General features: G+C 41.1%; 46 protein-coding genes and 1 riboswitch (1 of these 47 cut by a window edge). Of the genes, 11 read left to right on the top strand and 35 right to left on the bottom strand.

Annotation, left to right across the window (positions count from 1 at the left end):
• Nucleotides 1-79 precede the first annotated feature (79 nt).
• The 10 genes from nifU to thpR all read right to left on the bottom strand — a co-directional run bounded on the left by nifU (nucleotide 80) and on the right by thpR (nucleotide 9,200).
• Entirely contained in the window at nucleotides 80-538 is a 459-nt protein-coding gene (gene nifU, locus T344_RS0104745; protein ID WP_027627754.1) for a Fe-S cluster assembly scaffold protein NifU, read from the bottom strand.
• Nucleotides 539-612: 74 nt separating this feature from the next.
• Complete coding sequence (gene nifS / locus T344_RS0104740) at nucleotides 613-1,794, bottom strand: cysteine desulfurase NifS (protein ID WP_027627753.1); 1,182 nt, start codon at nucleotides 1,792-1,794, stop codon at nucleotides 613-615.
• A gap of 101 nt (nucleotides 1,795-1,895) precedes the next feature.
• The gene (locus T344_RS0104735) at nucleotides 1,896-2,345 is read right to left on the bottom strand and encodes an RrF2 family transcriptional regulator (RefSeq protein ID WP_004625670.1); all 450 of its coding nucleotides are present in this window, start codon (nucleotides 2,343-2,345) and stop codon (nucleotides 1,896-1,898) included.
• Between the two features lie 135 nt (nucleotides 2,346-2,480).
• On the bottom strand, nucleotides 2,481-2,762 hold the full coding sequence (locus tag T344_RS0104730; RefSeq protein ID WP_027627752.1) for a YkuS family protein: 282 nt from the start codon (nucleotides 2,760-2,762) through the stop codon (nucleotides 2,481-2,483).
• 139 nt (nucleotides 2,763-2,901) lie between these two features.
• Entirely contained in the window at nucleotides 2,902-3,168 is a 267-nt protein-coding gene (locus tag T344_RS27605) for a hypothetical protein (protein ID WP_034860610.1), read from the bottom strand.
• Nucleotides 3,168-4,457 carry a replication-associated recombination protein A gene (locus T344_RS0104720; protein ID WP_027627751.1) on the bottom strand — a complete coding sequence of 430 codons (1,290 nt, stop codon included), beginning with the start codon at nucleotides 4,455-4,457 and terminating at the stop codon, nucleotides 3,168-3,170. Before T344_RS0104720 ends, T344_RS27605 begins: the two co-directional genes overlap by 1 nt.
• Nucleotides 4,458-4,485: 28 nt before the next feature.
• Nucleotides 4,486-6,435: a stalk domain-containing protein gene (locus T344_RS0104715; RefSeq protein ID WP_027627750.1), complete on the bottom strand. Its 1,950-nt coding sequence runs from the start codon at nucleotides 6,433-6,435 to the stop codon at nucleotides 4,486-4,488.
• 79 nt (nucleotides 6,436-6,514) lie between these two features.
• Nucleotides 6,515-7,654, bottom strand: coding sequence for a S1C family serine protease (locus T344_RS0104710; protein WP_027627749.1), 1,140 nt, complete (start codon nucleotides 7,652-7,654; stop codon nucleotides 6,515-6,517).
• A 115-nt stretch (nucleotides 7,655-7,769) separates the two neighbouring features.
• Nucleotides 7,770-8,489: a type II toxin-antitoxin system prevent-host-death family antitoxin gene (locus tag T344_RS0104705; protein ID WP_027627748.1), complete on the bottom strand. Its 720-nt coding sequence runs from the start codon at nucleotides 8,487-8,489 to the stop codon at nucleotides 7,770-7,772.
• Between the two features lie 165 nt (nucleotides 8,490-8,654).
• Nucleotides 8,655-9,200 (bottom strand): RNA 2',3'-cyclic phosphodiesterase, encoded by a 546-nt coding sequence (gene thpR, locus T344_RS0104700; protein WP_027627747.1) that lies wholly within the window; start codon nucleotides 9,198-9,200, stop codon nucleotides 8,655-8,657.
• 199 nt (nucleotides 9,201-9,399) lie between these two features.
• Here thpR and T344_RS0104695 point away from each other — a divergent pair, with 199 nt between their 5' ends.
• Nucleotides 9,400-9,732 (top strand): hypothetical protein, encoded by a 333-nt coding sequence (locus tag T344_RS0104695; RefSeq protein ID WP_004623314.1) that lies wholly within the window; start codon nucleotides 9,400-9,402, stop codon nucleotides 9,730-9,732.
• 57 nt (nucleotides 9,733-9,789) lie between these two features.
• On the opposite strand, the gene T344_RS0104690 is transcribed toward T344_RS0104695, so the two are convergent.
• From T344_RS0104690 to spoIIP, 7 genes are all read right to left on the bottom strand, one after another.
• Nucleotides 9,790-10,914 carry a GDSL-type esterase/lipase family protein gene (locus T344_RS0104690; RefSeq protein WP_027627746.1) on the bottom strand — a complete coding sequence of 375 codons (1,125 nt, stop codon included), beginning with the start codon at nucleotides 10,912-10,914 and terminating at the stop codon, nucleotides 9,790-9,792.
• A gap of 194 nt (nucleotides 10,915-11,108) precedes the next feature.
• Nucleotides 11,109-13,583 (bottom strand): mannose-1-phosphate guanyltransferase, encoded by a 2,475-nt coding sequence (locus T344_RS0104685; protein WP_027627745.1) that lies wholly within the window; start codon nucleotides 13,581-13,583, stop codon nucleotides 11,109-11,111.
• 211 nt (nucleotides 13,584-13,794) lie between these two features.
• A complete protein-coding gene (locus T344_RS0104680) occupies nucleotides 13,795-14,250 on the bottom strand; it encodes a PaaI family thioesterase (protein ID WP_027627744.1) in 456 nt (151 codons plus the stop codon).
• Between the two features lie 70 nt (nucleotides 14,251-14,320).
• A complete protein-coding gene (gene lepA, locus T344_RS0104675; RefSeq protein ID WP_027627743.1) occupies nucleotides 14,321-16,129 on the bottom strand; it encodes a translation elongation factor 4 in 1,809 nt (602 codons plus the stop codon).
• A gap of 598 nt (nucleotides 16,130-16,727) precedes the next feature.
• Nucleotides 16,728-18,182: a stalk domain-containing protein gene (locus T344_RS0104665; protein WP_027627742.1), complete on the bottom strand. Its 1,455-nt coding sequence runs from the start codon at nucleotides 18,180-18,182 to the stop codon at nucleotides 16,728-16,730.
• A gap of 141 nt (nucleotides 18,183-18,323) precedes the next feature.
• Entirely contained in the window at nucleotides 18,324-18,596 is a 273-nt protein-coding gene (locus T344_RS0104660) for a hypothetical protein (RefSeq protein ID WP_027627741.1), read from the bottom strand.
• 64 nt (nucleotides 18,597-18,660) lie between these two features.
• Complete coding sequence (gene spoIIP / locus T344_RS0104655) at nucleotides 18,661-19,938, bottom strand: stage II sporulation protein P (RefSeq protein ID WP_027627740.1); 1,278 nt, start codon at nucleotides 19,936-19,938, stop codon at nucleotides 18,661-18,663.
• 234 nt (nucleotides 19,939-20,172) lie between these two features.
• Here spoIIP and T344_RS0104650 point away from each other — a divergent pair, with 234 nt between their 5' ends.
• From T344_RS0104650 to T344_RS0104640, 3 genes are all read left to right on the top strand, one after another.
• Nucleotides 20,173-20,373, top strand: a complete 201-nt coding sequence (locus T344_RS0104650) for a hypothetical protein (RefSeq protein ID WP_004623311.1) — start codon at nucleotides 20,173-20,175, stop codon at nucleotides 20,371-20,373.
• A 409-nt stretch (nucleotides 20,374-20,782) separates the two neighbouring features.
• Complete coding sequence (locus T344_RS0104645; protein ID WP_027627739.1) at nucleotides 20,783-21,469, top strand: response regulator transcription factor; 687 nt, start codon at nucleotides 20,783-20,785, stop codon at nucleotides 21,467-21,469.
• A complete protein-coding gene (locus tag T344_RS0104640) occupies nucleotides 21,444-23,750 on the top strand; it encodes a sensor histidine kinase (RefSeq protein WP_027627738.1) in 2,307 nt (768 codons plus the stop codon). Before T344_RS0104645 ends, T344_RS0104640 begins: the two co-directional genes overlap by 26 nt.
• A gap of 174 nt (nucleotides 23,751-23,924) precedes the next feature.
• Here the strand turns inward: T344_RS0104640 and T344_RS0104635 are convergent, their stop codons facing one another.
• The 17 genes from T344_RS0104635 to T344_RS0104550 form a co-directional block, all read right to left on the bottom strand.
• Nucleotides 23,925-24,512 carry a hypothetical protein gene (locus tag T344_RS0104635; RefSeq protein WP_027627737.1) on the bottom strand — a complete coding sequence of 196 codons (588 nt, stop codon included), beginning with the start codon at nucleotides 24,510-24,512 and terminating at the stop codon, nucleotides 23,925-23,927.
• A gap of 2 nt (nucleotides 24,513-24,514) precedes the next feature.
• Nucleotides 24,515-25,009, bottom strand: a complete 495-nt coding sequence (locus tag T344_RS0104630) for a hypothetical protein (protein ID WP_027627736.1) — start codon at nucleotides 25,007-25,009, stop codon at nucleotides 24,515-24,517.
• A 137-nt stretch (nucleotides 25,010-25,146) separates the two neighbouring features.
• Nucleotides 25,147-25,506 (bottom strand): cupin domain-containing protein, encoded by a 360-nt coding sequence (locus T344_RS0104625; RefSeq protein ID WP_027627735.1) that lies wholly within the window; start codon nucleotides 25,504-25,506, stop codon nucleotides 25,147-25,149.
• Between the two features lie 54 nt (nucleotides 25,507-25,560).
• Nucleotides 25,561-29,865 carry a 2-hydroxyacyl-CoA dehydratase gene (locus T344_RS0104620; RefSeq protein ID WP_027627734.1) on the bottom strand — a complete coding sequence of 1,435 codons (4,305 nt, stop codon included), beginning with the start codon at nucleotides 29,863-29,865 and terminating at the stop codon, nucleotides 25,561-25,563.
• Nucleotides 29,866-30,098: 233 nt separating this feature from the next.
• Nucleotides 30,099-31,883: an aspartate--tRNA ligase gene (aspS, locus tag T344_RS0104615; protein WP_027627733.1), complete on the bottom strand. Its 1,785-nt coding sequence runs from the start codon at nucleotides 31,881-31,883 to the stop codon at nucleotides 30,099-30,101.
• A gap of 57 nt (nucleotides 31,884-31,940) precedes the next feature.
• Complete coding sequence (gene hisS, locus T344_RS0104610; protein WP_027627732.1) at nucleotides 31,941-33,260, bottom strand: histidine--tRNA ligase; 1,320 nt, start codon at nucleotides 33,258-33,260, stop codon at nucleotides 31,941-31,943.
• Between the two features lie 410 nt (nucleotides 33,261-33,670).
• Nucleotides 33,671-35,218: a coproporphyrinogen dehydrogenase HemZ gene (gene hemZ, locus T344_RS27600; RefSeq protein WP_034860609.1), complete on the bottom strand. Its 1,548-nt coding sequence runs from the start codon at nucleotides 35,216-35,218 to the stop codon at nucleotides 33,671-33,673.
• A gap of 39 nt (nucleotides 35,219-35,257) precedes the next feature.
• Complete coding sequence (locus T344_RS0104600; protein ID WP_027627731.1) at nucleotides 35,258-35,884, bottom strand: MBL fold metallo-hydrolase; 627 nt, start codon at nucleotides 35,882-35,884, stop codon at nucleotides 35,258-35,260.
• Between the two features lie 13 nt (nucleotides 35,885-35,897).
• Nucleotides 35,898-36,347, bottom strand: coding sequence for a D-aminoacyl-tRNA deacylase (gene dtd, locus T344_RS0104595; protein WP_027627730.1), 450 nt, complete (start codon nucleotides 36,345-36,347; stop codon nucleotides 35,898-35,900).
• 62 nt (nucleotides 36,348-36,409) lie between these two features.
• Nucleotides 36,410-38,599: a RelA/SpoT family protein gene (locus tag T344_RS0104590; protein WP_027627729.1), complete on the bottom strand. Its 2,190-nt coding sequence runs from the start codon at nucleotides 38,597-38,599 to the stop codon at nucleotides 36,410-36,412.
• 144 nt (nucleotides 38,600-38,743) lie between these two features.
• Nucleotides 38,744-39,259 carry an adenine phosphoribosyltransferase gene (locus T344_RS0104585; protein ID WP_027627728.1) on the bottom strand — a complete coding sequence of 172 codons (516 nt, stop codon included), beginning with the start codon at nucleotides 39,257-39,259 and terminating at the stop codon, nucleotides 38,744-38,746.
• A gap of 121 nt (nucleotides 39,260-39,380) precedes the next feature.
• Nucleotides 39,381-41,144 carry a single-stranded-DNA-specific exonuclease RecJ gene (gene recJ, locus T344_RS0104580; RefSeq protein WP_027627727.1) on the bottom strand — a complete coding sequence of 588 codons (1,764 nt, stop codon included), beginning with the start codon at nucleotides 41,142-41,144 and terminating at the stop codon, nucleotides 39,381-39,383.
• A 68-nt stretch (nucleotides 41,145-41,212) separates the two neighbouring features.
• Nucleotides 41,213-42,241 carry a DNA polymerase III subunit delta gene (gene holA, locus T344_RS0104575; protein WP_027627726.1) on the bottom strand — a complete coding sequence of 343 codons (1,029 nt, stop codon included), beginning with the start codon at nucleotides 42,239-42,241 and terminating at the stop codon, nucleotides 41,213-41,215.
• A 76-nt stretch (nucleotides 42,242-42,317) separates the two neighbouring features.
• On the bottom strand, nucleotides 42,318-44,672 hold the full coding sequence (locus tag T344_RS0104570) for a DNA internalization-related competence protein ComEC/Rec2 (protein ID WP_027627725.1): 2,355 nt from the start codon (nucleotides 44,670-44,672) through the stop codon (nucleotides 42,318-42,320).
• Between the two features lie 300 nt (nucleotides 44,673-44,972).
• Entirely contained in the window at nucleotides 44,973-45,875 is a 903-nt protein-coding gene (locus tag T344_RS0104565) for a C40 family peptidase (RefSeq protein WP_027627724.1), read from the bottom strand.
• Between the two features lies 1 nt (nucleotide 45,876).
• A riboswitch (cyclic di-AMP (ydaO/yuaA leader) is annotated at nucleotides 45,877-46,008 on the bottom strand.
• A 150-nt stretch (nucleotides 46,009-46,158) separates the two neighbouring features.
• Entirely contained in the window at nucleotides 46,159-46,674 is a 516-nt protein-coding gene (locus T344_RS27595; protein ID WP_162178023.1) for a GNAT family N-acetyltransferase, read from the bottom strand.
• 416 nt (nucleotides 46,675-47,090) lie between these two features.
• On the bottom strand, nucleotides 47,091-47,246 hold the full coding sequence (locus T344_RS0104550; RefSeq protein WP_004623316.1) for an aspartyl-phosphate phosphatase Spo0E family protein: 156 nt from the start codon (nucleotides 47,244-47,246) through the stop codon (nucleotides 47,091-47,093).
• Nucleotides 47,247-47,480: 234 nt separating this feature from the next.
• Here T344_RS0104550 and T344_RS0104540 point away from each other — a divergent pair, with 234 nt between their 5' ends.
• Nucleotides 47,481-47,942 (top strand): MarR family winged helix-turn-helix transcriptional regulator, encoded by a 462-nt coding sequence (locus T344_RS0104540; protein ID WP_242842027.1) that lies wholly within the window; start codon nucleotides 47,481-47,483, stop codon nucleotides 47,940-47,942.
• Nucleotides 47,943-48,046: 104 nt separating this feature from the next.
• Entirely contained in the window at nucleotides 48,047-50,281 is a 2,235-nt protein-coding gene (locus tag T344_RS0104535) for a YhgE/Pip domain-containing protein (protein ID WP_027627721.1), read from the top strand.
• Between the two features lie 66 nt (nucleotides 50,282-50,347).
• Here T344_RS0104535 and T344_RS27590 read toward each other — a convergent pair whose 3' ends face one another.
• Nucleotides 50,348-50,749 (bottom strand): DUF4234 domain-containing protein, encoded by a 402-nt coding sequence (locus tag T344_RS27590; RefSeq protein WP_051571582.1) that lies wholly within the window; start codon nucleotides 50,747-50,749, stop codon nucleotides 50,348-50,350.
• Between the two features lie 348 nt (nucleotides 50,750-51,097).
• Between T344_RS27590 and T344_RS0104525 the strand changes: the two genes are divergently transcribed.
• The 5 genes from T344_RS0104525 to T344_RS0104505 all read left to right on the top strand — a co-directional run.
• Nucleotides 51,098-53,371: a sodium-translocating pyrophosphatase gene (locus tag T344_RS0104525; RefSeq protein ID WP_027627720.1), complete on the top strand. Its 2,274-nt coding sequence runs from the start codon at nucleotides 51,098-51,100 to the stop codon at nucleotides 53,369-53,371.
• Nucleotides 53,372-53,570: 199 nt separating this feature from the next.
• The gene (locus T344_RS0104520; RefSeq protein WP_027627719.1) at nucleotides 53,571-53,756 is read left to right on the top strand and encodes a hypothetical protein; all 186 of its coding nucleotides are present in this window, start codon (nucleotides 53,571-53,573) and stop codon (nucleotides 53,754-53,756) included.
• Between the two features lie 169 nt (nucleotides 53,757-53,925).
• On the top strand, nucleotides 53,926-55,194 hold the full coding sequence (locus T344_RS0104515; RefSeq protein WP_027627718.1) for an O-acetylhomoserine aminocarboxypropyltransferase/cysteine synthase family protein: 1,269 nt from the start codon (nucleotides 53,926-53,928) through the stop codon (nucleotides 55,192-55,194).
• A 188-nt stretch (nucleotides 55,195-55,382) separates the two neighbouring features.
• Nucleotides 55,383-57,164 (top strand): Rqc2 family fibronectin-binding protein, encoded by a 1,782-nt coding sequence (locus T344_RS0104510; RefSeq protein WP_027627717.1) that lies wholly within the window; start codon nucleotides 55,383-55,385, stop codon nucleotides 57,162-57,164.
• A gap of 12 nt (nucleotides 57,165-57,176) precedes the next feature.
• Nucleotides 57,177-57,671: the start of a pyridoxal phosphate-dependent aminotransferase gene (locus tag T344_RS0104505; protein WP_027627716.1), read on the top strand. Its footprint extends 684 nt past the window's final position; the window shows 495 of its 1,179 coding nt (coding positions 1-495); it begins with the start codon at nucleotides 57,177-57,179; the stop codon falls past the right edge of the window.

Genomic DNA, 57,671 nt, shown 5'->3' with positions numbered 1-57,671 from the left:
TAGTCCATATCATCTAATTCATACATAGCCGGCGGTTAATTTCCAACGGACAATATGACTTTTTAGATGTTACAGCTCATTAGTCTTCATCATCAAAATCTTCTTCACGTCCATGGCTGTGATAACAGCTATTGCAGCAGCCGTCACAGTCCACGCTTTCATCGGGTGCCTGGCCGTTCTTTCTCCTGTAATCCTCCAATGCGGCGGCAATAGCTTCCTCTGCAAGATTTGAACAGTGCATTTTTGCAGGCGGCAATCCATCAAGTGCTTCAGCAACAGCTTTATTTGTTATTTTCATAGCTTCCTCAACAGTTTTGCCCTTTACAAGCTCGGTGGCCATACTGCTGGTTGCTACTGCAGCCCCGCAGCCAAAAGTTTTGAACTTTGCGTCAACTATGATATTATCCTCTATTTTAAGATACATTTTCATGATATCTCCGCATTTTGCATTTCCAACCTGACCAACACCATTTGCATCTTCAATTTCTCCAACATTCCTTGGATTTGAAAAATGGTCCATGACTTTTTCACTATACATTTAACATAACCTCTTTTCTCACATATGATTAACTTTGATTAAATGCCTATAAATTGATAACAGTGTAACATATATTACTTTTTATTCTTGATTGCTTCGTATAATGGCGACATATCCCTCAACTTGCTCACTATTTTAGGAATTTCCTCAAGTAAAAAATCAACATCCTCCTGGGTATTTTCCTCACCAAATGTCAATCTCAGTGAACCGTGAGCAATTTCATGGGGAAGACCAATAGCCATCAAAACATGTGAAGGATCAAGGGAACCTGAAGAACAGGCCGACCCGCTGGAACCGCAAACTCCGATCATATCGAGCATTAACAGGAGTGATTCGCCTTCTATATATTGGAATGAAATATTTACATTGCCCGGCAGCCTGTTGGTTCTATGGCCATTCAACCTGATATAGGGAATTCTCGCCATAAGACCCTCTATTGTTTGTTCTCTTAAGTCCATAAGCTTTTTGTTGTAGGCATCCATATTTTCAACCGCAAGCTCTATCGCCTTACCCAGCCCGATAATACCCGGCAGGTTTTCGGTACTTGCCCTCTTGCCTCTTTCCTGTGCTCCGCCATGTATGAAGGAGGAAATCTTTACACCTTTTCTTACATACAGGGCGCCTACACCCTTAGGTCCGTAGAACTTGTGGCTTGACAGAGATAAAAGGTCGATATTCATCTTCTCTACATCTATGGCAACATTTCCTATTGCCTGTACAGCATCAGTGTGAAAATAAATGCCCTTTTCACGGGCAAAAGCGCCTATTTCTGTTATAGGCTGAATGGTACCTATTTCATTATTTGCAAACATTATACTGATAAGAATGGTTGTATCCTTTACAGCCTTTTTTAAATCTTCCAGTGATACAACTCCGTCGCTGTCAACAGGCAGATAGGTTACTTCAAACCCTTCGCTCTCCAAGTATTTGCAGGAATTCATTATTGCAGGGTGCTCTATGGCAGACGTAATAATATGATTGCCTTTTTTCTTGTTGGCACTTGCTATTCCTTTTATAGCCCAGTTGTCGGCTTCACTTCCGGAGCCGGTAAAGTAAATCTCTCTGGCCTGTGCTCCAAGTGCCCTGGCAACCTTTTCTCTGGCTTCTTCAACTGCTTTCTTGCTTTCACGGCCAAGAGTATATATTGAAGAAGCATTACCAAATTGCTCGCAGAAGTAAGGCTTCATAGTCTCAAAAACTTCAGGCTTTACATATGTGGTTGCTGCATGATCTAAATAAATAACTCTGTTTCCCATATCGAACACTCCCTTATAAATTTGAACTTAAAAAAGAATATATGAATCAGTCTTCAAGTATTCCCTAATAATATACCCTTACAAAATCAATAAAAACAGGATTATATGTAATAAATATAATCATCATTTCTTGTTTTTTCCTGGTGCTGCTGTACAAGGTCGGCTACCGTAATAGAATCAACAACCTCGTTGATTTTATCCCTCAATTTGGCCCAAACCGCAGCCGTAACACAACTATCAGCCTTATCGCAGCTGACAGGCATTTCGAGATCTATGCAGTCCACCGGGCAAAGCGTCCCCTCCAGGGATCTCAAAACATCTCCCACCAAAATTTTTTCAGCAGGCTTGGCAAGCAGGTAACCTCCTTGAGCCCCTCTGATGCTTTTGACAAGGCCGGACTTTTTCAAGGACGAAAAAAGCTGTTCCAGATAATTCTCGGAAAGACCCTGTCTTTCTGCAACACTTTTTAAAGATACCTGCCCTTCCCTATCATGGACGGCAAGATCAACTATGGCCCTCAAACCATATCTTCCCTTTGTGGAAACCTTCAAGTTAATCACCTTAATTCCAATTAATTTACTAGACTTTATTGATGTTACCATATCATAAAAAGGAATTCAAGTAGAAATAGTAACATTTATTTGAAATTACTTAAATTATTTTATTGTTCAGATTAATTATATGCGCTAGAAAAACGAGCTGTAACACCTGTTTTTCAGCATGTAATCAATTTCATCTATGCTCTTTCCGTTTGCGCAGACAATAAAAACACCATAGCTGGATTTGCTGCTGGTGCTCATAACAGGGTTTGTATTTTCTTCAGTTATTGCCGAAAAATCAAAACGCCCCCCCTCATATACAACTGCATCTATAGGGTTTCTGTAAGTATATAGCTCAACCACATTATACCCTCTTTGGGACAGGGCTTTTGACAGCTCCGTTAAATTTGACTGTACTGCAACTATCATATTTCCACCTCCGAAAATAATATTTAAAGGAACAATTTTCAATGTTTAGTACTAACTTCCAGAAAATAATTGTTCTACTTGAAGTTATTCCCTGATAGTATTTACAGAGGTAAAATATTTATTCTATTTTGCAGAGATTTTATTCTTCAGAATTATCCTCATTTTCCTGAGAACTTTCTGCTTCATCGGGATTCTCATTATCAGCCCCCTGAAAATCTCCGGCGGTATTTTCACCTGTTTTTATTATCTTATTGCTTGGCAGGGGCTTGTTGGTGAAAATAAACCATACTGCAATTACTGCATATACTGCAATACTTTGCATGAGAAAAATCTGAAATACCACTATGTTTAATAATAGTAATACAAAACCTGCAAGGAGTATCCACGCCAGTACTCTTTTCTTCATCACTGCTCTCTCCATTTCTCCAACCAATCTTTTATTTTGGCTTCGTAGCCGTTTGCAGTCGGGTTGTAATAAAGTGTCCCTTTCATTTCCTCAGGGAAAAATTCCTGCTTTACGATATTATTTTTATAATCATGTGCATATTTATAGCCCTGTCCGTAGCCCAGCTGTTCCATGCCCTTTGCTGCGGCATTCCGCAAATGCATGGGGACACTCCCTGTGTTTTTTGATTCAACATCAGCCATTGCTTTATTTAAGGCCATATATGCGGAATTTGACTTGGGGCTGCAGGCAACTGTAACTGCCGCATGAGCGAGTATTATCCTGGCCTCGGGCATCCCAATCATCTTTACCGCCTGTGCCGCGGCCACCGCAACCTGGAGTGCCGTCGGATTTGCCATGCCCACATCCTCTGAGGCGCATATTATTATTCTTCTTGCCAGGAATTCTACATCCTCACCTGCATACAGCGCTCTTGCAAGGTAGAATACAGCTGCATCAGGGCTGCTTCCCCGCATGGATTTAATAAAGGCACTGATATTATCATAATGCTCTTCACCATTTTTATCAAAGCGGATTGCTTTTTTCTGAACACACTCTTCAATTGTTTTCAAAGTTATATCTATAGCACCGTACTCACCAAGTTCGGAGGTAAGTACGGCCAGCTCTATGGAATTAAGTGCCGTACGGGCATCACCGGAACAAACCTCACTCAGGTAGTCAAGCGCCTCCTCACTGATATTTATACTATAGTTTCCCAGGCCCCTCTCATTATCCTTGATAGCGGTTATAAGCAGTTTTTTTATATCTTCTTTTTCAAGGGGCTTCAGCATAAACACCGTTGATCTGGATATAAGCGCTTTGTTTACTTCAAAAAAAGGATTTTCGGTAGTTGCACCTATCAGTACGATGGATCCGTCCTCTACATAAGGCAAAAGTGCATCCTGCTGGGATTTATTGAAGCGGTGGATCTCATCTATAAACAAAACCGTTCTGCCATTTGGATTAAGCATTGAATTTTTGGTGTCGGCGGCAATTCTTTTTATATCACCAACGCCCGAAGTTACTGCATTAAGCTTTTCAAAGCTGGACTGGGTGGTATTTGCAATGATCCTGGCCAGTGAGGTTTTTCCGGTGCCTGGCGGGCCATATAGAATAATTGATGTAATTCTATCCGCTTTGATCATCCTGTACAACATTTTATCCCTGCCTATTATATGGCCCTGTCCGACAAATTCCTCAATAGTCCTCGGCGCCATTCTGTATGCCAGGGGCTGTATCTTTTCTCTCATAAAACTCCTTAAAAATCTCCTATTTAACCTATTTTTTTATCATAAAGGTCTTCCAGATATCTTTAACTTCGTTAACTGTCCTGTCAGTTGCCGTAAGATCAGGAACAACACTGATATAGCAGTACGAATAGTCCCCGGCCTCAAAGCAATAGCAGGTCACTGCTGCAAAAAAATCCATATCTGCACTTTCAACCTTATATGTATATACCCTCATCTGATAACCTTTTTCATTGACAGAGGACTGGACCGGAGTCGCAGCATATACTTTTTTCAGAACCTTCATTATACCAAATTTCTCCTCGTCGGTGAGGGACCTGGACAATGATGAGTTTTCGGTCGCATAAACCATTACACTTGCATTTGTATCAGGCTCGGTAAAAGTGACCGAGCTATCATCTCCGGCACCTGATTTGGTCCAGTAACCGGGCAGTTTGACACTCCAGCTGAAGGTTTTGTTAACATACTCAAACAATTCATCCTGCTGTGACACTCTTATACCGACATTTTTATTGGTATATTTTTCAAAATCACTCTCAAATTTTCCTTCATCAACAGAGTAGAAGTCCATTTGATCTATGGTCTCTTTAAACTGGCCTATAAGCTTGTCGTATTCGCCTTCAGGAAGCTTGACTGTTATTTCATAAACAAAACTTCCTTTGGTAAAATATAACTCATCCATAATATAGACCTTATCTCCCTGTTTTATGCTGAATTTAAGGTTTCTGGCCTCAGCACCTGCTGCTGTGGCATTCTCATCGGAAATGAATTTATATACCCTGGCATTGAAATATTTGTTGTATTTCTCCTTTATATTGTCTGCATATTCCTCAAGACTTCCGCTGTCCCCCAGGGTATTCATGGTTATTCTCATATAGTGCCTGCTGTCCAGACCAAGGCAGGTCGTCATGGGATCATCGTTTGACAATACCTTATCCCATTTTGCAGGTACATTGATTGACCAGGGCAGGTATTTGGCATCCAGGTTCAAAGTCACATAGTTGTAAAAACTCGCCTTTCCCTGCACCACCCTGGAAATATCCTCCACACCTTTTACCGCACCTTTATAATTAAGACTGAAGGAATTCATGATATTCTCATAATATTTGTCTGTTAAAAGCTTTTCAGGTGTGACTGAATTATCATAACAATTTATAGTGACATAATAGAAATAATCTCCCTTGTCAAATACTTTTACACGCAAGGACTCATCATATTCTGAAAGCCTGGTATACTGAAAATACGGAACAGCGGCCGCAAGATCCATTTTTGAGCTTCTCACCGAACTGTTGTACAGTATATCGTTATACAGCTCGCTTAGTTTTCTGCCATTCTTATTTTCCACTGCTATCTCAAAATAAAGACTCCTGCTCTCATTGGTAATGCCGACCTTATCGGATTTAAAGCTGTTGGATATTATTCTTGATCCTGAGGGTATACTTAAACTCCAGCCGTAAAAGCTGTTGCCCACCTTCGGACTGGTAATGCCACCGGTGAGAAAGGATAAATCACTTAGCGCCCCGTCATCCTCAAGAACTATCTTTATGCTGCCTTTTTTCAGATCACTGGTGACAGTAACCGGAAAACTGGCCGATATAAACTCCAGAGGCACCATAGTTACTTTGTTTTTTACAACAGGTGCTGCCGGCATTTTTTTCTTTTCGGTATTGTAGATATATTCTGCCGATCCGACAGTTATCTCAGCATTCATTTCACCGTATATGACCTCAATAACTTTATCCTTTTTGTTTACTTCGGCACCGACGGCTGTTGTGATCCATTCCAGAGGTACCATTGCCGAATTGTTCACCATATAAGGTTTTTCAACCTTTGATTCGGTTCCGTTAACTTTGGCAGAAGTACTTCCCACCCTGAGCTCAAGCACCAGTTTGTCATTTCCGGCCGCATATGTATTCGTCAGGAAGGCTGCCAATATTGAAATCACAACAAGCAGACTTAATAAAGTTTTTCCAATTTTCATAAACTGTCACGTCCTTATTTTCTATACTCTTTTCGTTTAATTGCTTTCTGCCGTTCTTAAAACTCTTTCTGAATACGGTTTATTTTTCACCGAAAACCACGTTGACTGTAAGCTGTTTATTGTCCCGGAGCAATTTAAAGGCAGCTTTATCTCCCGGAAGATATTTTTTCATTTCCTCATTGTAATCGATAATTGAGTTAACCTTCACACCGTTTACAGCTACCAGCTTGTCGTCCACCTGAATGTCATACCTTTCAGCGTCCGAGCCTTCTTCAATATCCCTGACCGTCAGGCCTTCAACAGAACTGGGGAGACCGTACTGTGAGGTTATGCTCTCTGAAAATACTATTCCCAGATAAGGTCTCTTGATTTTTCCGAATTTCTCAAAGTGACTTATGGCATACCTGACGGTATCAACAGGAATTGAAAAATTAAGTCCTTCCACTCCAAATCCCACCAGTTTTACCGAATTGATGCCTATAACCTGGCCCTTCATATTTACCAGGGGGCCTCCGCTGTTTCCACCGTTGATTGCCGCGTCGGATTGTATAAACCTGTACTCCCCGTCGGCCGACCTGTTCATCCCGCTGATTATGCCTTTTGTGGCCGAGTTTCTTAAATTAAAAGATAAGGGCGTGCCGATGGCTACAACTTCCTGCCCCACCGCAACACTGGACATATCTCCGAAAACGGCCGGAGTCAGTCCCCCCTTGTCTATTTTGATCACCGCCAGGTCAAGACTGTCATCTATGGCCTTCAGCCTGGCTTTATATGCCTTGCTGTTGGAGAGGACAACCACAATGGTATCCATGTCCTTTACAACATGGGCATTGGTAACTATATATCCGTCACTTCTATATATGACGCCTGTTCCAAAAATCAGATTGTCGGTGTATTCGCTGTAATCATAACTGCTTTCTTTAAGCTTGCCTATGATACCTACCACCGAAGGACCGACTTTGTTTATTATATTTGAAATCCTGTTTGTATCGGTATTTATTTCAATGGACTTATCGCTTTTGTTTACGGTAATACCATCGAGATTTCCTGCCAGGCTGTCGACAAGTACATACTGTTTGCCGTTGAATTCCTTTACCGCATCGTTTACCTGTTTGCCGTCAATCTTCAAGGTTACATTTCCTGCTGCATATGTACCGGTTGTCATAAATACGATAGCAGTTACCAGACACACCGATTTTATAATGGTTTTTTTTATCATATTCCCTCCATAGGCGGTTATTTCCTGTCAGGATTAAATCTTTCCAGATTTCCATTTTACCATTTTGCGGGAAGCAGTTCAATTTAATTTGCTGTCTGGAAATAATTACATGGGATCAGATTTTAAAAATATCCTCGAGAGGGATTTCCAGGCCTTCAAATACATTTGACCTGACAGTCTGGTTGTTTGTAAATGTGATAAAGTCTTCTATTACCTTGTTTTCGAAATTATATAAATATACGGCTTTTTTTGATGTATCGGCCAGCCAAAATTCCTTAACTCCCGTAAGTGCATATAGATTGAGTTTTCTGAGCATATCATGCTTTCTGGAGGAGGGGGAGAGAACTTCCACGACAAGTGTGGGTATGCCCCAATACTTCCCTTTTTCATCTATTTTTTCAGTATCACAGATGACAAGTATATCCGGTTGAACAACATTTTTGTTGTTATCTCCCTTAATCAAGGTAACGTCAAAAGGTGAAGTCAGAGGTCTGCACTTTTTATCTTTGAACCAGATATGGAAGTAACCGCTGATTTCAGCGATGACCCTTTGGTGGGCATAACTGGGTGAGGCCAGCAGAAAAAGTTCTCCGTCAATAAGCTCATACCTCTTGTCAGATTCTTCGGTAAGCTTTGTGAATTCCTCATAGGTCATCCTGGGACCATCCTCATCTTCATATATGCAGCACTCTTCCCCCACCCTGTCAGCGCTACTGCAGGGAACTAATCTTGCTATATCCTTGCTGTTTTTGGTTATGATGATTTCTTCAGAAGCAGAAGCCAATGCCAGATATTTTCCAAAGTTATTTTGAACCTCCGTTGATGTTACTCTCATAATCAAAGCTCCTTTCAAAGAAATACCTAACGTTGGAATAAAAAATATCATTTGATTTGAAGGGTATTAGCTAAAATATATTTGATTCTAGCTAATCATGCGGATGTTTGTTAGCTATAATTATTATAAGCTTTAAAATAAATCAAGTCAACAATTTAGCTATTATCAATAACCCTGGAGTCCGGCTTTATCAATTGCCGTATAAGTAAGCCTGTCATTAACCCTCTTACTCTCCATCAGTGATATTGAGCTTACTTTTACCGCTGATTTATCCAATTGTATTTTATCTATACCAGGTGCATTTTCGGCCGGCCTGGTCTCTCTTACCAGGGTTATATGGGGACTATAGCTTCTGCCCTCACAGGGATGGCCTTCCCTCTCAAGTGCTGCTTCAAGCCTGCAGTATAATTTCTGCAGTTCATTGTTTTCCTCCAGTCCCGTCCAGATTATTTTTTTATTGCCTTTGCTGAATGCTCCCAGTCTGTCAATCTGCAGTTGAAAGCAGGGCGTACCTGCCGCAGCCGTGCGCAAGGCCCTTCTCAGCTTCTCAACCTGTCCGGGATTCTGTTCACCTATAAATCTCAGGGTCAGATGAAAATTTTCCTTGTGTGAAAAATTCCCCCCGCTGCAGTATTTCTTAATTTCCTGTTGGAGAGAATACAAACGTTCCTTTATTTCCTCCTCAAATTCTATTGCAAAAAACACTCTCATATTAACTATCATTCCTTTCGCTGTGCTCAAGGCACAAAAAGTGATGAAAAACTATATTCCTTATCGCAATGTGGCGTATAAAGGAGGTTTATGTATAAACTTTTGATTACCCGAATATTTATGTGGTATAGTTATAATATAATTTTTTGAAATCAAATATACAACAATATCTTATCTATTACCAAGGAGGAATTATTCAATGTTTTATCAAGTACGATTTCAAACCGGTGAAATAAAACAAATCATAGATGAAATGAAAAAGGGAAATATACCCTGTATGGATGTAAATGATGGTGACGAGATGAACTGGTTCATCAAGGAGCTGGAGTCCAAAGGAATTTTCAGGGTAGAAGATATTCCTTATGATAAGAATGCACGAGACCGGGTCAAAGAACCTGAATTTGAATATAGAATTGCTTTTTATACTTCACCTGTCAGGGCTTCCGGGCTTGAAGGAAAGACACCCATGTACATCGATTTTTATTTTGAACCCATAGTTGATAGAACCTATGACCCAGTTGGTGAAATGTAATGTTCTAAACCGGCCCAATCCGCATACAGAAAGCGGATTGGGCCGGTTTATTTCCTGCTATTTCGGGCACACAGCCGTTACAGTCATATCCCCGTTAATGGCTGCCACCGGCACAGCTGCCGCACCGTTTTTCAAGGTCAGGGTCAGTTTGGCATTCTTCCCGATGGTCAGGTACGCAGTCTGCGGCAGCTTATATCCTTTGGAGGGTGCTACGGTCACCTTGAGTTCTCCGGCTGTGATAGCAGCTGCCGCCTTTCCGTTTTTCACATTTGACTTGAAGTTATAAGGTAATTTATTGCCGGCTGCATAGGCCACCAATGTATATATTACTTCATGCCCCTTTTTATTCGGGTGCGGATCAAAGGATTTTCCAGTATCCGCATTTATTAATTGCACTCCTTCACCGGCTTTTGCAAATGCGGAATAGACATCCGCAACCCTGTAATTTTTACCGTTATCCGAGCCTTTTATGATTTCAGCATTCATGGATTTAATGGCTTTTTCCACCGTATCGGGCATAATAAAGCCAAAGGGGTTATATATCGTCTGGACAACAATTTCCGCATCAGGATTTAAACTCTTGACAGTGCTGATTATTGCCGCAAAATCCCCCTGAGTATGTAGACTTTCGTTTCCGGTAAAAATTTCAGCTCCCTTTAAAATATTATTTTTGAGTTTATTCAAGCCGTCACTGTCGAACAATAGCCCAAGAATTGCAGTCTGGATATCCAGAGCATCTGCATTAAAGATATTTTTGCCGCTGCCCACCCTATCGTTTACCGCATTTAAAAAAGGAATGAAAATATTATTACCTCCCACAGAGAGTGTAATAAGGCTGGCTTTTCTTATTTGCTCCACCTCTTCTTTTTGCTCCTTTGTAACAGGCTTGCTTATGGATTTCAGCAGAGCCGTGCTGTCAATCCCTTCAACGCCAAAATTTACGGTTTTAAAGTTAAGTTGTTTTCCAAGCCTGGTAACAAAGTTGTCGGGACTGGTTCTATTCTTGATATCACCATTTGAAAAGCTTTCAAGGCCGTAGCCCGATGTGACCGAATCTCCCACTGCAATATATAAGGCTTTATCCGGGCCGGCAGCTGCAGCCGAAGCTTCGGGCCGCCACCAACCCAAACCCGCAATAAATAAACATAACATTATCATAATTGACTTCTTAATCTGCTTCATTCTGATCTCCCCATTTTGCTGCATATAATTATAAAAATTCACTAAATTATATCGCAGGATAATACGTATTATCTGTTAAAGACCTCTATAAGGTACTTCCCGCTTATCTAAATTATACCCTTTAAATCTGCAAAATTCAAATAAACAGCCCTGCAATTGGAATTGTTTTTTCCAATAACAGGGCTTTAGCTCTATCAACTGCTGCTTACATTATCCTGGCTTATGGATTTAACCTTGTTTACATATATATCTGTAAGTTCAGTTGCGTATTCCTCCGAATACCCTTCGCTTATGACCTTGCAGACAGGTTTCTCGGCATCCGGAAGTACCAGTACCCATCCCTTGTCACCCAGTACCTTTACACCCTCGGTGGTTTCAATTCCGGCGCCGTCATTTTCTTCAATAATGGCTCTTATTACCTTTCCTTTTGCCGACCAGGGACATTTAACCTCCTTCTTTAAAATGTGAAAATCGGGTATCATATCCACCATTTCATCAAGACCTAGATCATACTGGGCCATGTGATCAATTATTTTTACCAGTCCCGCCACAGCATCAAAATTCATTGTGAAAAACTCATTTATATTGTTTTTTTCGGCACCCGAAAGCATTTTCTTCATAATTTCCTGTGTTGATGTCTTGGTTCTGATCACATTTCCGTTGTGTTCACTGGCAATTCTCTCGATGACATTGCTTGTATTCAAGGGTACTATCACCGTATTACCCTTTGCAGACTTCAGATGGATCAGACTTATCAAGGCCATGAACAAATCATCCGAAATAACTCTCCCCTTTGTATCTACCAGCATCATTTTTTCATCTGAGTTTTCCAGGTAGACGCCCACATCGAATTTACCCTGTTTTACAGTTGCAGTAAGGGTTTTTATATCTGAAAACATACTTTCCTTTTTTTTGTAATTACTGTCCAGCTTGGGGTTTATAAAGGCATAATCGCATTTGAGCTCTCCCAGAATCCTTTCGACAACCTTTTTAACCAGATCGGACTTGGCAATGAGTGCAACTTTAAAATTATGTTCCTTTGCCTGTACGCTGTTCAGTATATCCTGACTGTAAAAAATACTGTGATCGGGTATGGTGACAGCGGACTTGATCTCATTTGCAGAACACCTGACAAAATCTTCACGTACAAAAGTGTTCTCGATCTTGCGCTCCTCACCCCTGTCGATATTGCTTCCGGATTTATTGAGCATATCTATTACAAGCATATCCTGATCCTGTCCTGAAGCGGAAATGTGAATTCCTCCGCTCAAATTATAAAATCTGATGGCCGACCTCACTACCGGCAGAAGTGCAGTTCCTATGTCATAAACTTCAACACCCGCAGACAGCAGACCGGAAATCAGAGAATTCTTTAACATTTTTAATGCATCTACATCATCACAGCTGACACCTATCTTTGAGTCTTTCATGCATATGGAGCCATAGGTGGCTCCAAGCCTGGAAACAAACTCCGGAGTGATGTCCACATTTATTTCGCCTAAAATCCCCCTGTTTCCGAAAATATTCTTTGAAAACCTTGAGCCCCAAACCAGATTGGAACATACATCGGTATCCGAGTCAATATTCTTGTTGGGCCATACTTTTACACCAGGCCTGACAGATGCACTTTTACCAAGTATACAATTATCCCCTATCACAGACCCTTCAAATGCTGATGCCCGTGCATTTGCCTGTACTTTGTTGCAGAACACGCTGCCCCTGATTTGTGAACGCCCTTTAAGAATGCAGCCTTTCCAAAAAATACTCCTTTTAACCGAACTGCCTTCAAATAAATGGTTATGATCTCCTATGACAGTATAACTGCCTATATTACAGCCATCCCTTATAATGGTGTTTTTGCCGATAAAAACAGGAGGTTTTATACTTGCCTCCTTGGAAATCACCGCACCTTCACCAATCCAAACACCCTGGCGAACTTCTTTGGCCTCTATTTTTATGTCAACCTTTTTATCTAAAATATCATTGTGCACAGTGACGTATGCTTCAAGATCTCCGATATCACACCAATAATTTTCAGTAACAAAACCGAACATGGGCCGGTTTTCCTTTAACAGTTCGGGAAATACATCCTTACTGAAATCAAACATTTGATTGGGTTTTATATAACCAAGTATCTCGGGATTCAACACGTATATGCCTGTGTTTACAGTGTCACTGAACACCTCTCCCCAGCTTGGCTTTTCCAGGAATCTTGTTATCTTTCCAGTTTTATCGGTCACAACTACACCGTACTCAATCGGGCTCTCGACTTTTTTCAGCACAAGTGTGGCCACTGCTTCACGCTTCCTGTGAAACTCCAGCGCCTTATCCAGGTCGATATCCGTTAAAGCGTCCCCACTTATAACAATAAAGGTTTCATCCAAAAATTCCTCCGCATTTTTAACACTTCCGGCCGTTCCCAGAGGAACCTCCTCTGTATAATAATTCAAGTTTACTCCAAATTCACTTCCATCACCAAAATAATCTTTAATAATTTCGGGCATATACTGAAGGGTAACTGCAATATCTTTAATACCATACTTTTTCAGTAGTTCAATAATATGTTCCATCACTGGCTTGTTAGCAATTGGTACCATAGGCTTGGGGCGGTTACAGGTCAGCGGCCTCAGCCGGGACCCTTCTCCGCCTGCCATAATCACAGCTTTCATCAGATCCATCCTTTCACATTTTTGTTTAATGTTAATAACTGTACGGCGAAAATAAAGTGCATTTGATGAAACCCAGGAATCAACTGTTTTTAGAAAGTCGTTCCTAACCTGATTTATTTTATTATTTTTACCTTATCAAAAAAAACTATTCGAAATGACTTTACTGGAATATATGGAAAAATGATTAACCGGAAGAATAAAGATACAGGTATTATTCCCTTTTCGGAAAATCCTGCGGGTTAAAATCCCCTGTGACAAAGTATGAAGCCTGGGATCTGACAAGAAGCTGCCGCTCATCATTGTATATTTCTCCGGTAGCCCGCATTATGGTCCTGCCGCTGCTGATAACCTGACCTATGGCCGTTATTGTACTTCCTTCGGGTGTATTCCTGATGTAACTGACATTCATATCAATTGTCACAACTCTTTTTCCATGAGTTATGCACGCAACCCCCATGGCAATATCTGAAACTGATGCAAGAGTGCCTCCGTGTACAAAACCGTACAAATTACAATGCTTATCGATTATTTCAGCGGTAAGTATAATTTTCCCCTCGCTCAGCTCTGCTATTTTGAGTCCCAGAAAATTTTCAAGTATCGGGGCATTATAGGTTTCTTTAAGATAATTTTCAAGCCATAACAAATTAGTGTTAATATTATTGTTCATAAAATATCCTCCAAAAATACTAAAAAGCACTGGATTTCTCCAATGCCTTTTTTATTTTTCAATTAAACCATCAATCCAGCTTCAATACGCTCATAAAGGCCTCCTGCGGCACTTCAACGGAACCCACCTGGCGCATGCGTTTCTTACCTTCCTTCTGCTTTTCAAGCAGCTTTCTCTTTCTTGTGATGTCACCGCCGTAACATTTTGCCAGAACATCTTTTCTGAATGCCTTAACTGTCTCACGGGCGATGATCTTACCGCCGATACAGGCCTGGATAGGTATTTCAAACATTTGTCTGGGAATTGATTCCTTCAGCTTTTCAGTCATCCTTCTTCCCCTGGATACCGATTTTTCCCTGTGTACAATGAAGGATAAGGCATCGACGATTTCACCGTTCAGCATTATATCCAGCTTGACAAGGTCTGATTCCCTGTAGCCGATAAGTTCGTAATCAAAGGAGGCATATCCCTTTGTTCTGGACTTCAAAGCGTCAAAAAAATCATAAATGATCTCATTCAAGGGCATTTCATAGGTCAGCATGACTCTGCTGTCGTCAATGTATGACATATCCTTGTAAACGCCTCTTCTCTCCTGGGAAAGTTCCATTATATTGCCGACATATTCGGTTGGAACCATAATAGTAGCTTTTACAATGGGCTCTTCCATCATATCGATTTCAGTGACAGGGGGAAGATTTGTAGGGTTATCTATGGTGATCACATCACCGTTTGTTGTTGTAACCTTGTATATGACACTTGGAGCGGTAGTAACCAGATCAAAGTTGTACTCTCTTTCAAGTCTCTCCTGGATGATTTCCATGTGAAGAAGTCCCAGGAAGCCACACCTGAATCCAAAACCCAGCGCAACCGAGGATTCCGGTTCAAAAGTAAGTGCTGCATCATTGAGCTGCAGCTTGTCTAAAGCATCTCTCAAATCACCGTATTTGGAGCCGTCTGCCGGATAAATTCCGCAGAATACCATGGAATTAACCTTTTTATATCCGGGCAGCGGTTCTTTTGCAGGATTGCCAACAAGTGTGATAGTGTCACCGACTCTGGTATCCCGCACATTTTTTATACTTGCAGCTATATATCCCACATCCCCGGCTTTAAGTTCAGAGGCAGGAGAAAGCCCTCCCGGTCTCAGGTAGCCCAATTCGGAAATTACAAATTCTTTCTTTGTGTACATCATGCGGATGGTATCGCCGTTTTTAACGGTACCTTCCTTAACTCTCATATATACTATTACTCCCTTGTAGCTGTCATAAAAAGAGTCAAATATCAGTGCTCTGAGCGGAGCATCTTCGTCCCCCTGGGGACATGGAATCATATGGACAACCTTTTCCAGTACATCTTCTATATTAATTCCGTTCTTGGCTGAAACCATCGGAGCTTGGGAAGCATCCAGACCAATAACGTCCTCAATTTCCTTTTTGACTACATCCGGCTGAGCACTTGGAAGGTCTATTTTGTTTATTACAGGCATTATTTCCAGATTGTGTTCAAGAGCAAGGTATACATTGGCAAGAGTCTGGGCCTCTATTCCCTGTGCCGCATCCACTACAAGGATAGCCCCTTCACACGCGGCAATGCTTCTGGAAACCTCGTAATTAAAGTCAACATGACCCGGAGTGTCTATAAAATTGTATATATACTCATGTCCGTCCGAAGCCTGATATACCATACGCACAGCCTGGGCCTTTATTGTAATGCCTCTCTCCCTTTCAAGTTCCATATTGTCAAGAACCTGCTCCTGCATTTCTCTGGATGTGAGCACGCCGGTCTTCTCAAGCAGCCTGTCTGCGAGGGTCGATTTACCATGGTCTATATGAGCAATAATGCAAAAATTTCTTATATATTTTTGTCTTTCACTTGACATTCCTTATCCTCCACAGCTAGTTTCAAATATTTGCACATAGTTAGCAATTTATTATATCATAGCGGATAAAGCGGCGCAACTGATAAGCTTGCGGCGTTTTATCGCAATATAATCTTCCTTAGCCGTTATTACCGCAGAAAAATTGCCGCTTTTGCAAGCTTTTCGAGGATAATAACAACGCCCGGCATGAGCCGCAACGGGTGGCGGCGAAATGCGGCTCAATTATCTTCCTCTGTCGCTATATTTGAGAAAAGTGCTGCACAGCAAGTTTTCTCAAATAATAGCATGCGGATAAAGCGGCGCAACTGATAAGCTTGCGGCGTTTTATCGCAATATAATCTTCCTTAATCGTTATTACCGCAGAAAAGTTGCCGCCGGCTATGTTAGTTTTACCCAATAAAACACCTTTAAATCATTATTGAGATGGCAATTTCTTTACCCGGGGATGCTCTCGCTTTGGCAAAAATCCTTAGCTTTCCCGGCACCGCCTCGCATAAAAAATAAAAACAGCCAATTACCCGGTGAAGGGAAGATTTCACCAAAGTAATTGACTGCTTATTCATTCCGGCTTCCGGTTAATTCTGATTCTGCCTTTTCTCTACTCCGTAATCTCTGTTATCTGCCAGTATTCTTGCTGTGGTATCTTTTCAACAGTAACTATTGTCTTGGTATCCGGTAATTTGCCGGTAGACGTAGCCCAATTGAAAATAACACTATATGTTTTTTTGCTCTCATTGTCAATTTCATATATCTCATAACCTGAAATCCATGGACTTGATACACCGGTAACCCAGTTCATCTCTTCAAGGCCTGCCCTTTTTTCGGCTTTTAGCTTATCTGAATATAGTGCATATTGAATCGCACCTTTTCTTTCCTGTGCTGCTTTTGCATACATGTTCACTGCTTTTTCCGCCGTGTCAGGTGATTCAAATTCTGCTATCTGCTGATCAAATGTACCCTCGTTGACCGATTCTGCCTTAAATATGCAAAGTGCATCTCCGTCGTAAATTACATCTTCCTTAAGAACCATTGAGAAGTAGGTCTGCGGTACATACATTATGTTCCCAACTGCCTTTGGAGGCAAGCCAAGTTTGACATCACCGTCCGATTTGCTTGAAGAATAACTGTCCACCTTGTTTTTAACATAGCCGCCGGCCACTTCCCAGCCATTGCCCCCATTCCAGGTGGCCTTGTAGCCCAACAGCTTTGCTATATCCTGCAAGGGGACCATCAGGTTGTATTCCTGGGTATATGTCTTTGGCTGCGGAATAAGACTTTCACCATTGAACCTGATATTCTCAAGTGGTTTGGCATTTATCATCTGTGTATAAATATCGCTCTTCAACAAACCTTTCAGCTCTTTTGCATCTATTTTAAATATCGGCATTCCACCGGCATAAGGCCTTAATTCGTACAATCCGAAATATATAACCAGCTTGTTTCCGTCAACGTAAAATTGATAATTTCCTTTTTTAGCCGCAACAGTCTCTTTTGCATCGCTAAAATACATATCCTTTTCTTTGTCTATCAATTTATTGATTTTATCCTGAATTACTTTGTTATAATCGCTTTTGCTGTCAAACAGCGAACCAAAGGTTTTGTATATTTCATTTGTCTTTGTATTTGCCGTGTAGCTTTCCATATATGACATGCCATGAGCACCGCCGGTGTAGTCACTGGAATGTATGACAACCGAAAGAATGCTTCCGCTCGTATTATAGTCAAAATATGATTCCAAAAAGGCGCTCATGTTTCCTGCAGGTTCTCCCGCCTTTTCCTGCTGCGCCTTTATATCCTTGATAACAGCTTCATTATTTATGATATAACCGATTGAACTTATATTTCTGTCTTGTATGGTGCTGTTCAATTCTGAAGCCGCATTGAAGCCGCTGAAGTAGGGATAGATTACCTTCAGGCTCAAGTCACCCTCTATTTTTTCAATCTTCCTTGTCTCAACTTTTATATTGCCTTTTACATCTGCCGCACCGGCTAATGTTGTAAAGGTAGTCAAACATAATACAAGTGCCAAAACAAATGATACTATTTTTTTCATTGCATCAAATCCTCTCATATGTATTTTATCTTTTGCTGTCAAAAACAGATAGCGCGCCGTCTATTGAAATAGTAGCATATTCCATGGACGTAATGGTAACAAAATGGTTACATGTTATCCCTGTTTCAGCAAAAAATATCTCTAATCAAAAAACCCTTTGATTTTGCCCATATCCCTTCTCAGATATTTCAGGTTCAGGTCAAAAGTATTATTAAAGAGTGATACCTGATAAATGTCTTTTTCGACTTCTTGTATCCGTATCATCTCCAACCGGGGCTGCCCATATAATACATAACTTTTAGTAATGTCAACAGCCACTAACCCGCTGATTACTATTAAAAAAAACAGGCTCATCACAACAAATATTTTTAGATTGTATAATCTCTTTTTACGGAATCGGATTTTCCTGGCCAAGTCTGCCTCCAAAATAAACATATTAATGATACTTATTTTTGACCGGCAGCCGGAAATTTAATCATCAGTATTTATTTTTGTAGATAACATCATTGATTGCCTGTGCCAAACAGGTTGTACTCCTGACACATTCATCAATAACATTTCCGTCTCCGCCGATTTCCACAATGACCGATCCGTTGGTCAGATGCTGATTATACCTGTTTTTGCTGATATACGTGGGTTTTGCTATTCCCGGAGCTATCTCATTCAGCCGTGATTGGATTTTAAGGGCAAGCTTCAGGTTTTCTTTCCATTTGGGATTGCTGAGTTTTGAATCGGTTCCGATAACAAACATTATCTGTGCATAATCCTTTCCATTGATTTTTTTTGCTACTCTCAATTTATCATTTCCGGCGGCATCCCTGTGAAGATCAATGGTCATTTTCAGGGAGGGGTACTTGTCGACATAATTGGTCAATGTATTGAGGGACTTGACATAGGAGCTGTTGTAATCCTTGTCGTGAATGGTTGAATTATGCAATACATTGATGTTGTACTTTTTAAGATTACTTATCAATGCATCTCCTACCCGGACAACATTATATTTGTTGTCAGTGGTTCTTGAGGGCACACTTTTGTCATGAAGCTGTCCAATATCCTTAATATAACTCTCTGTGGTATGGGTGTGATAAACAAATATCTGTGGACCGGTTTTAGCCGGATTCAGCTTCAACGGTTCTTTCAGCAGCCCATCTATATCAATGCTGTATTTGGTTTCATTAACAACTTTTATTTTACCGTTGGTTACCACCGGGTTATTTTGCTGGTCACTGTTTTCCACATCATTTTCAAAGGTTATGCTGCTTGAAACTTCTTTCAGAGCACCTGCTGCTTCCTTCGTCTGTATAGCACTGTCCGCAGGTTTTTGACCCTGTACTTCCTGCTGTGGCTTGACGGGCTGCAGCTCCTCGTTTGCCACCATCTTCTCCTGCAGCTCCTGCTGTTCTTTTTCGGCTATGAACTTAAGGTAGTCCTCCCTGTAATAAATTTCAAAAAAAGGTGAATTTGAGTTCAGTATGGTTATGGGATTATACCGGTCCATTCCAAAAGCCTTAAACAATATGTCCATTGCATAAGTGCTTATATCGGCCTTATCTTGATCTTCTGAAATATCCTTTCCGCCGGTATTTATACCCCCTATACTCATATGCCCGTTTGCCGCCCGGAAGGCCAGACCTCCAATCAAAATACCGGCTATTGCACAAAGTACTATGGGGAACTTTGAAAAGTTGCCTTTGTTTCCTGTAATATTTGAATCATTGTAAAAAGAGTTTCCTTCAATCCTCGCAAATTCCCTCATAAATGCCTCCAATCAAATTACTTCAGTTACATCAAATTTATAAAACTATATTCAAAATTTTAAAAATTATGACTGGCTTGTACCACAAATCAGCCGGTATGGTTAAAAAGGTTTTTTAAGAGATGGGAAATATTGTAATATGATTTGGTACTTAATTTTAATATTTTTGTTCTAAAAACAGGTACAGTTTCATATAACTAAGAATATACTTATTTTAGGAATGGAGGGGAAAAGTTGAATTTCAGCACAGTTAGATGTTGTATATGTAACAGCGTATTATTAAATCTTCCTGAAGAGGAACTTGAAAAATTAAACAGTCTTACTTTCAGATGCGAAAGCTGTGGTCACAGGCTTACCTTGAACGGAACCAATGTTACCAAGGCCTTAAGCTCCGAACCTTTTCAAAATATTTTCAAATACGATTTCAACATATAAAGAAACTCCTTTCATGGAGTTTTTTTATATTGGCGTGAAATTTCCTGTCATAGGTTCTCTTTTAACTCCTCAAAAATAGTTTATACTGGTACTCGCGTACCGGCAGTACAACACATTTAACTGCAAAGTTGAGCGCAACTGACTGGCATAACCAATTAATTTTGGATTTCGCTGTATAAACAAAAAAACTCATCTGCAATGTTACCTGAAATGTTAAGAAAATTGTAAGAAATCTGTCAATTAGTTTGAAAGAAGCCTGGGTTATTGTTTTTATAGCGGGTTCAATCAGGAATTTACTTGCAAATTCTGAAATACAGGGATGTGATATAATGATAAGGATTGTCAAGGGGAATGAATAATATAAGCTGGTAAATTAATAATTCATTCTCATCTAAACGGAGGTTTTACAGTGAATATACTTGTTTGCGACGATGAAAAGGAAATTGTAGACGCTATAGAAATATATCTGAAAAACGACGGTTATACAGTATTTAAAGCCTATAACGGAGCTGAAGCTCTGGCTGTTTTTGACAAAGCCGATATTCAGCTCGTGATCATGGATATAATGATGCCTGTCATGGATGGTATCCGGGCTACAATGAAGATCAGGGAAAAGTATAACATCCCCGTCCTCATGCTGAGCGCTAAGTCCGAAGATACAGATAAGATCCTGGGCCTGAACCTCGGTGCCGATGACTATGTAACCAAGCCTTTCAACCCATTGGAGCTGCTGGCACGTGTAAAATCACTCCTGAGGAGATATGTTTCACTGGGCAGTTTCGTCCCTAAAACCGGCGTTTACCAATCCGGAGGACTTGTCATTGATGATAGTGCAAAAGAAGTCAAGGTGGACAATGAACAGGTGCGTCTTACGCCTGTGGAATACAAGATATTAAAGCTTTTATGTGAAAATGCCGGAAGAGTATTTTCAATTGATCAGATTTACGAGCAGGTTTGGAACGAACCCTCTTTCAGTCCTGAAAACACTGTAGCTGTTCATATACGAAGAATCCGCGAAAAAATAGAAATTAATCCTAAAGAACCAAAATATTTAAAGGTGGTGTGGGGAATTGGATACAAAATTGAAAAATTATAGATATTCCGTATGGTTTAAGCTCCTTGCAATCATCTTATGCATTGCCGGGATGTTATCTCTTGCCTATGGCCTCTTGCAGGCGCCTTATTTTGAAGATGCAATTCAAAATAAGGAATTTAAGGAAAGCATGGCCGGTAAGGATATATTGCAGCATGCTTACTCCAATATATCTTTCGTGGCGTTTAAGTATAAAAGTGAAGAAAACATCAAATCGGGGGCTGCTCTGGACCCTGATGAAATAAACGGTATGAAGTCCAATATTGAGTATAGCAGAAGCAACGAGCTTCAACAGGTTGAAAATGATTTTTACAACTCTGTCAACCAGTATCAGGAATATCTCAACAACCAAAGTATTATAATTGATAATAACGGTAATGTTGCTGAAAATACTGATGTTATATCTGACATTAAAAACAAGGATGCCCTGGAAAAAATCCAGAAGTTAAAGGATAAGAAAGACAAAGATACAAAAGAAATAAACGGTAAATATGACAAGATGCTGGATAATGTTACTGAAGAAGCCATAAACCGGCAACTGGAGGATTATAAATCACAAATAAAGTATCTTGACAGTTTGCAGGGTATATATTATTCAGTGGTACAAAACGGTAAAACAGCACAATCAAATATATCCGACAACAATACGATAGAAAATTACTTTGATGCTCTGCCCTTTTCGGTCAAGCTGACTCAAAGCAATTGGAATTCCTATTTCGGAGGCAATTCGTATGGGTCCTATTCAATTCCGGCAGATACCACTGTATATCTGGGTATGTCTCCCGACAGATATCAAACTGAAGTAAATACCTTTAAAAACAATTCCATCAGAGGTCTGACAGGTTTAAAAACCTCCGGTTTGGGGCTTCTGGCTTTTATAACCGGCTTAATATACCTGATATATTCCGCCGGCAGACGTCCGGATAAGGAAGGCGTTCACCTGATAGCCGCAGATATAATATACCTTGATGTAGCCCTTGTGGTAAGTGTTTCTTTCATTGTACTCTGTATATCACAGATTATTCAGTTTGTACCGGTATTTTATTGGAATAACACACGCTATAATGCAGCGGTTATATACACAATTTTAAGTGTAGTAATAATTTTTGGTACTCTGGTAGGTATCTTGTTTATTACAATGCTTGCCAAAAGATTCAAGAGGCATGAGGTTATTAAGTATACTCTGCTTTGTAAGATGGTTAAATGGATTTTCAGCGGGCTTCACAGTCTTTATATAAAAATTAAAAACACTATTAGCGGAGTTTTAATTAAAAGTCCCCTTACCATGAGGCTGCTGCTTATCTTTGGAGCTTACGCATTTCTCAACCTGATATTTGCGCTGATATTTGCCGCCGGTAACGATGTAACATTTATAGGCTTCTTTGGAATAGTGGGTGTAAATGCTGCCGCAATATATTTCCTTTTGAAAAATTTCAAGGTATTTATAAATATTAGAGACGGTGCCGAAAAAATCAGAGCCGGGGAGTTGACTTACAACATACCCGAACTGGGTATTCCTGAACTCCGAGCTCTTGCCGGAACCATCAATCAAATTGCCGACGGCCTGAAAAATGCCGTCGGCAGCCAGGTCAAGGCCGAACGGATGAAGGCTGAGCTTATTACAAATGTATCCCATGATTTGAAGACTCCCCTGACCTCCATAATCACCTATGTTGATCTGCTGAAAAATGAAGGGCTTCAGTCTGAAAATGCAGGAAAGTATCTTGGCATAATTGATTCAAAATCCCAGAGGCTGAAATCGCTGACCGAGGATTTGTTTGAGGCAGCCAAGGCAACCAGCGGAAATATAGCGGTCAATTTTGAAAAATTGAATGTTGCGTCTCTTATTTCACAGGGCCTGGGAGAACTTTCAGATAAGATCGAAACATCAGGGCTTATTTTCAGGACCAACTTCCCTGCCGAAAATGTTTATGTGAATGCGGATGGAAGGCTTCTCTGGAGAGTTATAGAAAATCTCCTGTCAAATGTATTCAAATATGCTCTCCCCAATTCAAGAGTGTATATAGATGTAATTCAAACTGATGAAACGGTGAAAATTGTGGTAAAAAACATATCTGCCTACGAATTGAATGTAAATGCGGATGAGCTGATGGAGAGATTTAAGAGAGGCGATGCCTCCCGCCACAGTGAAGGCTCGGGCCTGGGGCTTTCAATAGCCAAAAGCCTCACAGAACTCCAAAACGGGAGCTTTACCCTCAATATCGACGGTGACCTTTTTAAGGCAACAATAGAACTCCCGGCAGTCAGCCAGCTAATTAATTAAATAATTTTTTGATTATATCATTAGTATAATATTTGTATAGGCGTGCTTTTATTGAATTGCCAATATGCGGAATAATTCAATACAGCACGCTTTTATTTTCATGTCTAATTTTTTATATTAGGGGTACCGCCAACATTCGTTGATGCTAAGAAGATAATATTTTTGAGGGCTAAATTAAATATAACAAATTTTAAAAATTTCTTCTTCTTTCGGTAATCTATCATTAAGAGAGATTACTATCATATTATTGTTTTTAATCTCCCATGACTCAGAAGGTTTATCGTAGACAACTTGTAAATAAATTCGAGCATCTTTCAATTTTAACCCTTCAGATTCAGCCATATTAATTAATTTATCATAATAATTTATTACAATATCTTTCGAAAAGAAACGAGTTACAGTATTACCATTTCCCCAGTACCACGCCTCAAATGACTTTTTTATGTTTTGATACTGTTCAATTGAGCAAGTAGATGAATTAAACAAGTCACTAAATGGGAACTTTTTATTAACCCAATACTCCAGGTCTATAACAATTAAATCACTAGAAGAAAAAGCGAAATCGTTAATTATTAAATTCCAAATTTCCTTAGATTTAATATCAAAATCGCTCATATTAAGCAAGACATCTTTATTTATTGGAATCCATGGATGAATATTAGATATTTCATATTCACTATTATAATTTAAATAAAGGTTTCTTATGTAAATAATAAAGTTTAAATTAATTGAAAATGCATCAGCCAAAGTAAAATTACTCATATTTATTCTCCATATTCTACTATTTTCCTCACATTATCTTCCCCTCTAAGATAATTATTTAGTACCCTTAAAATATTATCTAAGTTACATTCTTCTTTATAACCTTTACCATATATTTTACCATCATTACAAATATATGCCAAGCTAAATCCATTTTCTTTTTTATATAACTCATATCTCTCTTCATCAAGTCTTGGAATATATTTTTCATCAGTTATAAGTAGTTTTTTAAAATACGTATAAGTAGGATTGCCATATCCAATTACGACTATAGGAAAATTTATTTTTTTCTTAAGCCATTTATTAAGATTATCTATATTATCACTATCTTGTAATATATTTCTATCTAATAAAATACCAATCTTGTAATCAAATGATTCTACTTGTACCTTTAATTCTTCAAATGAATATACTGTAAGAACACTATTTTTTTTTATATCATCAATACTTATTATTGACGAGTCTTTTGAGGTAAAATATTTCTTTATAAAAGACATTTTGCTGCGTTTGGAAAAACATGAGGGAAAGCTTTACGTTGATGTTGTCAGTGAAATATTAAACAACCGGCCGTAAAGCGTTATGCCAGACAGTCAATCAACTTTGCCGGTAAAATATTATTACTGATTGTACCGTACTAAATTTTTTCAAGCTTTTCTACCGTTCTTTCATTTCTTACATCTCCGGTGTTCAATGTTGCCTTCGGTTCAATCAGCATCACATGAACTTCCTCCTCTGCAACAGGCATATGTTCGATTCCCCTGGGAATTATAAGGAATTCGCCTTCGTTTAAAATAACTTCCCTGTCCCTGAATCTTATTTTCAATATTCCTTTTAAGACATAAAACATTTCATCTTCATTTTCATGACTATGCCACAGAAATTCACCCTTCAGTTTTGCCGCTTTTACATTTGATTCATTGACTTCACCCAATATTTTAGGGCTCCAGTACCCGTTAAAAAGCTTTAACTTCTCATATATGTTGACTTTCTCCATTACACTTGTCTCCTTCGCAGTAAATTAATAAGGCCGGCATGGCCGGCCCTTATTTTATGAACTGATTTTGGCATCCTGCACCAGAACCTCCTGCTCGGCCGCTTCAGCCACCGGCGTCTCAACCTTCTCAGGCGGGTTTTTCAGGTTCTTGAAGGCTACCGACATCATCAGCTTGATTCTGTTAAGCTGGTTAACCTCGCTGGCCCCGGGATCATAGTCCACTGCAACTATATTGGATTCGGGATATCTTCTCCTCAATTCCTTTATCATACCCTTGCCCGTAACATGGTTGGGCAGACACGCAAACGGCTGCATGCAAACTATATTTCCGGCACCGCTCTTTATGAGTTCGATCATTTCTGCCGTCAGGAACCAGCCTTCGCCTGTCTGGTTTCCGATGGAAAGTATTTCGGAGGCACTTTCGGCAAGTTCATATATGGAATGCGGCGGATCAAACCTCCTGCTCCTGCGCAAATACTTTTTCATATGCCTTCTATAATACTCTATAGCTACAATGGCAAGATTGTTTACAACCAGTTTTTTAAATGTACCGGACAGGTGCTTATACTTGAAGTTGGCATCATATGCGCAGTACAGGAAAAAGTCAATGAGGTCGGGCATAACTGCTTCCGCCCCTTCCTTCTCAACCACATCCACCACATTGTTATTGGCATCCGGATGGAACTTGACGAGTATTTCTCCTACAAGCCCTACCTTTGGCTTCTTTATATCCTTTAGCTCAAGCGTATCAAAATCCCTGACGATACCCTTGATATTCCGTTTAAAACTTCCCTTCCTGCCTTCATATATGGAGTCGGTACATATTTTGGCCCACTTTCTGTAAAGTTCATTTGCCGAACCGGGTACAGCTTCATAAGGCCTTACCCTGTAGAGTACTCTCATCAGCAGATCACCGTATACGAGGCCCTTGAAGGCACTGTCCAGCAGGTCAAGGGATATCTTAAAGCCCGGCTGGTTATCCAGACCAAGTGCGTTTAGAGATATGACCGGAACCTGGCTCATTCCCGCCTCATGCAGTGCTTTTCTCAGGAAGCCGATATAGTTTGTGGCACGGCAGCCTCCGCCTGTTTGAGTGATCAACACCGACGTATTGTCCAGATCGTACCTGCCCGACTTTAATGCATGTATGATCTGACCTACAACAATAATCGACGGATAGCAGGCATCATTGTTGACATACCTTAAGCCGTCCTCCACTGCAGCACTGTCAACACCTGGCAGCACTTCAACCTTGTAGCCGCACCTTCTGAAGGCCGCTTCAACGAAATCAAAATGAATAGGCGACATCTGAGGGGCCAGAATGGTATGCTTAACCTTCATTTCCTCAGTAAATACGGCCTTTTTATGGGACTCATGTTTTTTATGAGGAGCCAGGGCTTTTTTGTCCCTGTCTTCAATAGCTGCTACCAGGGACCTAATTCTGATCCTGGCGGCGCCCAGGTTATTGCCCTCGTCTATTTTTAATACGGTATAAATGTTTTCGTTGGCATTCAGGATTTCCTGCACCTGATCTGTTGTTACGGCATCGAGACCGCAGCCGAAGGAATTCAGCTGGATCATTTCAAGCTCGGGATATTCGTTGACAACAGTTGCAGCCGCATAAAGCCTTGAATGGAATTTCCACTGGTCAACCACTCTCAGAGGACGTTCAATCTTTCCCAGATGTGCAATTGAATCCTCAGTAAACACTGCAAACCCGTGAGAGGTTATTATCTGCGGGATGCCGTGATTTATCTCAGGGTCTATATGGTATGGCCTTCCGGCCAGTACGATGCCCCTTTTGTTGTTCTCTCTGAGATATTTCAGGGTTTCTTCACCCTTCTGCCTGATATCCCTCTTTACCTTTTCGTCTTCGGCATATGCCATTTCCACGGCATTCTCTATTTCGGCCCTTGTTATATTGAATTCTTTGCCAAGAACCTCAAAAAGTCTTGATTTCATTCTTTCCTTGTTGTCATAGGGAAGGAATGGATTCATAAACTTTATACCCTTTGTCTTCAGAATATCCATATTATTCTTTATAACTTCAGGATATGATGTTACAATAGGACAGTTGTAATGGTTATCGGCTCCCTCGTCCTCAACCATTTCATATGGAAGGCAGGGATAGAAAATGAAGTTCACATTTTTATTTACAAGGCTTGTTATATGCCCGTGAACAAGTTTGGCCGGATAACACACCGATTCCGACGGCATGGTTTCTATACCCAGCTCATATATTTTCTTTGATGAACGGGGTGACAGCTCCACCCTGAATTTCAGCTGATCAAAGAAGGTGAACCAGAAGGGATAGTTCTCATACATATTGAGTACACGAGGAATTCCTACCGTGCCTCTGGTATACTCTATACCTGCTGCCTGCCTGTAGCCCACTATTCTTTTATATTTATAATCATAAATATCCGGCACATCCTGTGCCGAGGTTTCAATACCTGCGCCTCTTTCACACCTGTTGCCCGAAACAAATCTGCTGCCGTCGCTGAATTGGTTTATTGTCAGCAGACAGTTGTTGTTGCAGAGCTTGCATCTCTGCAGCTCGGTATTATAATCAAATTCACCGATATTGTCTTTTGTAATAAGAGTGGACTGTGCACCGCTGTAACGTTCCTTTGCGATCAAGGCGGCGCCGAAAGCACCCATAAGCCCTGCTATGTTTGGTCTTACGGCCTCTCTTTCGGAAATCAGCTCAAAGCTTCTCAGAACAGCATCATTCAGGAAGGTCCCTCCCTGGACGATTATTTTTTCTCCCATCTCTCTGGGATCCCGGATTTTTATGACCTTAAGCAGTGCATTCTTTATGACCGAATAGGACAGTCCGGCAGAAATATCTCCCACCTGAGCGCCTTCCTTTTGTGCCTGCTTGACTCTGGAATTCATGAAAACAGTACATCTGGAACCCAGATCAACAGGCTTTTCGGCCAGCAGCGCCTGTGCGGCAAAGTCCTCTACGGTAAAGTTCAGTGATTTTGCAAAGGTTTCTATAAAGGAACCGCAGCCCGAGGAACACGCCTCGTTGAGCATAATACTGTCAATAATCCCGTCTTTGACCTTCAGACACTTCATGTCCTGTCCGCCGATATCCAGTATAAAATCCACACCCGGCAGGAAGAAGTCGGCTGCCTTGTAGTGCGCTATTGTTTCAATTTCACCTATATCCACCTTAAGTGCAGCTTTAATCAAGCCTTCACCGTAACCGGTGACGGTAGAATTTACTATTCTGGCCTCTGAAGGTATCTGAGCATATATATCATTCAATATTCTTATTGCGGAATTTAACGGACTGCCCTCATTACTTCCATAATGAGTATAAAGGAGCTCTCCGTTGGTATCTATCAAAACCGCCTTGGTAGTTGTAGAGCCGGCATCGATTCCAAGGAAACAATCTCCCTTGTAGTCTTTCAGCGGCTTAACACTGGCAGAATGCTCCCCGTGCCTTGCCCTGAATTGATCCAGCTCCTGCTGACTGCTGAAAAGAGGTTTCAGCCTTTCCACCTCATGAACCACAATGGTATTCAAATCAGGCAGTTTTTCCTTTAAATCCTTAAAGGATATGACTTTGCATTCCTTAGAGGACAGGGCGGCACCTATGGCCACAAACAATTGTGAATTTTCGGGGAAGATGACCTGTTCGGGCTTTAAGTTGAGGGTTATTGCAAATCTCTTTCTCAATTCCGACAGGAAATAAAGCGGTCCGCCCAAAAAGGCTATATTGCCTTTGATGGGTTTGCCACAAGCCAGGCCGCTGATAGTCTGGTTAACCACAGACTGAAATACCGAGGCGGCAATGTCTTCCCTTGCAGCTCCTTCGTTCAAAAGCGGCTGTATATCGGTTTTTGCAAAAACACCGCAGCGGGCGGCTATGGGATAAATGATTCTGCTGTTTTTGGCATACTCATTCAGACCTGTCGCGTCTGTCTGCAGCAAGGAGGCCATCTGGTCTATAAAGGAACCGGTACCGCCGGCACAGGTACCATTCATACGCTGTTCCAGGCCGCCCTTGAAATAGGTTATCTTAGCATCTTCCCCTCCGAGTTCAATTGCAACATCTGTATTGGGAATAAGAGTTTGTACAGACTCGGAGCCTGCAATAACTTCCTGGATAAAGTCAAGATCCAGCCACTGAGAGACCAGCAATCCACCGGAGCCAGTTATCATAACAGTGCACTCTTCCTGATAAAATTTCTCACAGGTCTCGTCCATTAATTCGAATATTGTTTTTCTGATATCCGAATAATGTCTTTGATATTTTGAAAAAACAAGCTTGTTATTTTTATCAAGAACAGCCATTTTTACAGTGGTAGATCCAACGTCCAACCCCACATGATAATTCTTTTTCATATATTGACTAATCTCCAAAACTAATTTTTAAACTATGTAAAACATGGCTAACTGCTCATGATGTTTTTCACATAGTCCTCTCAATAAAATTTGTCCCCCACAGTTTCCCGAATAAAATTACAGATTGCTACGTTTATTATACCAAAGTCATTTAAATCCGCCTAATGGCAATGTTTACAATCACACCTCAATAATTCTGCTAATACGAATTCTGGCAACCTCTGAAGTAAGAATTATATCTCATCTATAATATTTATATGCAATTCCTGTATTTGTTTTTCATCAACTATGTCAGGTGCATTATCCATAGGGCTGGAAGCATTCTGCACCTTGGGAAATGCTATTACGTCTCTGATACTGCCGGTCTTTGCCATGAGCATTATCATTCTGTCAAGACCGAAGGCCATACCGCCGTGAGGAGGAGTTCCGTATTTGAAGGCATCCAGCAGGAAACCGAACTTTGTGTTTGCATCCTCCTCGGTGAAGCCCAGCAGCCTGAACATTTTGGCCTGAAGCTCCTGTATATGGATTCTGATGCTTCCCCCACCCAGTTCAACACCGTTCAATACTATGTCATAGGCTTTGGCCCGGGCTTTCCCGGGATCGGTATCAAGGAATTCAATATCCTCGTCCATAGGACAGGTGAACGGGTGATGCTTTGCCGCATATCGCCCTTCTTCTTCATCATATTCAAATAAGGGGAATTCTGTCACCCATAAGAACTTAAATTCGTCAGGATTCAAAATATTTAGCTTTCTTGCGACTTCCAGTCTCAACTGGCCAAGAGCATCAAATACAACACTGTTTTTATCAGCCACAAAGCAAATCAAGTCACCGGCTTCTGCCTCTACTCTTCCCAGCAGGGCTTTCATCTCTTCCTCAGTCATAAATTTTGCAAAGGAGGATTTTATTTCATTGTTATTATCTATTGATATCCAGGCCATACCCTTTGCCTTATAGGTTTTAACCACCTCAACCAGGGCATCTATCTCTTTTCTGCTGAATTTGGCGCAGCCCTTTGCGTTTATTGCTCTTACGCTTCCTCCGCCGGCAACTGCATCGGTAAACACCTTAAAACCGCAGTCTGCCACCAGCTCGGATACATTGACAAGTTCCATACCAAAGCGGATATCCGGCTTATCGGACCCAAACCTCTCCATAGCTTCAGCATACGGCATTCTGAGGAATGGAGTCTCAAGCTCGACACCCAGGGCTTCCTTAAATACTCTCTTGACGAAACCTTCATTAATAGTCAGCACGTCATCCACATTGACAAAGGACATCTCCAAATCTATCTGGGTGAATTCAGGCTGTCTGTCGGCTCTTAAGTCCTCATCCCTGAAGCATTTTGCTATCTGGAAGTACCTGTCGAAGCCCGACACCATCAGCAGCTGCTTGTAAAGCTGCGGTGACTGTGGAAGTGCATAAAATTTGCCCGGGTGTACCCTGCTGGGTACAAGATAATCTCTGGCACCTTCGGGAGTACTCTTAACCAGTATCGGCGTTTCAATTTCCAAAAAGCCGTTGTCATCATAATAATCACGTGCCACCTTGGCAACCCTGTGCCTGAGTATGAGATTCCTCTGCATGTCAGGTCTTCTTAAATCAAGATATCTGTATTTCAGCCTTGTAATTTCATTGACATCTGAATTTTCTTCAATATATATGGGCGGTGTTTCGGAAGAACTGAGTATTCTGAGTTCTTTTACAATTATTTCTATTTCGCCTGTTGCCATCTTCCTGTTGACAGCCTCGGGGGCTCTGGCAGAAACAGTACCAACTACGGCAAGAACAAACTCACTTCTTATTGTCTTTGCCCTGTCAAGCATTTCTCCGTCCTTATCAGTAAAAACAATCTGCAATATTCCCGATCTGTCTCTCAAATCCACAAAAACCAAACTTCCCAGATTTCTCTGCTTCTGCACCCATCCCATGACAGTAACGGTTTCTCCTATATTTGCCGAAGTCAGCTCTGCACATTTATGACTCCTCTTGAGTCCGTAAATTGATTCTCCCATATAATGATTCCTCCATTTTCGTGTTATAAACACTGATTATTAAATATTATCCATGTATCAGGCCTTTAATTGTTCTATAATCCTTTGGATATCCAGCTCGGCCTGGTCACCTGTAGCCATGTTTTTCAGTTTATATATGCCGGTATTTACTTCGTCTTCTCCAACCACCACTGCATACGGAATTCCCAGCTTATCGGCATATGAAAATTTCTTTCCGATTTTGCCTTCATTAAAGTAAATCTCTGCTGCAATCCCTGCCTCCCTGACCTTTGTGGCAAGCTCCAGGGCCTGGGGCATTGTTTCCTTCATGGGGATTATCAGAATCTGAGAAGGTGTTGCCTTTCTGCTTTCCCCGAGAACACCCGCTTCCCTGAGCTGGTAGTACAGTCTTGACAGGCCTATGGATATTCCAACACCCGGCAATTTCTTGGTGGTATAATTTTGAGCGAGGTTATCGTACCTGCCTCCCGAGCATACACTTCCTATTGAAGGGTACTGGTTCAAAATTGTTTCATATATGGTTCCGGTGTAGTAATCCAGACCTCTTGCTATTGTAAGGTCAACAGCATAGTTACCCGAAGGAACCTTAAAAGCATCAATGTAATTAATGACCAGTTCCAGTTCGTCTATACCTTCTGAAAACATATCATTACTGACTTCAAGCCTGCGGAGGTTTTCGATTATCTCCCGGCAGTTTCCCTTTATACCCACAAATTTCACAACACTGCCGGCATCTCCGTCAGAAAGGCCAATAGATTTAAGTTCATCCAGCACGGCAGCCTGACCTATCTTTTCCATTTTATCTATTATTCTTAAAACTTCAGCTTTATCGGTTATGTCAAGGCTTTCAAAAAAACCGTTAAGAATTTTTCTGTTATTCAGCCGTATTGTAAAATCTTCAAAGCCCAAAGCCTTAAAGGTGGAATAAATCACGCTCAATATTTCGGCATCATTTACAACGCTTAAGCTTTCAAAACCTATTATATCTATATCGCACTGGTAAAATTCCCTGAATCTGCCCTTCTGCGGCTTTTCACCCCTGAATACCTTGCCTATATGGTATCTTTTAAATGGGAAGGTCAATTCACCGAAATGCTGTGACACATACCTCGCCAAAGGTACTGTAAGGTCAAACCTTAAAGCCAGGTCGTTATCTCCCTTGTTAAACCTGTAAACCTGTTTTGCGGTTTCACCGCCGCTTTTGGCCAGTAAAACCTCGGATTTCTCAATCATCGGAGTATCAAGAGGAATAAATCCGTATGTTTCATATGTCCTTTTAATAGTTTCCAACATCTGATTGAACACCATCTGGTCTGCGGGCAATAACTCCATGAAGCCCGGAAGGATTGAAGGTGTTACCACTTGCTGCTTCGCCATTTGCACAACTCCCATCATAAAATATATAATTTTAATTATTCACATAAACCATGCCAATTAGTAATTGTCAAAAAAGTTTTTCTGCCCTGGACAATAAAAAAGCCCCTTATCCCGACAAGGGACGAGAGGAAACTTCCCGTGATGCCACCCTAATAATTTCCACAAAACAAGAACTGCAAGCAGAAACTTACTTGAAATCTTTAACGCAGAAAACGGGTAAGCTTTTAACCTACCAGCCCAGGAAACCGAATTCCAAAGAGGGTGTCTTTCATCAACTTTTCTATGGGCTGCTCACAGTCTAAGTCAATTAAGTCTTGAACCTTGATTGACTTTGGACAGCCGTTTCCTGAATAGAAGCATTGATTACTCTTCCCTTTTAAGGCTTTGCTATATATAGTCTACTATATATTTTAAAATTCACTTCCCATATTGTCAATATCATTATTGGATAATTCTCCTAATAACCCTCCTGTGGCCGCTTCCTTCCTCTCAAGCATTTCATCTGTTCTCCCCAGATATTCTTCAACACTTTTGACATTAAAGGCTCTTTCTATTCTATTATCAGGAAAAACAAACTTTGAAACAGCACCTGCGCCGCAGGCGAATATGGACTGTCTTTCCTCCATTATCTGAATATTGTACAGGCTCTCCCTGCCTTTTTTGCTGTAGCCCACATTTTCAAGATTCCCCAGAATGTTTTTCTGCCTGTACAGGTAATAAGGTTCCAGGCCCATAAGTGAAGCGTATTCCCGTGCAGACTCCACCATTTCGGCAACCTGCCGGTATTCCCGGTGCAAACTGTAGCTGTCAAGCTCCTGGGTGAGTCTTGAAGCTCTTTTTATTGCCATGGTGTGAACGGTTATGCTTTCGGGATTGAACTGTGCAATTCTTTCCATGGTTGCTTTGAACATGACCGGATCTTCCCCCGGCAGCCCGCATATGACATCCATGTTAATATTGTCGAAGCCCAGCTCCCGTGCGGTGCCAAACGCCTTTTCCACCTCTGCCGGGGTATGGTTTCTGCCTATCCTTTCAAGTGTAGCGGCATTCATACTCTGCGGATTGATGCTTATCCTTGAAACTCTGCTGCGCCTGACCACCGACAGTTTTTCAAAATCAATGGTGTCGGGGCGGCCGGCCTCAAGAGTATATTCTTTCAGGCAGCTCAAATCCAGCAAGTCTTCAATGCCTCTGAGCAGCCTGTCCAGCTGAAGCGAGCTCACAGAGGTGGGAGTTCCTCCCCCGATATAGACGCTTTCTATCTTCAGACCCTTGCTTTTGATAAGCCCGGATGCATGTGCTATTTCCTTCAGCAGCGCATCTAGGTATTTATCCACCGATTTTTTATACTGCCCTATGGTACTTGAGCTGAAAGAACAGTACAGGCAGCGCGTCGGGCAGAAGGGTATGCCTATATACAGCGAAACACTTCCGGGGACGGAATTTTTAAACAGCTCCCGCTGGTTGACGGCAACGTCAAATAAAAGCCGGGCCTTGTTATCAGTTACATAGTAATCCTCCGTCAGTGTTTTTAAAATCCGTTCTTTACCGGCGCCCCCGTCCAGCAGCTCATTTACCAGCTTGGTAGGTCTGATCCCGGTCATTACGCCCCAGGGAATAATTTTGCCGGTATACTTTTGCAGCAGTAAAAACAGTTCTCTTTTAAATTTTTTCTTTAAACTTTTTATATACGGCTTATTTATATCCTGTCCTTTGGAATCCGGACCGTCCTCAGATACGGGGATATCGGCCTGTTCATCGAAATTTTCAGCCTGAAGCCTGATATTGATTTTCAGGCCCTGACCGTCCTCCCGGGAAAAGCAGCACAATAGAAATGCCCCGGAATCGGTATCCCGGGGGCCGTCAATTTTTACAAGTTCATCTTTTAAAAAAAATAGTTTTATGATATCCTCAAACTCATAGTCAAAGCTGTCACAGGTATTTCTGTAAAAAATCATCAGTATCTCCATTTACATCTTTTTGGTACAAGACTGTTGTTACCATTCGATTGCATGTTTGATCGGGTTGGTCATTTTCTCGTCCTCTATTGTCGTCGGCCTTCCGTGTCCGGGATAAACCCTTGTCTCACCGGGAAGATTGAAAAGTAGATCAACTATGGAAGCGTATATATCTTCAAAGCTACCGTTAGGCAGGTCGACTCTGCCATAGCCCGAATTAAACAGCGTATCGCCTGAGAACAGCTCATTATTTACTTGTATACAAATTGATCCGGGCGTGTGTCCAGGTGTATGAATTACTTTTAATTCAAGCTCACCAAGCCTTAAAATGCTTCCGTCCCTTAAAACCTCACATTGTGTATTAAAAGTCTGTGCCTTAAATGCATATGCCGATACATTATATCCGGCATCTGTCAGAGAGGGTTCGTCATTTATGTGAATATAAGCCCTGGCGCCTGTCTTTTCAGCAATGCTGTCCAGTTCAGCAATGTGATCAATATGACCGTGGGTTAGAATTATTTTTTCAATGTCAACCTTCATATCGGCAGCAGCTTTAATAACCTTTTCGCTTTTTACACCTGCATCTATCAGCACCGCTTTATTTCCTTCACATATCAAATATGCGCAGGAATCAAACATTCCACCTGTAATAGTTTTTATTCTCATAATCCATCCCCTTCTAGAACTCTCTTTTACTGTCCAACAAAAGTGTGACCGGTCCGTCGTTGCTTATATCCACAAGCATTTCGGCCTGAAATATTCCTGTCTGAACCTTCACACCAAAACCTCTGCATTTTTCTACAAAGCCTTCATATAACGCTTTAGCCGCTTCAGGCCTTGCGGCCCTGTCATATCCGGGCCTCCTGCCTTTTCTGCAGTCCCCGTATAAAGTGAACTGGGAAACAACCAGGAGCTCTCCCCCAACCTCAAGCAGTGACAGGTTCATTTTACCGTTATTATCTTCAAATATTCTTAAATTGATTATTTTATCAGCCAGGTAATCAATATCCCTGTCGGAATCCTCCTGACCCACTCCCAGCAGCACCGTCAGTCCTTTACCGATCTCTCCCGCAATGCTGCCGTCAACTGTCACGCTGGACTTTTTAACTCTCTGAACAACCGCCCTCATCTATTGCTCCAATCTGCCTTTTACCATATAATTCAGGAAACCCAATTGCAAACTAATGCAAGTTATTGTTTATTCCTTGTTACATCAAATACACTGTCTATTTTTCTGAGTCTCTTTATTATCTTTTCCAATTGTTCTGTATTTGTTATTTCAAGTGTGAGATTTATTACAGTTACCTGCTCTCTGGTGGTTCTGGCATTAACAGCCTTGATGGGCACTTTCAGCTCTGCAATGCTGTTTGTAACGTCCAGCAGCAGGGAAGTCCTGTCATTAGCCATCAGGGTTATGTCGGCCTTATATGCCACGTCATTGGTGGTATACCATTTGACATCTATAAGTCTGCCCTCTTCTTCAAGCCCCGCCGAAACATTTATACAGTCACTGCGGTGCACCGAAACTCCCCTTCCCCGGGTAATATAGCCAATGATTTCATCGCCCGGTACGGGATTGCAGCACCGTGACAGCCTGACCAGACAGTTGTCGATACCCTTGACAACCACACCGCTTTCGGGGATGTTCTTTTTCTTTCTTTCATTTCTGGTTTGAGCAATAGATTCAAGTATCTGCTCTATTTCTTCAGGCTTGAGGGTTTTCTTCAATTCTTCCTTAAGCTTGGTAATGACCTTATTGGTGGTTATGGCACCGTAACCGATTCCCGCATATAAATCATCAAGTGTGGCAAAGTTATATTTCCTCAGTACCAGTTCAACCCACTCGGTTCTGAATAATTGACTGTAGGTGAGCCCTTGCTTTTTAAGCTCCCTTTCAACCAGTTCCTTGCCTCTGACAATGTTTTCTTCTCTTTTTTCCTTCTTAAACCATTGATTTATCTTATTTTTTGCCTGACTGCTCTTAACTATTTTGAGCCAGTCCCTGCTGGGGCCATGTATGGTTGAAGAGGTAAGAATATCTATTATGTCGCCATTCTTCAATTTATAGTCGATAGGCACCATTTTCCCGTTAACCTTGGCTCCTATCATCTTGTTTCCGATGGCACTGTGAATGGAATATGCAAAATCCACCGGGGTCGACTCGAACGGAAGACTGACCACATCTCCCTTGGGAGTGAATACAAAAACTTCGTCTGTAAAAAGGTCTACCTTCAGGGTCTCCATAAATTCACTTTCATCCCTGGTATCCTTCTGCCATTCCAGAAGCTGCCTGAGCCATGCAAATTTATTGTCGGATTCCTTTGTACCTATGGCGCCTTCCTTGTACTTCCAATGGGCGGCAATACCCACCTCGGCTACCCTGTGCATGTCCCAGGTCCTTATCTGGACCTCGAAGGGTTGTCCTTCAGGACCGATCAATGTGGTATGAAGCGATTGGTACATGTTTGGTTTGGGTATTGCAATATAGTCCTTGAACCTGCCGGGCATGGGCTTATAGAGTTCATGAACCAGTCCCAGCACCGCGTAACAGTCCTTTACCGAATTTACAATCACTCTGAAGGCGAACAAATCATATATCTGATCCAGTGTTTTATTCTGCTTTACCATTTTCCTGTAAATACTGTAGAAATGCTTTGGTCTGCCGTCTATCTGGGAGTTTTCTATTCCAAGCTCACTGGTTTTCTCTCTGAGGGTCTTGATGATATCTTCTATATATGCTTCTCTTTGCTTGCGCTTGAAAGCTATTTTCTCAACAAGATCATAGTAGCCCTTGGGGTCCAGATATCTGAGACAGATATCTTCCAGCTCCCATTTGATCTTTGAAATACCAAGACGGTGAGCCAGCGGAGCATATATCTCCAGAGTTTCCCTGGCCTTTTCAATCTGCTTGCCCTCGTTCATGTATTTCAAGGTTCTCATGTTGTGCAGCCTGTCTGCCAGCTTTATCATAATAACGCGGATGTCCTTTGCCATTGCAACAAACATTTTGCGCAGATTTTCCATCTGCTGCTCTTCCTTGGAGGTAAAGGGCAGCTTGCCCAGCTTTGTCAGTTTTGTGACCCCGTCAACAAGATCAGCCACTTCAACCCCGAACTGGGTTTTTATTTCCTCATAGGTACAGGTGGTGTCCTCAATGGTATCATGAAGAAGGGCAGCGACAAGTGCAGTGCAGTCCAGCTCCATCTCGGCAAGGATTATTGCAACCTCTACGGGATGAATTATATAGGGCTCCCCTGAATTTCTCTGCTGACCCTCATGCGCTGTCTTTGACACATGATATGCCTTTTTAAGCAGTTCAATGTTACTGTTGGGATCATATTTTTGTACTTTTTCAACCAGCACTGAAAAGCTATCTGTCAAAGCATCCTCCACCTAGTCATCAATGACTTGATAAATTTTAATTATACGTTATTGTTACTGTTATACCGGTACTCTTTATTAAGGTCCCAAGCCATGTTATGGCTTTGAGCCGCAAACACTTTGAATATTTTACTCGGCCATAAATTAAAAGGATACTATTGAATTGACCTTATAGCCCTCTAATTTCTTTCTGCCTTCCAAAAAACCGAGTTCAATAAAATAAATTATTCCGGCTACCTCTCCGCCAAGCTGTTCGATGAGTTTTATGTTAGCTTCAGTGGTACCGCCGGTTGCAAGCAGGTCATCGACTATGAGGACCTTTTGCCCGGGCTTGACTGCATCTGCATGCATTTCCAGAACATCTTTTCCATATTCCAGATCATACTCAACCCTGATGGTTTTATACGGAAGCTTGCCCTTTTTTCTAACCGGAACAAAACCTTTCCCCATCTGGTATGCCAAAGGTGCACCGAATATGAAACCCCTGGATTCCGAACCCACGATTATATCAAAATCCCCTATCTGCTCCGCATATCCCTTAAAGGTATCCATGCACACTTTAAAGGCTTCCGCATCCTGAAGTACAGTTGTGATATCGATAAAATCAATCCCCTCTTTGGGAAAATCCATTACATGCCTCAGCTTAGCTCTTAAGTCCATTTAAATATACCTCTTTTCATGGTACTGAATTTATGTATAGATATTATTATAAATAAATAATTACTCACTTACAACATACTTTTTTAAGGCCGGATACCCAACCCTGCCGGAATCATTTGTTTCAGCGGTAATACTGCATAACCAGCTGTACATTCCTGTAACCATTATACTCATTTATATCTATATTAAATATGATATCCAGCTTTACAAGGCTGGTTTGACCTGTGTAAAGGCTTGTCAGTTCCCGTGCTCCATATTTTTCAGAAATGTAATTGTCAAAGTCGCATATATTCCCAAAGTAAATTGCATCAATATACTTACCCGGAGACGACAAAAGTCTGAGCTTGAGTATTTTCCTCCCGGAGCCCAGCACTGCAGCTCTGGTTACAGTGATCCCCTTCTCGGCGAATAGAGGCTTTGAATTGCCTTTCCCGTAAGGCTCCAGCAGCGATAGTTCCTCTGCAACCCTGAGATTTATATGTGACAGAAGGATTCTTGCATCTATGTACACCTTTGGAATAAGATCCTCCTCTGTGAGGGTTGCAGTTTCATTAAGCTGCTTTCTCAGCAGTTCCAGCTTCTCCCGGTCAAGACTGAGACCCGCGGCCATGGGATGCCCTCCGAAACGGTTCAGAAGTTCCTTGCACTTCAACAGTCCTTCAAACATATTATATTCTTCAATGGATCTTCCGGAACCCTTTACCCCGCTCTCGGCATCAGTTATTATAAATGTAGGAACATTATATTTTTCCCGGATTTTTCCGGCAATTATTCCTGCTATGCTCTCATGTATGTCAGGTTTGTATACCACCAGGATTTTATCCTGCTTCAGACTGCTGCCTTCAATAGTCGCTACCGTTTCTTCCACACCTGCCAGAGTCATGTCCTTTCTTTCGGTATTGAGATTGTGAAGTTCAAGGGCAAGGAGCTCAGCCTCCCTATCATTGTCGCTCAAGAGCATTTTCAACCCTTTTTCGGCCCAGTCCAGCCTTCCGGAGGCATTGATGCACGGCCCTATAATAAACCCAAGGTGATAAACTCCTATTTCCTTTCCAAAAATCCCGGTCTGTTTCATAAGTGCTTTCAACCCGATATTTTTAGTCTGACCTATGACAGAAAGACCTTTCTTCACCAGAATCCTGTTTTCACCCACCAGATCCACCACGTCGCAAACCGTAGCTATTGCAACAAATTCGTAAAAGTCATCGCATTCATTACCCGGAACGTCCATTTCGCTGTAAAGCACCTGGACAAATTTAAATGCTACTCCGGCTCCGCAGAGAAGTTTGAACGGATAACCGCAGTCGGCACGCTTTATATCAATTACCGCATCTGCTTCGGGCAATATATGCAGCCTTTCATTATTTTCCGTTTCAACAAAGGGAACCTCGTGGTGGTCGGTAACAACCACCGTAAGACCTGCTGCTTTGGCATATTTGATCTGTTCGGTTGCCGCAATGCCGTTATCACAGGTTATAATGGTATCAACATCATCCTCTTTCGCTTTATCGATAATACTGTTGTTTATGCCATATCCGTCAAATATTCTGTGAGGTATGGCATAATCAACTTCTGCTCCGCATCTGGTCAAAGCCCTGTACAGAATAAAAGTGCTGACCACCCCGTCCACATCGTAATCTCCGATTATTCTTATCTTGCAGCCTTTTTTTATTTTATCGGTTATTATATTAACGCCCTTTTCAAGGTCCTTCATACCTCTTGCATCGTACAGATCGGCAATATCGGAGCTTATAAATCTCCTGGCGGTATCATAATCAGAAATCCCCCTGTTTACCATAATCCTGCACAATAAAGGACTCACACCTAAAGCCTCTGACATTTTTTCAAAGTCATTCTTAGGATTTTTTAAAATCCACTTTTCCAATTTACGCCCCCCATAAATTAACAGGTTGACTTGGAAGACGAGCATTAGCCATGTCTTTCAGGTCAACCTCATTTTTGTCCCATTGAAGCTATCAACAACTCAATTGCAATCCTATCGGACATTTTTCCCGTTTTTATGGACTCATCCAGTTCCAGACTGTAGTACATGGCTTTTTCCAGAACACTGATGTCCAGATTGCGGCTGACATTCATAACTTTTGATGCCACAAAAGGGGTCAGACCCAGTTGTTTTGCGGCAGCGTCCTCCCTTACCCCCTGTTTTCTCAACTGCTTTATCCTGTACACCATCCTTATCTGCCGGATTATCATGAATAAAACTTTCTGCATGGGCTCTTTCAATGCCGCCATATCATTTAACAGTGACAATGCCCTGGAATTATTCCCTTCGGAAATAGCGTCAGTGAGATCAAATATCCTGCTTTTAATTGTCTTATTGCATACCATTTCCGCTTCTTTTAAAGATATTTCATTTTTATTTTCCACATAATTTACCAGCTTGTCTATTTCGTTGAGCAGCTCTGTCATGGAATATTCGCTGTTTTCAACAATATATGAAGCTGTCATCTGATCTATGCTTTTATTATAGCTGCCAAATACCTTAACCACCCATTTGACAAGATCGGCCGGCTTCTGGTAATCCATCTCGACTATAAGACCGCATTTTTTTATTGTATTGACAAGCTTTATTCTCTTGTCGATTTCACTTTCAATAAATATCAGACAGGTGTAATCCGGCATATTTTCAAGGTAACCGGCCAGCTTGTCCTTTCCGGATTTTTTGTCGGTTCCCGAATCGGCGGTTTCGCCTTTTTTCCCTTTAAAAAGACCGGTATTTTTTGCAACGACAAGTTTTTTTTCGCTGAACATGGGTAAGGTTTCGCAGTTGGATATGATTGCCTCAGCCTCTGTTTTCCCTTCAAAATAAATATAGTTGAATTCCTTGTTTTCCTCCTGGATTATAAGCCTGGAAATGGCATTTGCATAGTATTTTTTCAAATATTCTTCTGCACCCGTAAACAGGTAAATATTCTGCAGCCTGCTTTCTTTCAACTGTTTTTTCAGGATATCCAAACTCATAGCGTATCTCCTTTAGCTCTAATGCTCAAATATAACCAAACTTTACTTTTCAAAATCCTATTCTAATTAATAGCAGCTATTTATGAAGCATTGTACTTATTCTCAGGTCCTGTCCGTAGCTTGTAACGGTTACCGCCCCGCATTCATCGGTTCTGTAAAGCTTTGTGTTCCTCTCCAGAAGCCTGTCCACAACAGCCTGGGACGGGTGCCCGAAATGGTTGCGCTCTCCCACTGAAATTACGGCAACCCGGGGCTTTACCCTGTCCAAAAAGGCCTCACTGCTTGAAGTGATGGAACCGTGATGCCCCACCTTAAGCAAATCCGCCTCAAACTCGTTGTCTGACTCAACGAGTCTTTCCTCCACCGGCACTTCACTATCGCCGGTAAATAATACTTTTATGTTTTTGTAAATTAATTTTAACACCAATGAGCTGTTATTTAAAGACTGTTGTGACAGTGTATCCTTTGAAAACTCCAGGGGGTTCAGAACTTCAAATTTCGTTTCCCTGTCCAGGCGGATTGAATCACCTTTTTTACACTCTTCAATTTTTATGCCTCTCTTCATGCAAATGGCCTCCAGTTTTTCAAAACCGTTCCCGTCGGTATCGGGGAGGATCACCAACCCCACCTGCATTTCTTTCAAAACAGCCTCCAACCCTTCTGTATGATCCGAATGCCCGTGGCTTGCTATGACTATGTCTATGCTTTTTGTCCCCTGGTCCAGAATATATGGTACCATAACGGCTTCACCTATATCAAATGAAGATTTTGAGCCTGCCTCCCTTCCTCCTCCGTCAATCAATACTTTTTTACCGTGTGCCGTTTTTATGAAGGCACCATCCCCCTGCCCAACATCAATAAAGGTAATCTCCATTGGCCTGGGAAGCAAGGAGCCGGCCACGGCAATTAAAACTGCAAAACCTGCCGCCGCCAATTTTATCTGTCTGAAACCTGTTATGCTATTGAGGCTCTGTCTCCATTTAAAAAGATAGAGAATAATAATATAGTAAAGTAAAACCAGCCAAATGGGTGGGGTGGGAAGTTTTAATGAAGCATAGGGAACTTTTGAGGATATTTCGGTGACAAAGAGTACAAAGGACAGAAAAGAATTGTTTATATAGCCTATAAGTACCGCCAGCCGAATATTCAGCAAGCCTGCAAAAACCATGACAAATCCTATTATTGTTATGATCTGGACCATTGGAACAACTAGAAGATTTGAAATGACCGATATCAATGATAAATTGTTGAAATAGTATAATGTGACCGGCACCACTCCCAGCTGGGCTGCAAGAGTAGCCGCCAGAGTATCGGACACAATTTCAGGAATACGCCTGTATGTCACGGCTTTCTTTATTGCCGGATAAAACATCACAAGGGACAGCGTTGCCATAAAAGAAAGCTGAAACCCTATGTCGTATAGGGTATAAGGGTTAATAAACAAAAGTATCAGTGCAGCGGCTGAAATACTTGTATATATGTCTGTTTCACGCATAATTATTTTCCCCGACAGAATTATTATGCCCATAATCACCGCCCGGACCACCGAGGCTGAGAATCCTGCCACAAAAATAAAGAGTATCAGCACAAAAATGGTTATAAACCCGGATGTCTTATTTCCCAGACGCAATTTATCAAACAAAAACATCAGCGGCAGAATAATAAATGCAACATTCATTCCCGAAGCTACCATTATATGGGTCAAACCGGCCTTGCTAAAGGCCTGGAATGCATTCTCATCCAGGCCGTCCTTATATCCGATGATCATTCCGGCTAAAAGGCCTGCCTGGTTTTTGTCAAGACTGTGCTCAACGATTCCCAATACGGTATTTTTAATTTTAAAACCCAGCTTATTGATCCAGCCCCCCGGCTCATTGCCAACAACCCTTATATTCGCATAGTTGAGCAGATTAACTGTTCCGGATACCCCTTGCGAGGCCAGATACCTTTCATAATTGAAGCCTCCTGGATTTGTGGCCGGTTTGGGCTTATTGATGACTGCATTTAAAGAAAGCCGGGTCCTGTAAGCGATTTTGCCATAATCAGAGCCACTGCCGCCATACAGGTTAACCATCAATTTGGCGGAGACCGGCTTTCTGTCGGCCTTAAAAATAAACACAAGTTTATCTCCGTCCTTCTCAACCTCACTGTCAACATAGCCTTGAAACGTAATTTGTTTACCATAAATTTCTTTCAGCCCGCTGGTATACACTTTTTGAGAATTATTAAACAATATGCCTCCTGCAGTAAAGAACAGCAGGGATAAAAGTATTAGAACCGCTGTTTTTCCAAATCTGTTGAATACTATGATCAAAATTAAACAGCTGATTGCTGCTGAAAGCAAAAATGGGAAAAAGCCGAGTTTGTCCGAGAACAGAATTCCCGCAATAAAGGATATGCAAAAAAGACATAGCGGTCTCTTAAAAAACATGTGACCTCCACAAATTGAATTAACGTGTTGTGCTGATTAAATCAAGCTGTAAAGCAAAATAAAATTTTAATTAGCACAACAGGTTAAATTAAGAAATTATAAGATAGTAGAAAGGAACCTGGAAACCTATATGAAGATATTGACAACAGAATGTATTACCTTGAAAAGATTTACTGGAAAGGAATTGTTGATTTGGTTTATTGATATGATTTGTTGATTTAATTTGCCAGTTTGACCCGATAATAGAAAACTATACACAAAAACGCCCTGTTCAGGACGTTTTTGCGGTTTATGATAAAATTACATCACTCTTTTTGCACCAATATATTTTCCCCGGTATTCAGACAGGTCTTGAATAAGAACCTGTTTGTTTGAGGTTGAAGCATGTATAAACTTGCCTCCGCCTATATAAATACCTACATGGTCTATTACGCCGGATGCCTTTCTGGAAGATGCGTCAAAAAATAATAGATCTCCTGCTTTTAATGCACTCTTTGATACCTTGATACCGTCAGAATACATGCTTGCTGCGGAACTATTAAGTTTTATTCCGAAATTACCGTAAACGTATCCGACGAATCCTGAGCAATCAAAGCCGCTTGGGCTTTTTCCACCATAAACATACCGTACTCCAACAAATTTCTTGGCATATGCAATTACTTCACTTGCTGCAGAATCATCAGCTGCTTCGGTATCTTCTGCCTCAAGAGTTGCTGCCGTTGTAGAACGAGATGATTTTTGTTCGGTACTGGCAGCTGTAACAAATTTGGTGGCTACATAACCAATCTTTGCGTCTACCTTTACCTTGTGCCAACCCGAGAGAGTATCAAGAATTTCTACACTCGTCCCCTTACTTAGAGCATCAATTATTTCGCCTGATGTGCCGGCAGTTTCTCTGAAATTAACACCATTAGCATTAATCTTTCCTTTTGCAGTCAGAACTTTTATGTAGTCACTGCTTACCCAACCTGTCTTTCCACTAAAGGAAATCTTGTACCACCCATCAGAACCGTCAACAACCGATACCCTTGAATTGGATAACTTTGTAATTATACTTGAAGAAGTATCCGGCTCTGTTCTGACGTTCACTTTTGTTCCTACAATCTGCGCCGGCTGTGATGCAGCCATAGCAACCGAACAAATAAGCACCAGAGAAAAAGCAAAAATACATCCGACAAGTATCTTGCTGATCTTACCTGACATTGGCTCCTCCTATAATTCGCTTCCGAAGTTAGCTGCCGGGCTCGGGCAATAGGACCTCCCTACCATTTGCATGGACTCACCCCAAAAATTTGGTTCCTCCGTACCTCTCTCGAGGATTCAGCTTTTATTGGCAAATAAAATCCAATCAGCCAAATATGGTTACAATTTGGTTACAATTCATTTATTTGCTCACTTGAACATTATATTCAATCTGTAACAGTTTGTCAAACTTTTTGAAATAAAACAGCAATTTTTTAGTAATATTTTTGTAATATCTTTGACATTATAGTAGTTTGCACATAATTTGAACAGTTTGATTAAAATTTATATCATCCTTGTTAGGCAGTCCTTTACAGTCATAAAACCCGCACTTTGTCCAAAAATTTATACCTGACATATTATTTTTATACACCGAAAGATAGATTGCTTTGGTAAGGCATATCTGCTTTAAATATTCCTGCAGCAGCTCAACCACCCTTATGCCGTACCCCTTGCGCTGATAGGGCGTGTCTATTATCAAGGAGTTAATCCAGGCCAAATTGTCCTTGTCTATTAATGCTCCTTTTATCAAACCTATGATTTCACCGGAATTAAGGCGCACATCCAAAAAGAAAATATTGTCTCTTTGAATAAACTGAGAAATATTGTATGCAAACTTCTCATATTCTACAGACTGAAAAAAACCGGTGGCATATTTAAAGTCGTCTGAATTCCTGTAAATTGAATATATTTTCGGTATACTTGTCTTATCAATATTCGTTATGTTGAAAAAATCGTCCTTAATATGAATATTCAGCATATTATCCACCTGATTCACCTGAAAAAATTCAGATTTTATCATAATGTAATCCTTTATAGGATTATACCAAATATTTTGCAGATAACAAAATTTAAATTTATATATTCAGGAAATATTTGACATTCTTTTTTATATTTATTATATTTATTCTAAATTAAATTTTTCAAGCGGAGAGTATAAATTATGTGTGGTAATTTGGAGAGTTTTGACAGGCAATTGTTTGAATGCTGCATTATAATGGTATCAATATTATTAAAGCAATACAGAAATAAAATGATTGATATAACTGATTTCAAATGCCATACGGCAAATAAAATCAGGTATATCTTTGAAAATATGGAATGCGAAACGAATATTGAGAAGAAAAAAAATATTGAAAATTTATTAAAGGAGTGTAATACAATTAACTCATATAATTAATCATGCTTGTAAAACTTAAGTATAAGACTGTCTATTCGTTTGCTGATTCTAAGAATGTCATGCTGTGCCCATGGTTCATTTTCCAGAAGATCATAGAGCTCTTCTTTCAGACATTCCACTTCTTTGTTAAGCAAAAAGTATTTGTTTTCCATAATTATCCCCATTCTTTTCTTTTGTAAGATGATCCGTTTTGCATAATATTACCATTATTTTTGTAAAAAGTAAATACAAAAAATCCATAAATGTATTATTTTTGTATATTTTTCCCTTAAATGCATATAATAAAGTATTTGAAAAAATTTCATAAATATACTTTACAATTTTTATAAAAAAGTTTATATTAATATCGAATAGTTTGAATTTCAAAGTAAAAATATTGAGGTGCCATGATGAATTCTCAAAACGGAAATGAATTGCTGCTTGTTGACCAGCTTTTCAGGAAATTGTTTGATAAGTATTATAAGCTGGAAAGCAAAAAATTTTTTAGTAAAAACCTCGAAGATCTTACTGTAATCGAAATCAACACAATACTTGTTATCGGCCATGGTTCGGAAAATAAAAAGATGTCTGAAATCGCCAACACCTTGGGGGTTACCTTCGGCACTCCCACCGTCACAATCGACAGGTTGATTAAAAAAGGTTATGTGATCAGGCAGCGGGATGAAGAAGACAGGCGTCAGGTTTTTATATCCTTATCCGAGACCGGAGTGAGCGTATTTGAATCAATTGTGCAGCTGAGAAATAAAATTGCTGAAAAAATCTTTGGTATACTTGACCCTTCGGAGAGAAAAGCATTAATAGATATTCTTTCCAATCTGAACTCTCATTTTGACAATGTTTTCAGTTAATAAAATTTTTTGTCATAATACTTTGAACTTCAAATTATTTTAATTTGCAATATTATAGGAGGTGAAGCATTTTTCATAACTAAAACAAAATATGGAGGTAATTTATGCAAAAGTTAAAAAAATATAAAATCGTAGCTGTAATAATAGCAGTTATAATAATTCCACTGGTATACAGCTTCTTCTATCTCGATGCCTTCTGGGATCCATACAGCAAGCTGGATTACCTTCCTGTCGCTGTTGTAAACCAGGATTCCGGTGCAACCATAAACGGAAAGGAAAAAAACCTTGGCAATGAAATACTTGATAAACTGAAAGACGATAAAAACCTTAAATGGGTTGTCACAGATGAGGCAGATGCTAAAGAAGGTCTGGACAACAGAAGATATTATGCATCAATTTATATACCTGCCGATTTTTCAAAAAACATATCGACAGCAGGAGACGCAGAAAAAGTAAAAGGCAGCTTGAAATACAGTGTCAACGAAAAGAGAAACTACCTGGCAAGCCAGGTTTTAAGCAGAGTAACACTTGAGTTTAAAGATGAAATTTCAAAAGAGATATCCCGGGAAATTGTCGGTACTATTGTTGATCAAATAAAGGACTTACCGTCAAGTTTGCAGGAATTGGATGACGGGTTGAAAGAGCTTAGCAGCGGAGCCGGCACCATCCATCAAAAAACAGGTGAACTGCTGGACGGCCAGAAAAAGTTTAATACCGGTATGAAGTCTTTAAACGACGGACTGCAGGACGCCGCAAAAGGAGCCTCCCAATTAGCCCTTGGCGCCGATAACCTTAATTCGGGAGCACAGCAGTTCTATCAGACCCTTTCAGACGGTGCCGATAAAGTATCCCGGCTGACAAACGGAGCCGCACAGGTAGCTTCTGGTCTGTCAGCGATACAGGATAACCTTGCAAAGCTCAACTCCGGAACAGCCGAGCTTTCCCAATCCACTGCAAAGCTCAGTCAGGGTATGGCCGCTTATGACAATAATATGCAGACTTTTGCCGCCGGGCTTGATTCATATGTTGAGTCGGTAAATAAAGCTGCGGGTGCCCAGGCCGATATGGCTGCATTGATTGTTCAATACACCAGGGCGCATCCCGAAGCACTGAAGGACCAGAATATCCAGACAATACTAGAAACCCTTCAGGCTTCCCAGTCGGTTCCCCAGCAGGTAAAAAAAGCAGGAGAAACTCTGAACACTTCGGGAAAAGCGTTGGCTGAAGGGGCTTCGCAGATAACTCAGGGAGCAGCAGCTTTAAATTCGGGAATAAGCACTGTTTCCTCAAACCTGAATCTGATTTCGGCCGGAACCGACAAAATCAATACTGCCTACGGTCAGATCAACAGTGGCGTCAGTGATGTTGCTGCCAGTATAAAGACCGCTTCTGAAAAATCAAAGGAGCTTTATGAAGGAACTGCACAGCTAAAAGCGGGCTCAACAGACCTGGCTGCCGGTATTTCAAAGGCTTCAAAAGGCAGCATGCAGCTCAACGGCAGCACTGAAAAGCTGTATGACGGAGAAAAGAAACTTTACGACGGGATGAAGGAATTGAGCTCAGGCATATCCATAGCCGGCCAGGGAGTCTCCGATTCCCTCCTTGATGCAGACAGCCGGCTGAACGGTACCGACGGCTTAAAGGAATATATTTCCGAACCTGTGGAACTGAACGAGCAAAGAATAAACAGTATTCCCGATTACGGAACAGCGTTCACTCCCTACTTTGTTTCCCTTTCACTCTGGGTAGGAGCATTAATGATGTTCTTTGCCATATATCTTGACCCCGATGTCAAATTCCGCAGACTTAACAAAAACTCAAAGGGCTTCCTCAGATTTGCCGGCTATACTCTGATTGGAATAGCACAGGCACTTGTGCTTGATATTACAATATTAAACGGTCTGCATCTGCAGGTTAAAAATACAGGACTTTTTGTTCTTGTGAGTATAATAATCTCTCTCGCCTTTACTTCAATTATGAGATTTTTACTGGTTCAGCTAAGGGATGTAGGAAAATTTATTGCCATCCTCCTTCTGATCCTCCAGCTGACATCCTGCGGCGGAACCTTCCCGATGGAGCTTGTTCCGGATTTCTTCAATATTGTTAATCCGTTTATGCCCATGACTTATTCGGTTAACGCATTAAAAGAGGTCATTTCAGGTATTGACTACGGGTATCTTGCTCAAAACCTGATTGTTCTCGGCGGCATTGCATTGGCTTTCCTGGCATTGAACCTGATTGCTTCAAAATTGAGACTTGGAAAGATACTGGCCGATACAAAGGAATTTGATACTGCCGGCGGCACAGATACACCGGATAACCCTTGTGCTGAAATGTAAAACATATATTAAAAAAGCAGAGTCCTCCGACAAAATGAGGACTCTGCTTTTTTTGTTTTTCTGTAGTTAAGCGTTAGCTCCTGTAACAACTTTGTTGTTATATATAAGAACCAAACTGTTGTAATTCTTTATAAATTTTGCAAGTGCAATCAGCGGTCCCAAACCGATCAGGAAAGCACCAAGGATTATCCATAGCAGATATGACGATCCCTTCTCCTTTACAGCTACTCCCTTTGCCATTCCGGAATCGTATAATTTCTGACCCTGCTGATAATACCATATCAACGGATATATACCTCCTGTGAACATGTAAAGTACAAGTGCCAAGCCCGGGCTTGTTTCCGCACTTTCGGCTGCTGTTAATGTATTGATGTCACTGGTCATCTTATAGACAAACACCAATCCATATATTCCGAAAGTTATAATGCAAAGCCCGATGTAACCCCAAAAAGAACGTTGCTTTAACATAATAAAACCTCCATAAAAATTTTTATATAGTTATAAATTGTTATAACTCCATGACAAATATTGATCTGATTTTACATTTTCTGCAGGCATTACTTTGAAATTATATTTTAAGACAAATATTGCGGTCAATAGGAATATATACTCAGAATAAGCACTTATTGGTACTATATATCCTATAAAAAAAATTTTTTTATCTTCGTAAAAATTGAAGGATATTCTATAATTTTACCGAATGTATAATATGGCACAATTTTTTCATATTACTCCAAACCATTATCTCCGATCAATAATTTTTTTTATAAATGCAATATAAATATAATAAATAAATTATGAAAGGGTGTATGTTTTATGTCTGGTCTAAGTAATGCCACAAGCTTTGAAACTTTTGGGATCTGGTGTGTACTGTTGATTGCCTTTCTGGGATTAGGATATGCACTGATGCTTCGCCGTCAGGTTTTAAAGTATGACAAGGGTACCGAAAAAATGCAGGAAGTCTGGGGATCCATCAAAGGCGGCGCCGATGCCTATCTCCGCCGGCAGTTGAAATCAATCCTTCCCCTTATTGCAGTACTTACAGTACTTCTTTTCTTTTCAGTCTACATTGTTCCTCCCAGTGATGAGGCAACAAAAAGATTTTCAAACTTAAATGCAGACCAAATTAAAATTGTAATCGGTTTTGCAAGAGCCATCGCTTTTGTCATGGGTGCGACCTTCTCTTTACTTGTCGGTCAATTCGGTATGAGAATGGCTGTTGAAGGCAATGTCCGTGTTGCTTCGGCTTCCAGAAGAAGCTTCGGAGAAGCGCTGAAAATAGCATACAGAACCGGTACAATAACAGGTATGCTTACAGATGGCCTGGGTCTGCTTGGCGGAACACTTATTTTTATCATACTTGGAATAGCTGCACCGGATGCGCTGCTGGGCTTTGGTTTCGGCGGAACGCTGCTGGCGCTGTTTATGAGAGTCGGCGGAGGTATATATACAAAAGCTGCCGATGTGGGCGCCGACCTGGTGGGTAAAGTGGAAGCCGGCATTCCGGAGGATGACCCCAGAAATGCCGCCGTCATAGCCGATCTGGTAGGTGACAATGTCGGTGACTGTGCCGGAATGGCAGCAGATATTTTCGAATCCTATGAAGTTACCATCGTTTCCGGCCTGATTTTAGGACTTTCGTTATATTCAATCACCGGAGAACTCAAATGGATAATCTTCCCTCTTCTGGTCAGAGGAATAGGAGTTCTTTCTTCAATAATCGGAACTTATCTTGTAAAAGGCTCCAAAAAGGGCGATGCCCTTAATTCAATAAACAGAGGTTTTTATACCTCGGCAGTGGTAAGTTTGGCATCTTTCGCTTTACTGGCAGCCTTCTATATGAATGAATGGAGAGCTTTCCTTTGTGTGGGTGTGGGTATTTTACTGGCTGTTGCACTGGATGAGGTTACAAAACATTTTACAGATACAACCCACCGGCCTGTCAAGGAAATAGCCGGTGCTTCAAAAACCGGTTCGGCCACACTTATCCTGCGCGGACTTGCTGAAGGTTTTGAAAGTGCAGTATGGCAAACAGTTGTAATTGCAGTTACCATATTAAGCTCAGTACTTATTTTCTGGGGGCAGGATGTGCATTATGTCCTGTATGGAGTTGCAATGACAGGTATAGGTATGCTTACCCTTACCGGAAACAATGTTGCCATGGACTCCTTCGGACCAATTGCCGACAATGCAAATGGTATCGGTGAACTGGCAGGACTGGACAAGGATTCAAGAAAAGTTATGGACAGCCTCGACGCTACCGGAAACACAACCAAGGCCATTACCAAGGGTGTTGCCATAGGTTCTGCCGTTATTGCTGCCGTTTCACTGTTCGGCTCCTTCCTCACAGATGTTTCAAAGATACAGGTCGGTATGGGCGTTGATAAAACTATATTTGATACAGGTATAAGAATCTCCAGTCCTACCGTTTTCATCGGTATGCTGATAGGTGCCTGTATTCCGTGGCTGTTCTCCTCCCTCATAATCAATTCGGTTACAAGGGCGGCCTCTCTTATCGTCAATGAAGTCAGACGGCAGTTCAAGATTCCCGGACTTCTCCAGGGCAAGGTAAAGCCGGATTATCAAAAGGCTGTTGATATATGCACCGTAGCAGCTCAAAGAGAATTGCTTGGACTGGCAATCATTGCGGTAGTTTCTCCATTAGTAGTAGGTATCCTTCTTGGCGTTGAGGCCCTGGGGGGCTTCCTTGCAGGAGTAATTATTTCAGGTCAGCTGCTTGCAGTGTTCATGGCCAACTCAGGAGGAGCATGGGATAATGCAAAGAAAACCATTGAAGATGGCGCCCATGGCGGAAAGGGCTCGGAGTGCCATAAGGCGGCTGTTGTCGGAGATACCGTCGGAGATCCTTTGAAGGATACGGCAGGCCCCGCACTCAATCCTATGATAAAGGTTATCAATCTCGTTTCCCTTTTAGCTGCACCAATACTCATACAGTATAAGAGTACCGATCCGGGTATGCTGGCAGCACTTGTAATCTGTGCCGTATTGATAGTGGGTGCAATCATTTATTCCAAGAAGGGCGGCTTCAAGAAAACCAAAGCTGCCGATAGTGAAAATATCGCTGCTTGATTATAAATAAAAAAGATACAAAATCCGTCAAAGGATTTTGTATCTTTTTTATTTTTTAAGGAAGGAACATCCTGTATTAAATCAATTTAATTATCCTAAACTAGCATTAAAAAGAATTTATGTTGTAATGGACTTATCCGGCTCACGGTAAGTACCGTAAATCCATACATTTTGTGAGCCAGAAAGGCAAGGATGCTTCATGAGAAATAAAAGAAGAAACGACGGCTATGTTTCGCAGAGAATAAACAATATCATTAACAGTATCCCAAACAATCCGTTTATAGGTTTCAGCAGTACTATCAAACCCATAGATAGAATTGATCAGAATATCGATGATTGGTATGAACCGGAGTTTCACACCAATGAAAATCCCTATAAACCATGAGGGCTGTTGAAATTATATCCGGGACTGCCGTGTGAAGTTTTGTCACCACTTGCTTTGCACTGCAGCCCCATATGTTTGTACACCAATATTGTTAAAATCGCCAATGTATTATAAAATATAAGCTAATGTTAAATTTTAGAACTTTTATTACTTGTGAGGAGTGATTTCAATGACATGGAAAATAGAAACCAAATGTCTCCAGGAGGGCTATAAGCCGGGAAATGGAGAACCGCGTGTTTTACCTGTATATCAAAGTACTACATATAAATATGACTCTACTGAACATGTGGCAAAGTTGTTTGATCTGTCCGTGCCCGGACATATGTACTCAAGAATCAGCAATCCCACTGTGGAATGTGTAGAAAACAAAATTGCAGCCCTTGAAGGCGGTATTGGCGCAGTATGCACATCCTCGGGCCAGGCTGCCTCTCTTCTGTCCATATTGAATATTTGCAAAGCCGGTGATCATTTTGTATGCTCCAGCACCATATATGGCGGAACTCTTAACCTCTTTGACAAAAGATTAAGTGAAATGGGCATCAGCATCACCTTTATTGACCAGGACGCTTCGGAAGAAGAAATTCAAAATTCATTTCAATATAATACAAAAGCCTTATTCGGCGAATCCATTGCAAATCCCAAAATCAGTGTGCTTGACATTGAGAAATTTGCCAGGATAGCCCATAATAATAAGGTGCCGCTGATAATAGACAATACTTTTGCTACGCCAATGCTGCTCAGACCTTTTGAATATGGCGCAGATATCGTAATTCATTCAACCACCAAATACATGGACGGCCATGCCCTGTGTGTCGGCGGCGTCATTGTTGATTCCGGCAATTTCAACTGGGAAAACGGCAATTTTCCAGGCCTGACGGAACCAGACGAATCCTATCACGGTATGATTTACACCCGCGACTGCGGCAAGGCTGCTTATATAACCAAAGCCAGGGTTCAGCTCATAAGGGACTTCGGCTGCTATATGTCGGCCAATAATGCATTCCTGTTGAATATCGGGTTGGAAACCTTGCATTTAAGAATGGAACGTCACTGCAGGAATGCAGAAAAAGTGGCCGGGTTCCTTGCGGGAAGTGACAGGATACTTTCAGTCAGCTATCCTTACCTGAAGGATGACCCATATCATGATATTGCCGGAAAATATCTGCCGGAGGGCTGCAGCGGTGTGGTATCGTTCCGGATCAAGGGAGGCAGGGAAGCTGCGGTCAGGTTTATGGACAAGCTGAAGCTGGCCGCCATAGTAGTTCATGTTGCCGACTGCCGCACAGCAGTTCTCCACCCGGCAAGCTCCACACACAGGCAGCTGTCCGACGAGCAGCTGGTGCTGGCAGGCATTGATCCCGGCCTGATCAGATTTTCGGTAGGTATTGAAAATGTTGAAGATATTATAGAAGATATCCGCCAGGCTCTTGAGGACTAAAAAAATCCTAGGCTGCTGGAATATTAAATGTTATAATCATTTTAGATGTTACAGACCATCAGGAATGCACTAAACTGAAGTGTGATAAAATAAGTTGCAATCAACATTGCAGCTTATTTTTTGAATTTTGTTTAATTTAAAAATTTGAAGAGTTATCATGTCATTTAAAAATAGGAGTTTAAACTAAAATGCCATTTGACGGAATAGTAACAAAATGTATTGTTAATGAATTGAATGATCTGCTGGCCGGAGGCAGAGTAGAAAAAGTATTTCAGCCCGAAGCAGACGAAGTTGTCCTTTTGGTTCGTTCAAAAAGCCAGAATTACAGACTGGTTGCAAGTGCAAATGCAAACTACCCCCGCCTTCACATTACGGCTTCACAAAAAGAAAATCCCCAGACCCCTCCTGTTTTCTGCATGCTCATGAGAAAGCACCTGTCAGGCGGCAAGCTGCTGGACATAAGCTTTCATGATTATGAGAGGGTAATTTCCATTAATATTGAATCAGTAAATGAACTGGGTGATCTGTCTGTAAAAAGAGTTGTAGTTGAAATAATGGGAAAGCACAGTAATATCATTCTGCTCAACAGCGAAGATAAAATAATTGATTCGGTAAAGCATGTGGACAATGATATCAGCAGTGTCAGGGAGGTAATGCCTGCCAGGCCCTACTTCCTCCCTCCCGCTCAGAATAAGGAACTTCCGGAGAATATTATTCCGGAACGGATTTTTGAACATCCATTGGTTTCGGAGGCAAAACATATTGAAGGTTTATTGTTAAATCTCATAAAAGGCTTCAGTCCCTATACCTGCCGTGAAATTTGCCGGGCTGCGGATGTAGCTCCCAAAACACCGGTTGCTGCTTTAAGCCATGCCCAGAAAGCCAACTTGATTTCAGCTTTAAAAAACTATCTTGCTCGGATAAACAACAATGGCTTTGAACCCTGTATAATCTATCAGGATAAAAATTTCCTGAAACCTCTGGACTTCTATTGTTTTGTTCCTGAACAGCCGGCAATATACAAAAAATATGAGCTTTTGTCCTCAGCGCTGGACGAATTTTATTCCCTGCGGGATACAAATGAGCGCCTGACTCAGAAAATGGGCGATATTGTAAAGGTGATTAAAAACGGTATAGACCGCTGTGAGAAGAAGATTGCCCTTTTCAATGACAAATTGCGCGAGGTTTCAGACAGGGAAAAACTTCAGCTTTTCGGAGAACTGATTACCGCCAATATTTACTGTATTCCCGCAGGCAGTGAAACTGCACGGGTTTTGAATTATTACAGTGAAAATGAAGAATATGTTGAAATACCTTTAAATGAGTATAAATCCGCCCAGGAAAACGCCCAAAGGTATTTCAAACAGTATACAAAGGCCAAAAGCACCTATTTAAATGCAACCCAACAGTTGAAGGATACGTTTTTGGAATTGGAATACCTCCAAAGTGTTCAGACCATGCTGGAGAATTGCAGCAGCAGACAGGAAATTGACGAAATCAGGCAGGAGCTCACAGATCAGGGATATATCCGGGCATCTGCCAGAAACTCAAAAAAGAAACAGGACAAACCCTCCTCCCCTCTGGATTTTACCTCAAGCGACGGGTTTCAGATACTGGTGGGCAAAAACAATAAACAAAACGATCTGCTGACTTTAAAGCTGGCGGCTGCAAGCGATATCTGGCTTCACACAAGGAATATTCCCGGCTCACATGTTATAATAAGAGCAGAGCGGCGTGAGGTGCCTGACTCAACCTTGCTGGAAGCTGCTATTTTAGCCGCCTATCACAGCAGTGCCAAAATGTCTTCCAATGTGCCGGTTGACTATACCCTTGTCAGGAATGTTAAAAAACCAAACGGAGCCAAACCCGGAATGGTTATTTACGAGAGCTTTAAAACAGTTAATGTAACACCCGGGGAAGAAAAAGTATTTGAAATAACTCAAAATAAAATTAATTTAAAAATACGTTAAGGGGGAATTTGAATGATTTCAGACAAGATCAGCAACAGACTGGCTAATTCTTCAATGATACGGGCCATGTTTGAGGAAGGTGCAAGATTAAAAAAAATATACGGAGCAGATAAGGTTTACGATTTCTCTCTTGGAAATCCCGACCCTGAACCGCCTGCAGAAGTTAAAGCCGCTCTCCGGGAGCTGGCCAATTCCGAAGAGCCGGGTATGCACCTTTACATGAACAATGCGGGTTATACCGAGGTAAGAGAAACCATAGCCGGTAAAATCAACAGGGAAACCGGCCTGCAGCTAACCTTTAACAATGTGGTAATGACTGTGGGAGCCGGCGGAGCTCTTAATGTAGTTTTAAAAACTCTTTTGAATCCTGATGAAGAGGTTATAATTTTTGCACCCTACTTTGTTGAATATACCTCCTACATTGATAATCACGGAGGAAAAGCAGTAATAGTAAATACTGATTCAAGGACTTTCTTACCCGATCCTGAATTGTTAAGATCAAAAATC

The organism is Ruminiclostridium cellobioparum DSM 1351 = ATCC 15832, assembly GCF_000621505.1.
GTDB classification, from domain to species: domain Bacteria; phylum Bacillota; class Clostridia; order Acetivibrionales; family DSM-1351; genus Ruminiclostridium; species Ruminiclostridium cellobioparum.
Note: the sequence above shows the minus strand (reverse complement) of the source record. Positions and strands in the feature narration are given on the sequence as shown.

Bases quoted from the DNA above. Each gene is read 5' to 3' on its own strand.
- nifU (WP_027627754.1), bottom strand. From the start codon at position 538: ATGTATAGTGAAAAAGTCATGGACCATTTTTCAAATCCAAGGAATGTT.
- nifS (WP_027627753.1), bottom strand. From the start codon at position 1,794: ATGGGAAACAGAGTTATTTATTTAGATCATGCAGCAACCACATATGTA.
- T344_RS0104730 (WP_027627752.1), bottom strand. From the start codon at position 2,762: ATGATAGTTGCAGTACAGTCAAATTTAACGGAGCTGTCAAAAGCCCTG.
- T344_RS27605 (WP_034860610.1), bottom strand. From the start codon at position 3,168: ATGAAGAAAAGAGTACTGGCGTGGATACTCCTTGCAGGTTTTGTATTA.
- T344_RS0104720 (WP_027627751.1), bottom strand. From the start codon at position 4,457: ATGAGAGAAAAGATACAGCCCCTGGCATACAGAATGGCGCCGAGGACT.
- T344_RS0104715 (WP_027627750.1), bottom strand. From the start codon at position 6,435: ATGAAAATTGGAAAAACTTTATTAAGTCTGCTTGTTGTGATTTCAATA.
- T344_RS0104710 (WP_027627749.1), bottom strand. From the start codon at position 7,654: ATGATAAAAAAAACCATTATAAAATCGGTGTGTCTGGTAACTGCTATC.
- T344_RS0104705 (WP_027627748.1), bottom strand. From the start codon at position 8,489: ATGAGAGTAACATCAACGGAGGTTCAAAATAACTTTGGAAAATATCTG.
- thpR (WP_027627747.1), bottom strand. From the start codon at position 9,200: ATGAGAGTGTTTTTTGCAATAGAATTTGAGGAGGAAATAAAGGAACGT.
- T344_RS0104695 (WP_004623314.1), top strand. From the start codon at position 9,400: ATGTTTTATCAAGTACGATTTCAAACCGGTGAAATAAAACAAATCATA.
- T344_RS0104690 (WP_027627746.1), bottom strand. From the start codon at position 10,914: ATGAAGCAGATTAAGAAGTCAATTATGATAATGTTATGTTTATTTATT.
- T344_RS0104685 (WP_027627745.1), bottom strand. From the start codon at position 13,583: ATGAAAGCTGTGATTATGGCAGGCGGAGAAGGGTCCCGGCTGAGGCCG.
- T344_RS0104680 (WP_027627744.1), bottom strand. From the start codon at position 14,250: ATGAACAATAATATTAACACTAATTTGTTATGGCTTGAAAATTATCTT.
- lepA (WP_027627743.1), bottom strand. From the start codon at position 16,129: ATGTCAAGTGAAAGACAAAAATATATAAGAAATTTTTGCATTATTGCT.
- T344_RS0104665 (WP_027627742.1), bottom strand. From the start codon at position 18,182: ATGAAAAAAATAGTATCATTTGTTTTGGCACTTGTATTATGTTTGACT.
- spoIIP (WP_027627740.1), bottom strand. From the start codon at position 19,938: ATGAGGGAATTTGCGAGGATTGAAGGAAACTCTTTTTACAATGATTCA.
- T344_RS0104635 (WP_027627737.1), bottom strand. From the start codon at position 24,512: ATGAGTAATTTTACTTTGGCTGATGCATTTTCAATTAATTTAAACTTT.
- T344_RS0104630 (WP_027627736.1), bottom strand. From the start codon at position 25,009: ATGTCTTTTATAAAGAAATATTTTACCTCAAAAGACTCGTCAATAATA.
- T344_RS0104625 (WP_027627735.1), bottom strand. From the start codon at position 25,506: ATGGAGAAAGTCAACATATATGAGAAGTTAAAGCTTTTTAACGGGTAC.
- T344_RS0104620 (WP_027627734.1), bottom strand. From the start codon at position 29,865: ATGAAAAAGAATTATCATGTGGGGTTGGACGTTGGATCTACCACTGTA.
- aspS (WP_027627733.1), bottom strand. From the start codon at position 31,883: ATGGGAGAATCAATTTACGGACTCAAGAGGAGTCATAAATGTGCAGAG.
- hisS (WP_027627732.1), bottom strand. From the start codon at position 33,260: ATGGCGAAGCAGCAAGTGGTAACACCTTCAATCCTTCCGGGCTTCATG.
- hemZ (WP_034860609.1), bottom strand. From the start codon at position 35,218: ATGATTTTTTACAGAAATACCTGTGACAGCTTTGACTATGAGTTTGAG.
- T344_RS0104600 (WP_027627731.1), bottom strand. From the start codon at position 35,884: ATGAGAATAAAAACTATTACAGGTGGAATGTTTGATTCCTGCGCATAT.
- dtd (WP_027627730.1), bottom strand. From the start codon at position 36,347: ATGAGGGCGGTTGTTCAGAGAGTTAAAAAGTCCAGCGTGACAGTTGAC.
- T344_RS0104585 (WP_027627728.1), bottom strand. From the start codon at position 39,259: ATGGACTTAAGAGCTAAGCTGAGGCATGTAATGGATTTTCCCAAAGAG.
- holA (WP_027627726.1), bottom strand. From the start codon at position 42,241: ATGAGTTTGGATATCCTGAAAAAACAGTTGAAAGAAAGCAGGCTGCAG.
- T344_RS0104570 (WP_027627725.1), bottom strand. From the start codon at position 44,672: ATGTTTTTTAAGAGACCGCTATGTCTTTTTTGCATATCCTTTATTGCG.
- T344_RS0104565 (WP_027627724.1), bottom strand. From the start codon at position 45,875: ATGTCAGGTAAGATCAGCAAGATACTTGTCGGATGTATTTTTGCTTTT.
- T344_RS27595 (WP_162178023.1), bottom strand. From the start codon at position 46,674: ATGCTGAATATTCATATTAAGGACGATTTTTTCAACATAACGAATATT.
- T344_RS0104550 (WP_004623316.1), bottom strand. From the start codon at position 47,246: ATGGAAAACAAATACTTTTTGCTTAACAAAGAAGTGGAATGTCTGAAA.
- T344_RS0104540 (WP_242842027.1), top strand. From the start codon at position 47,481: ATGATGAATTCTCAAAACGGAAATGAATTGCTGCTTGTTGACCAGCTT.
- T344_RS0104535 (WP_027627721.1), top strand. From the start codon at position 48,047: ATGCAAAAGTTAAAAAAATATAAAATCGTAGCTGTAATAATAGCAGTT.
- T344_RS27590 (WP_051571582.1), bottom strand. From the start codon at position 50,749: ATGTTAAAGCAACGTTCTTTTTGGGGTTACATCGGGCTTTGCATTATA.
- T344_RS0104525 (WP_027627720.1), top strand. From the start codon at position 51,098: ATGTCTGGTCTAAGTAATGCCACAAGCTTTGAAACTTTTGGGATCTGG.
- T344_RS0104520 (WP_027627719.1), top strand. From the start codon at position 53,571: ATGAGAAATAAAAGAAGAAACGACGGCTATGTTTCGCAGAGAATAAAC.
- T344_RS0104515 (WP_027627718.1), top strand. From the start codon at position 53,926: ATGACATGGAAAATAGAAACCAAATGTCTCCAGGAGGGCTATAAGCCG.
- T344_RS0104510 (WP_027627717.1), top strand. From the start codon at position 55,383: ATGCCATTTGACGGAATAGTAACAAAATGTATTGTTAATGAATTGAAT.